The organism is Bifidobacterium choloepi, assembly GCF_010667615.1.
Lineage (GTDB): Bacteria > Actinomycetota > Actinomycetes > Actinomycetales > Bifidobacteriaceae > Bifidobacterium > Bifidobacterium choloepi.
The window spans coordinates 804,750-859,638 of record NZ_VYSG01000001.1 but is presented as its reverse complement, the minus strand read 5'-3'; the positions used below and the strand labels follow the sequence as shown (position 1 = coordinate 859,638).

At 66.3% G+C, this 54,889-nt stretch carries 41 protein-coding genes, 4 tRNA genes and 2 pseudogenes (1 of these 47 running past the window's edge); 42 read left to right on the top strand and 5 right to left on the bottom strand.

Annotated elements, in window-relative coordinates:
• Positions 1–169: 169 nt before the first annotated feature.
• From F6S87_RS03555 to F6S87_RS03545, 3 genes are all read left to right on the top strand, one after another.
• Positions 170–1,033 carry an aldo/keto reductase gene (locus F6S87_RS03555; protein WP_163227242.1) on the top strand — a complete coding sequence of 288 codons (864 nt, stop codon included), beginning with the start codon at positions 170–172 and terminating at the stop codon, positions 1,031–1,033.
• A gap of 453 nt (positions 1,034–1,486) precedes the next feature.
• Positions 1,487–2,611, top strand: coding sequence for a polyphenol oxidase family protein (locus F6S87_RS03550; RefSeq protein ID WP_331270761.1), 1,125 nt, complete (start codon positions 1,487–1,489; stop codon positions 2,609–2,611).
• 19 nt (positions 2,612–2,630) lie between these two features.
• A complete protein-coding gene (locus F6S87_RS03545; RefSeq protein ID WP_163227240.1) occupies positions 2,631–3,479 on the top strand; it encodes an IspD/TarI family cytidylyltransferase in 849 nt (282 codons plus the stop codon).
• 70 nt (positions 3,480–3,549) lie between these two features.
• Here the strand turns inward: F6S87_RS03545 and F6S87_RS03540 are convergent, their stop codons facing one another.
• Positions 3,550–4,230 carry a pyroglutamyl-peptidase I gene (locus tag F6S87_RS03540; RefSeq protein ID WP_163227239.1) on the bottom strand — a complete coding sequence of 227 codons (681 nt, stop codon included), beginning with the start codon at positions 4,228–4,230 and terminating at the stop codon, positions 3,550–3,552.
• A gap of 301 nt (positions 4,231–4,531) precedes the next feature.
• On the opposite strand from F6S87_RS03540, the gene F6S87_RS03535 reads away from it, so the two are divergent.
• From F6S87_RS03535 to F6S87_RS03510, 6 genes are all read left to right on the top strand, one after another.
• The gene (locus tag F6S87_RS03535; RefSeq protein WP_163227238.1) at positions 4,532–6,424 is read left to right on the top strand and encodes a DivIVA domain-containing protein; all 1,893 of its coding nucleotides are present in this window, start codon (positions 4,532–4,534) and stop codon (positions 6,422–6,424) included.
• A gap of 186 nt (positions 6,425–6,610) precedes the next feature.
• A complete protein-coding gene (locus tag F6S87_RS03530) occupies positions 6,611–7,957 on the top strand; it encodes a C1 family peptidase (RefSeq protein WP_163227237.1) in 1,347 nt (448 codons plus the stop codon).
• 169 nt (positions 7,958–8,126) lie between these two features.
• Positions 8,127–9,254, top strand: coding sequence for a 3-deoxy-7-phosphoheptulonate synthase (locus F6S87_RS03525; RefSeq protein ID WP_163227236.1), 1,128 nt, complete (start codon positions 8,127–8,129; stop codon positions 9,252–9,254).
• A 223-nt stretch (positions 9,255–9,477) separates the two neighbouring features.
• Entirely contained in the window at positions 9,478–10,710 is a 1,233-nt protein-coding gene (locus tag F6S87_RS03520; protein WP_163227235.1) for a 3-deoxy-7-phosphoheptulonate synthase, read from the top strand.
• A gap of 135 nt (positions 10,711–10,845) precedes the next feature.
• Entirely contained in the window at positions 10,846–11,544 is a 699-nt protein-coding gene (mtnN, locus tag F6S87_RS03515; protein WP_163227234.1) for a 5'-methylthioadenosine/S-adenosylhomocysteine nucleosidase, read from the top strand.
• 7 nt (positions 11,545–11,551) lie between these two features.
• On the top strand, positions 11,552–12,775 hold the full coding sequence (locus tag F6S87_RS03510; RefSeq protein WP_163227233.1) for a sensor histidine kinase: 1,224 nt from the start codon (positions 11,552–11,554) through the stop codon (positions 12,773–12,775).
• Between the two features lie 23 nt (positions 12,776–12,798).
• Here F6S87_RS03510 and F6S87_RS03505 read toward each other — a convergent pair whose 3' ends face one another.
• Positions 12,799–13,530, bottom strand: coding sequence for a response regulator transcription factor (locus F6S87_RS03505; protein WP_163227232.1), 732 nt, complete (start codon positions 13,528–13,530; stop codon positions 12,799–12,801).
• A gap of 308 nt (positions 13,531–13,838) precedes the next feature.
• On the opposite strand from F6S87_RS03505, the gene pstS reads away from it, so the two are divergent.
• The 5 genes from pstS to F6S87_RS03480 all read left to right on the top strand — a co-directional run bounded on the left by pstS (position 13,839) and on the right by F6S87_RS03480 (position 19,994).
• Positions 13,839–14,948, top strand: coding sequence for a phosphate ABC transporter substrate-binding protein PstS (gene pstS / locus F6S87_RS03500; protein WP_163227231.1), 1,110 nt, complete (start codon positions 13,839–13,841; stop codon positions 14,946–14,948).
• Between the two features lie 172 nt (positions 14,949–15,120).
• On the top strand, positions 15,121–16,056 hold the full coding sequence (gene pstC / locus F6S87_RS03495) for a phosphate ABC transporter permease subunit PstC (protein WP_163227568.1): 936 nt from the start codon (positions 15,121–15,123) through the stop codon (positions 16,054–16,056).
• Between the two features lie 40 nt (positions 16,057–16,096).
• On the top strand, positions 16,097–17,113 hold the full coding sequence (gene pstA / locus F6S87_RS03490; RefSeq protein WP_163227230.1) for a phosphate ABC transporter permease PstA: 1,017 nt from the start codon (positions 16,097–16,099) through the stop codon (positions 17,111–17,113).
• 192 nt (positions 17,114–17,305) lie between these two features.
• Positions 17,306–18,085 (top strand): phosphate ABC transporter ATP-binding protein PstB, encoded by a 780-nt coding sequence (pstB, locus tag F6S87_RS03485; protein ID WP_163227229.1) that lies wholly within the window; start codon positions 17,306–17,308, stop codon positions 18,083–18,085.
• 520 nt (positions 18,086–18,605) lie between these two features.
• Positions 18,606–19,994, top strand: a complete 1,389-nt coding sequence (locus F6S87_RS03480; protein ID WP_163227228.1) for an NCS2 family permease — start codon at positions 18,606–18,608, stop codon at positions 19,992–19,994.
• Positions 19,995–20,485: 491 nt separating this feature from the next.
• Here the strand turns inward: F6S87_RS03480 and F6S87_RS03475 are convergent, their stop codons facing one another.
• Positions 20,486–21,589 (bottom strand): hypothetical protein, encoded by a 1,104-nt coding sequence (locus tag F6S87_RS03475; RefSeq protein ID WP_163227227.1) that lies wholly within the window; start codon positions 21,587–21,589, stop codon positions 20,486–20,488.
• Between the two features lie 752 nt (positions 21,590–22,341).
• Here F6S87_RS03475 and F6S87_RS03470 point away from each other — a divergent pair.
• From F6S87_RS03470 to dapC, 19 genes and pseudogenes are all read left to right on the top strand, one after another.
• Positions 22,342–23,301 carry a metal ABC transporter solute-binding protein, Zn/Mn family gene (locus F6S87_RS03470; RefSeq protein WP_163227226.1) on the top strand — a complete coding sequence of 320 codons (960 nt, stop codon included), beginning with the start codon at positions 22,342–22,344 and terminating at the stop codon, positions 23,299–23,301.
• 367 nt (positions 23,302–23,668) lie between these two features.
• The gene (rplJ, locus tag F6S87_RS03465; RefSeq protein ID WP_163227225.1) at positions 23,669–24,190 is read left to right on the top strand and encodes a 50S ribosomal protein L10; all 522 of its coding nucleotides are present in this window, start codon (positions 23,669–23,671) and stop codon (positions 24,188–24,190) included.
• A gap of 123 nt (positions 24,191–24,313) precedes the next feature.
• Positions 24,314–24,694 (top strand): 50S ribosomal protein L7/L12, encoded by a 381-nt coding sequence (rplL, locus tag F6S87_RS03460; protein ID WP_163227224.1) that lies wholly within the window; start codon positions 24,314–24,316, stop codon positions 24,692–24,694.
• A 321-nt stretch (positions 24,695–25,015) separates the two neighbouring features.
• Positions 25,016–26,509 carry a variant leucine-rich repeat-containing protein gene (locus F6S87_RS03455; protein ID WP_196779075.1) on the top strand — a complete coding sequence of 498 codons (1,494 nt, stop codon included), beginning with the start codon at positions 25,016–25,018 and terminating at the stop codon, positions 26,507–26,509.
• A 107-nt stretch (positions 26,510–26,616) separates the two neighbouring features.
• Entirely contained in the window at positions 26,617–30,285 is a 3,669-nt protein-coding gene (locus F6S87_RS03450) for a helicase (protein ID WP_163227567.1), read from the top strand.
• Complete coding sequence (locus tag F6S87_RS03445; protein WP_163227222.1) at positions 30,282–30,491, top strand: hypothetical protein; 210 nt, start codon at positions 30,282–30,284, stop codon at positions 30,489–30,491. Before F6S87_RS03450 ends, F6S87_RS03445 begins: the two co-directional genes overlap by 4 nt.
• A 54-nt stretch (positions 30,492–30,545) precedes the next feature.
• On the top strand, positions 30,546–30,743 hold the full coding sequence (locus F6S87_RS03440; protein WP_163227221.1) for an FmdB family zinc ribbon protein: 198 nt from the start codon (positions 30,546–30,548) through the stop codon (positions 30,741–30,743).
• 307 nt (positions 30,744–31,050) lie between these two features.
• A complete protein-coding gene (locus F6S87_RS03435) occupies positions 31,051–31,812 on the top strand; it encodes an SAF domain-containing protein (protein ID WP_163227220.1) in 762 nt (253 codons plus the stop codon).
• Positions 31,809–32,468: pseudogene (locus F6S87_RS03430) on the top strand (GNAT family N-acetyltransferase); the annotation flags it as partial. The gene F6S87_RS03435 and the pseudogene F6S87_RS03430, both read left to right, overlap by 4 nt.
• 351 nt (positions 32,469–32,819) lie before the next feature.
• On the top strand, positions 32,820–34,247 hold the full coding sequence (locus tag F6S87_RS03425) for a DUF2339 domain-containing protein (protein ID WP_163227218.1): 1,428 nt from the start codon (positions 32,820–32,822) through the stop codon (positions 34,245–34,247).
• A gap of 200 nt (positions 34,248–34,447) precedes the next feature.
• Positions 34,448–34,741, top strand: a complete 294-nt coding sequence (gene groES / locus F6S87_RS03420) for a co-chaperone GroES (protein ID WP_163227217.1) — start codon at positions 34,448–34,450, stop codon at positions 34,739–34,741.
• A gap of 256 nt (positions 34,742–34,997) precedes the next feature.
• Positions 34,998–35,079 (top strand) — tRNA-Tyr (locus F6S87_RS03415).
• A 1-nt stretch (position 35,080) separates the two neighbouring features.
• Positions 35,081–35,152, top strand: a tRNA-Thr gene (locus tag F6S87_RS03410).
• A gap of 4 nt (positions 35,153–35,156) precedes the next feature.
• Positions 35,157–35,230, top strand: a tRNA-Met gene (locus F6S87_RS03405).
• A 55-nt stretch (positions 35,231–35,285) separates the two neighbouring features.
• Positions 35,286–35,456, top strand: a complete 171-nt coding sequence (gene rpmG / locus F6S87_RS03400) for a 50S ribosomal protein L33 (protein WP_163227216.1) — start codon at positions 35,286–35,288, stop codon at positions 35,454–35,456.
• Positions 35,457–35,611: 155 nt separating this feature from the next.
• Positions 35,612–36,856: an FAD-binding protein gene (locus tag F6S87_RS03395; protein ID WP_163227566.1), complete on the top strand. Its 1,245-nt coding sequence runs from the start codon at positions 35,612–35,614 to the stop codon at positions 36,854–36,856.
• Positions 36,857–37,289: 433 nt separating this feature from the next.
• Complete coding sequence (locus F6S87_RS03390) at positions 37,290–38,975, top strand: amino acid permease (RefSeq protein WP_163227215.1); 1,686 nt, start codon at positions 37,290–37,292, stop codon at positions 38,973–38,975.
• Between the two features lie 161 nt (positions 38,976–39,136).
• Positions 39,137–39,460 carry a ferredoxin gene (gene fdxA, locus F6S87_RS03385; protein ID WP_163227214.1) on the top strand — a complete coding sequence of 108 codons (324 nt, stop codon included), beginning with the start codon at positions 39,137–39,139 and terminating at the stop codon, positions 39,458–39,460.
• Between the two features lie 49 nt (positions 39,461–39,509).
• Positions 39,510–40,691 (top strand): succinyldiaminopimelate transaminase, encoded by a 1,182-nt coding sequence (dapC, locus tag F6S87_RS03380; protein WP_163227213.1) that lies wholly within the window; start codon positions 39,510–39,512, stop codon positions 40,689–40,691.
• A 15-nt stretch (positions 40,692–40,706) separates the two neighbouring features.
• Here dapC and dinB read toward each other — a convergent pair whose 3' ends face one another.
• Positions 40,707–42,083 (bottom strand): DNA polymerase IV, encoded by a 1,377-nt coding sequence (gene dinB, locus F6S87_RS03375; protein ID WP_163227212.1) that lies wholly within the window; start codon positions 42,081–42,083, stop codon positions 40,707–40,709.
• Positions 42,084–42,369: 286 nt separating this feature from the next.
• On the opposite strand from dinB, the gene F6S87_RS03370 reads away from it, so the two are divergent.
• The 8 genes and pseudogenes from F6S87_RS03370 to glgX all read left to right on the top strand — a co-directional run.
• Positions 42,370–42,459 (top strand) — tRNA-Ser (locus tag F6S87_RS03370).
• Positions 42,460–42,843: 384 nt separating this feature from the next.
• Positions 42,844–43,848 (top strand): D-2-hydroxyacid dehydrogenase family protein, encoded by a 1,005-nt coding sequence (locus tag F6S87_RS03365; RefSeq protein WP_163227211.1) that lies wholly within the window; start codon positions 42,844–42,846, stop codon positions 43,846–43,848.
• A gap of 175 nt (positions 43,849–44,023) precedes the next feature.
• Entirely contained in the window at positions 44,024–44,665 is a 642-nt protein-coding gene (locus F6S87_RS03360) for an IMPACT family protein (RefSeq protein WP_163227210.1), read from the top strand.
• Between the two features lie 378 nt (positions 44,666–45,043).
• A complete protein-coding gene (locus F6S87_RS03355) occupies positions 45,044–45,730 on the top strand; it encodes an AbrB family transcriptional regulator (RefSeq protein ID WP_163227565.1) in 687 nt (228 codons plus the stop codon).
• Positions 45,731–45,915: 185 nt separating this feature from the next.
• Positions 45,916–48,087 carry a 4-alpha-glucanotransferase gene (gene malQ / locus F6S87_RS03350; protein ID WP_163227209.1) on the top strand — a complete coding sequence of 724 codons (2,172 nt, stop codon included), beginning with the start codon at positions 45,916–45,918 and terminating at the stop codon, positions 48,085–48,087.
• Positions 48,088–48,491: 404 nt separating this feature from the next.
• On the top strand, positions 48,492–48,944 hold the full coding sequence (gene rplM / locus F6S87_RS03345) for a 50S ribosomal protein L13 (protein WP_163227208.1): 453 nt from the start codon (positions 48,492–48,494) through the stop codon (positions 48,942–48,944).
• Positions 48,945–48,967: 23 nt separating this feature from the next.
• Positions 48,968–49,453: a 30S ribosomal protein S9 gene (gene rpsI / locus F6S87_RS03340; RefSeq protein ID WP_163227207.1), complete on the top strand. Its 486-nt coding sequence runs from the start codon at positions 48,968–48,970 to the stop codon at positions 49,451–49,453.
• Between the two features lie 286 nt (positions 49,454–49,739).
• Positions 49,740–51,962 (top strand): annotated as a pseudogene (glgX, locus tag F6S87_RS03335) (glycogen debranching protein GlgX); the annotation flags it as partial.
• 145 nt (positions 51,963–52,107) lie between these two features.
• On the opposite strand, the gene F6S87_RS03330 reads toward glgX, so the two are convergent.
• Positions 52,108–53,268, bottom strand: coding sequence for an ROK family transcriptional regulator (locus F6S87_RS03330; RefSeq protein WP_163227205.1), 1,161 nt, complete (start codon positions 53,266–53,268; stop codon positions 52,108–52,110).
• A gap of 436 nt (positions 53,269–53,704) precedes the next feature.
• Between F6S87_RS03330 and adhE the strand changes: the two genes are divergently transcribed.
• A protein-coding gene (gene adhE / locus F6S87_RS03325; protein WP_163227204.1) for a bifunctional acetaldehyde-CoA/alcohol dehydrogenase crosses the window boundary here: on the top strand, positions 53,705–54,889 show its start. 1,584 nt of this gene lie beyond the right edge of the window; only the first 1,185 of its 2,769 coding nucleotides appear in the window; the start codon lies at positions 53,705–53,707; its stop codon lies beyond the right edge, outside the window.

Here is a 54,889-nt window from a genome sequence, read left to right as displayed (position 1 = left end):
CGCCCTCTCGCGTCCTCCCCCCGCACACCTCTCCCCTCCCCCCCCCCCCCCCCGGCGGGGGGCCCCCCCCCCCCCCCCGCGCCCCCCCCCCCGCCCCCCCCCCCCCGCCCCCCCCCACACCGGGAAGACTAGGATGGGAAGCATCGTACACAATGCAAGGAGAACGCACATGGTACTGCACAGGACGATGGGTCCCTATGACACGACGGCAATCGGGCTGGGGGAGATGCCGCTGACGATCGAGAACAACCTCGGCCACGCGAAGGGCATCGAGACGATTCACGCGGCGCTGGACGCCGGCTGCCGGCAGATCGACACGGCGTGGGCCTACTACTGCAGCGGCGGCGAGGAGCAGACCGGCGAGAAGCTCGTGCGCGAGGCGCTCGCCAGCTGGAAGGGCCCGAAGGACGAGGTGCTCGTCGCGACGAAGGTTGGCCACTTCCGCAACTTCACCGACGGCAAGCCGACGTGGGACGTCGACGGCAGCCCCGAGAACCTGATCAAGCGCGCCAAGCAGAGCGCCTACGAGCTCGGTGTCGACGCGATCGACCTGCTCTACTTCCACCGTCCCGACCCGAAGATCCCGTACGGCGACTCGATCGAGGCCCTGAAGCAGCTCGTCGACGAGGGCGTCGCGAAGGAAGCCGGCGTCTCGAACGCGTCGGTCGAGCAGATCGACATCGCCCGCGAAATCCTCGGCGACTCGCTGATCGCCGTGCAGAACCAGTATTCGCCGATCTACCGCGAGACGCAGGACACGCTCGACCACTGCGCGCTCGTCGGCCTGAGCTTCGTGTGCTGGAGCCCGCTGGGCGGTTTCAGGAAGCCGAAGGACGAATCGAAGTTCGACCCGTTCCGCGAGGTCGCGGCGGCCCATGGCGTCAGCTACCAGCAGGTCGTGCTCGCCTGGGAGCTCGCCAAGGGCGACCACGTCTTCGTCATCCCGGGCGCCCACCGTCCGGAAACGATCCTCGACTCCCTGAAGGCCGGCGACCTCGAGCTCACGCCGGAGGAGCTCGCCAAGCTCGGCTGACCTGATCCCGGCCCCCGCTTGCGGGGGTCATTTTTTACTCGCTGGGCGCTTTGGCGGATGAATCGTGGCCGGTCACGGTAGGCTGGCAGTATGACTGAACACAACAGCGACGGCGGCGACGCCGACGACATCGAGGCGTTCGAGGCGCAGGAAGCAATCGAGGAAGCCGAGCAGATCGTCGACCGCGAAGCCGCGAAGGACAACAAGGAAGAGGCCGAGGAAGCCGCCGAACTGAGCCGCGCGCTCGGCGAGGCCATCAACGAGGCCATCGCGAAGGCGAAGGAAAGCCACGCCGCCGGCAAGGGGAAGGAAGCCGGCGACGATTCGCGCGATTCGTCCGCGGCCCCGGACGCGTCGTCGGACACGACGACGCTGCCCGACGGCACGAGCATCCAGATCACGTCGGTGTCCGACGCCGCGGCCGCGAAGAACGCCGACGGCACCGAGACCGGCATCATCGACGACACCAAGATCGCGCCGGTCGACGAGCACGGCAACCCGATCCCGGTGACGATCCCGATCGCGCTCGCGCCGGGCATCTCCGTCGTCTACACCACCCGTCTCGGCGGCGTCTCGACCGGCGACTACGGCAACTTCAATCTCGGTGGCAAGGGCGGCGACGATCCGGACGCCATCCGCCGCAACCGCGAGGCGCTCGCCAACGAGATCGGCGCGAAACTGTCGCTGATCTGCCAGGTGCATTCCGGCGAGGCCGTCGACGTCGACGACGTGTTCACCGAGAACAGGGCGTTCGGCTTCGACGCCTCCGGCACCGTCGCCCGTCCCGACCGGCCGGTCGTGCCGCCGCTGCCGGAAGTCCCGACCGTCTCGACGCCGGTCGGCGAGCTGCCGGCCGACGAGGTCACTCCGGGCGACAACCCCGGCATTCCGGTCGACGACGGCACCGTCTCGACGACCGTCGACGACGTCGAGGACGTGGCCGGCGACGACGTCCAGATCATCGAGGGCGACGCGCAGGTCACCACGCGATCCGGCATCGCGCTCGGCATGTTCGCCGCCGACTGCCTGCCCGTGCTGCTCGCCGACCCGGAGGCCGGCGTCATCGGCGCCGCGCATTGCGGCCGCCTCGGCCTGCAGAAGGGCGTCATCCGCGCCGCCGTCGCGATGATGATCGAGAAGGGCGCCAGGCCGGAGCGCATCGTCGCGACGCTCGGCCCCGCGATCTGCGGCGACTGCTACGAAGTCGGCCAGGACATCGCCGACGCGTTCGACCAGCAGTTCGACGGCACCTACACGCTGACGCGCTTCGGCGGCGCCGGCATCGACATCAACCGCGCCGCGATCGAGGAACTCGCCGCCGCCGGCATCACGGCCGACCGGATCGTCAGCTCGCAGCCGCGCGTGCTCGCCGCCACGCAGTACCTCGCACAGGATCCGGAGCTGCAGCAGCTGTGCAAGGACGACAACGAGGGCGACCCGGCACTCGACGAGCGCCTCGCCAACATCCGCCACAGCATGTGCACGCTCGAGAATCCGCTGTGGTTCTCGCACCGCCGCGCCCAGCTCGCCCACAAGGCCCACGAAGGCCGCATGCTCGCGCTCATCGTCAAGCAGTAAGAAGGAGACCAAGAGACTCATGACTACGCAACAGCAGGTGCCGGTCATCGCCGTCGTGCTGGCGGCCGGCAGCGGCCTGAGGTTCGACCCCGACCATCCCAAGCAACTCGTGCGGCTCGACGACCTGCCGATCGTCGGCTGGAGCATCAAGGCGTTCGAGGACAACCCGCACGTCACCGACATCGTCGTCGTCGTCAACACGACGGTCCGCCAGGAAATCGAGGAGCTGATCGACGATCGCGGCTTCGACAAGGTCAAGCTCGTCGTCGAGGGCGGCGCCGAGCGCACCGACAGCACCGAGGCGGCGCTGTCGGCGCTCGCCGACGCCGGCGTGCCGGCCGACGCGAAGATCCTCATCCACGATTCGGTCCGTCCGTTCGTCACCCAGCAGATGATCGACGGCTGCATAGGCACGCTCGACGAATTCACGGCGGCGACCGTCGCCTGCGAATCGACCGACACGATCCTGATGTCCGAGGACCTCGGCGACCGCCGCGTCGTGCGCGAGGTACCGGACCGCAGCCACTGCTTCCGCGTGCAGACGCCGCAGGCGTTCCGCTTCGCGACAATCCGCAAGGCCTACGATCTCGCCGCGAACGACGACCTGTTCCGGCCCACGGACGATTCGCGCGTCGTCGTCGAATACCTGCCCGACCAGCCGGTCGCCATCGTCGCCGGCTCGCCGACGAACATGAAGGTCACGACGAAGGACGACTTGCCGTTCGCCCGCCTGACCGCCGCCAACATCAAGGCCCGTCGGGAAGCCACCGCGGCCGCGGCCGCCGGCCAGCTCGACGACGACGCCGCCAAGGCCGCCGCCCGCGAGAAGGTCCGCGCCCTCTTCGGCCACGCCTTCGGCGCGAAGTAACCGCGGAAATCTGTCCGCAAGACAAGAAAAACCCGGGCTTTCAGGCCCGGGTTTCTGCGTCATGCCGAGATCACGGCAGCAGCGACGGCGACTTCACGGCGCCGAGGAAGTAGCGGGCCGACTGGCGGACGACGTCGCGGGCGGCCGTGACCTGCTGGTCGAGCGGCAGGCCGTGCTGCGGGTGCGGCTGCTCGTTGACAAGCGGCAGGTTGACGAAGCCGGCGAGCGCCTTGTCCTGCCGGCTTGCCCAGTTCTCGAGGTGATAGAACAGCGCGTTGCACACGTACGTGCCGGCGTCCGAACTCAGCGTCGCCGGAATGTTGTCGCGCGCGAACGCCTGCAGGATCGCGCGCAGCGGCAGGCCGGTCCAGTAGGCGGCCGGCCCGGACTCGTCGATCGGGCCGCGCTCGGGAATGACGTTGTCGGCGTCGGGCTTCTCGGCGTCCTTGAGGTTCTCGGCGCACCGCTCGAGCAGGATGCCGCGCGCCGCCCGCTTGAGGCCGGTCGCGATGACGATGTCGGGATGCTCGCGCTCGAGGACTGCCTCGAGCTGCGGCCACGCGCTGCCGAAGCTGACCGGCAGGATGACCGACCGGATCGTCACGTCGACATCGTGCAGCGGATCGTCGTAGTCGTCGGGATTGCCGGCGACGCCCTGCGCCGCGAGCGTCCGCGGCACGATCAGCGACGGATTGACTTCCACGCCGTCGTACGGGTCGAACCCGGACATGACCACCGTCAGCTTCGTCATCGTCGCTCCTTTGTCGGAAGAATCGTTCGATATTGATCGATTCTTCCATCGTAGCCGCGTGCCGAACCTGTTCGCCGGCAGAGTCCGGCCGATTGTCCGGCAACTGCCGGCCCACTCTGTCGACGAAACAACCCTCGACAACCCGCGTGACGACGGTATTGTGGTGTCAAGGACTCGCAGGTCCCGCCGACGGACGGCCGCCAACACTCGGGCGGTGTCCAGCGTTCTGGCAGTTGGTGGCAATATAGTGCTCAGCAGTTGCGACAGGTTGGCGCAGACGTGTAACGAAAGGATTGTGACGATGGTGGATCGTTTTCCGGTGGTGTTGAGGGGATATGACAAGGACAGGGTCGACGAGGCGCTGACGGCGGCGCAGTCGACGATCGACCGCCTGCGCGAGCAGGTCAAGCAGTCGGACGACACGATTCTCCAGCTCCAGGCGCAGGTCCAGGAGGAGAAGAACAGCAAGGCGAACCAGGGCAACACGTTCGCGTCGCTCGGCGCCAACGCCCAGCAGATGCTGGCGTCGGCCGAGCAGACGAGCACCGAGCTGCTCGAGCGCGCGAAGAAGGACGCCTCCAGCACGCGCAAGGAAGCCGCGTCGCAGGCCCAGACGCTGATCAACAACGCCAAGCTGGACGCGCAGCACCTCGTCGGCGACGCCACGCAGAAGGCCGAGACGCTCGTCTCGAACGCGCAGGCCGAGGCCGACACGATCGTCAAGGGCGCCGAGGAAGACGCCTCCCAGCTGCGCAACCAGACGGCGAAGATGGTCGCCGAACAGCGCCAGTCGCTCGATCTCGAGCTGACGAACACCCGCGAGGAGCACGACAAGCGCCTCGCCTCCGAACGCAGCCAGCAGGAACGCGAGCTCGCCGAACAGCAGGCCGAGGCCGCCGCGACGATCGCCGAGCAGCGCAAGAGCGCCAACGAGGAAATGGCGCGCCTCAAGTCCGAGACGAACGACCAGATCGAGGCGGCGCTCGCCGACGCGAACAAGAAGCTCGCCGACGTGCGCGAACAGGTCTCGAAGATGATGACGGAGGCGCAGCGCAAGGCCGGCGAGATCACCGACGCCGCGAAGGCGCACGCCCAGGAGATCACCGACAACGCCGAGGTCGACCGCACGCGCACGATGAGCCAGGTCAAGGCCGAGGTCGAGCAGATCCGCACCGACATCGCCGCCCAGCAGGACGAGGCCACGCAGAAGGTCTCCGAGCTGCTCGCCAGCCTCGAGGAGAGCCGCAAGGCCGCCAAGGAGGAGTCCGACCAGCTGCTCGCCGACGCCAAGCGCGTGCGCGAGGACGCCGACGAATATTCGGCGACGAAGCGTTCGGACGCCGACGCGCAGGCCGCCGACATCCTCAACCGCGCCGAGGAGGAAGCCTCGCAGCAGATCGACGAGCGTCGCAAGGCCGCGCAGGCCGAGCTGTCGAGCCTGCAGACGCGCATCTCGGACCTGCAGGCCCGCGAGGCGTCGATCACGCAGCGCGTCTCCGAGCTGCGCACGATGTTCTCGAGCGCGTTCGCCGGCTTCGGCTTCGGCATCGACGACAACAACGCGGGCGCCGCGTCCGGCGCCGCCGTCCCGACGATGCCGCCGGCCCCGTCGGTGTCGTCGAGCTCGAACCCGCTCGACTCGCTGCCGGTCGTCAACGCGGTCGCCGCCCCGGAACCCGACGAGACCGACGTCGAGGACGACGACGCCGACATGCCGATGTCGTTCCAGCCGTCGTCGGTCGCCGCGCAGCGCGACGTGCTGATCGAGGAAGGCTCGGCCGCCGGCGTCGAGACGGCTTCGTACGAGGCCTCGGAAGGCGAGTCGGCCACCGAGCTCGGCGAGGACAACTCGGGCGCCGTCGTTGAGGACACGTTCGCGGCCGAGGCGTCGGACGATTCGTCCGACTCGTCCGCGTCCGGCGATGCCGACGAACCCGACTTCGACGGCGACGAGCACCTGCAGTACGCCAGGACCGAGGCGATCGACCTGTCCGCGATGGGCGACGGCTACACGGCCGAGTCCGTCACCGAGACCGCGTCCGGCTCCGCCGATGCCGGCGACGCCGCCAACGAGGATTCGTCCGACGACACCGGCGACGTCGACGTCGTCGAGGCCTCCGAAACCGTCGAAACCGTCGAGACCGACGACTCCGGCGACGACAGCGAAACCACCGTCATGCGTCCGATCGAGTAGGTCTCGCCCGAGACAAGGCACGAGGAAAGGGCTCCCTGCGGGGAGCCCTTTCCTGTCGGATGGCACGAACCCGGGCCTGTAGCCCGGGTTCGTGCCATCGGGAGCGGAAAGGAGAGGTAGCGCCGCGGTATTACACTGGCGGATGAATCGTTTTACTTACCAATTCTTCACATGAAAGGCGAGGGGATGACGGAACTCAAGCCGCTGGACGCGGCAAAGCTCGACGAACTGACGGCCGATTTCGATGGCAACGTGGCGAACACGATGGCGATGAACGCCGTCACTGTCGCCGGCATCAACAAGGTCGCCCGCAACTACGACCGCGCGCGGCTGCTGCAGCGCCGCTTCTCGACGACCGTCGACAACGGCGAGGTGACCCACCAGGACCACTCCGGCCGCTGCTGGCTGTTCAGCTCGCTCAACGTCGCGCGATTCGTCGCGAAGAAGAACATGAACTTGAAGGAGTTCGAGTTCTCGCAGAACTACGCGATGTACTACGACAAGCTCGAGCGCGTCAACTATTTCCTGCAGGACATGGCGGCGCTCGTGCGCGCCGGCGAGCCGGTCGACGGCCGCCTGTTCCAGCACATGCTCGCCGACGTCATGGGCGACGGCGGCCAGTGGACGATGGCGCTCAACGTCTACAAGAAGTACGGCGCCGTGCCGAAGGACCTGTACCCGGAGACCGAGTCGAGCAAGAACACCGGCGAGATGAACACGCAGCTGCGCCACATGCTGCACACCGCCGTCGCGCACATGGAAGCCGCCGCCACGGACGACGCCGCGATCGACGACATCATCGCGAAGGCGACGGCCGCCGGCCACCGCATCCTGACGATCCACCTCGGCGAGCCGCCGAAGTCGTTCGACTGGGAGTGGACCGACAAGGACGGCGAGTTCCACCGCGACGGCGAGATCACGCCGGTCGAGTTCTGGAAGAAGTACGTCGGCTCCGCCGATCTCGAAAGCTACGTCTGCCTCGTCGACGACCCGCGCGCCGAGCACGCCAAGGGCCGGAAGATCGGCATCGAGCACCTCGGCAACGTCGTCGGCGGCGACGCGACCGAATACCTCAACGTGCCGGTGCAGTTCATGAAGGACTGCGTGCGCACGATTCTCACCGAACAGGGCATCCCGGTCTGGTTCGGCGCCGACTGCCACCCGATGATGGACCGCGAGCTCGGCGAATGGGCGACCGACCTGTTCGAGTACGGCAAGGTCTACGGCTACGACTTCGACATGGACAAGGAACAGCGCGTGCGCTACGGCGACTCGGCGATGAACCACGCGATGGCGTTCGTCGGCGTCGACGTCGCCGACGACGGCACGACGACCCGCCGCTGGCGCGTCGAGAATTCGTGGGGCTCGAAGATCGCCGACCACGGCTACTTCACGATGGGCGACGACTGGTTCAGCGAATACGTCTACGAAGTCGCCGTCCCGAAGGCGCTGCTGCCGGACGAGTACCTCAAGGCGCTTGACGAGCCGGCCACGATGCTCCCCGCCTGGGACCCGATGGGCGCCCTCGCCTGAGTCCGTACAGCCGATGCCCAGTGGAGGGCCCCGCCCTCCACTGGGCATCATGCGTTCGGCTGCGCCGCGGGAATGGGACGCCGCCGGCTTATTGGTCGGGAACTCGCCTATAGTATGAACGACCTATAGTATGAGAGGTCCGTCAACAATCGACTGGTGAGGTGAGACAATGAGCGCTCTTCGTGGGCCGGACAGTTCGCAGGATTCCCGTTTGCTGGATTCGCGCGCCGTCTTTCCGGAGACGGTCGACGTCAACATCCGCCAGCTGGACCCGATCCCGGCGCCCCGCTATTTCCTCAGGGAACTGCCGCTGACGGACGAATCGTGCGACCTCGTCATGACGAGCCGGCAGGAGATTCGCGACATCCTGCACGGTCGCGACGATCGGCTGCTCGCCATCGTCGGCCCCTGCAGCATTCACGATCCGCGCGCCGCGCACGAGTACGCGGAGAAACTCGCCGCGCTCGCCGGCGAGCTGCGCGACGACCTGCTGGTCGTCATGCGCGTCTATTTCGAGAAGCCCAGGACGACGATCGGCTGGAAGGGCCTGATCAACGACCCCGACCTCGACGGTCGCTTCGACATCCGCAAGGGCATGTGGCTCGCGCGCAAGGTGCTCACCGACGTGCTGGCGCTCGGACTGCCGACGGCGACCGAATGGCTCGACCCGATCACGCCGCAGTACCTGTGCGACCTCGTGAGCTGGGGCGCGATCGGCGCCCGCAACACCGAAAGCCAGGTGCACCGCGAGCTCGCCAGCGGCATGTCGATGCCGATCGGCTTCAAGAACGCCACCGACGGCTCCGTCAAGCCGGCCGCCGACTCCTGCTACGCCGCCGCGTTCGAGCACCATTTCCTGTCGATCAACCTCGACGGCCACGTCATCTCCGCCGAGACGAAGGGCAATCCCGACTGCCACCTCGTGCTGCGCGGATCGGCGACCGGACCGAACTACGACGCCGCATCCGTCACGGCGGCGCTCGCCGAACTCAGGGCGTCCAAGGCCGGCGGCGCAAACAACATCGGCCTGGTCATCGACGCCGCCCACGGCAACTGCGGCAAGGACGAGGTCGTCGAGGCGTCCGTCGTCGAGGACATCGCCGCGAGGATTGCCGCGGGGGAGCGGGGCATCCTCGGCATCATGATGGAAAGCTTCCTCAAGGGCGGCCACCAGAAGCCCGCCCCGCTCGACCAGCTCGTCTACGGCCAGTCCGTCACCGACGCCTGCGTGCCGTGGGACCGCACCGAGGAAGTCCTGCGCGACCTCGCCGCCGCCGTCCGCACGCGCCGCGGCTGAATCCGGGGACTCCCACCGGCTCGGCTTCGCCTCGCCGACTCCCTCTTCAGAGGGAGTCGCTGAGCGGCGTAGCCGCGAAGCGGTGGGAGTCGGCGAGGCGAAGCCGAGCCGCCCGGACCACGCCGTACCCGGTGAGCATTCCGTCTGGGTACCGGCACGGCTGCGGTAGAATCGTCACCACTATTCATACTTTTTCTCGACGGAAGCGGAAACGGAGCGGACGATGGACGGCAAGTCATTCGGCGACGACCTTGGACGGCTGATCGACGGCGGGCGGCCGAACACCTATTCGGAGGAGTCGCTGCGGGACATCCACCGGCAGATCGCCGGCGGCGAGAACCCGCTCGAGAAGCCGGAAACGCTGCGGTGGGAGGACCAGGTCGGCATCAGCAGGATCGTCAACCGCCGCGTCCTCGAGCTCGACCCGCTGCCGACGCCGGCCGCCGTGCTCGCCGAGCTGCCGCTGTCGCCGGCGGCACAGGACATCGTCGCCTACTCGCGCGACGAAGTCCGCGCCTGCCTCTACGAACAGGACGACCGGCTGCTCGTCATCGTCGGGCCATGCTCCGTGCACGATCCGCGCGCCGCGCTCGACTACGCGCGCCGGCTCGCAGCCCTCCGCGACGAACTCGAGGGCGAACTGCTCATCGTCATGCGCGTCTACTTCGAGAAGCCGAGGACGACGGTCGGCTGGAAGGGCCTGATCAACGATCCCGACATCGACGGCTCCCACAACATGCAGAAGGGACTGCTGCTGGCCCGCAAGACGCTGCTCGGCGTGCTCGACGCCGGCGTGGCCGCCGCCACCGAGTTCCTCGAGCCGACGAGCCCGCAGTACATTGCCGACGCGATCAGCTGGGGCGCGATCGGCGCCCGCAACACCGAAAGCCAGGTGCACCGGCAGCTGGCGAGCGGCCTGTCGATGCCGATCGGCTTCAAGAACGCGACCGACGGCTCCGTCAAGGCCGCTGTCAACGGCTGCTTCGCGAGCGCGCAACAGCACACGTTCTTCGGCATCGATCACATGGGCCGCGCCTGCGCCGTCGAGACGCTCGGCAACCCCGACTGCCACGTCGTGCTGCGCGGCTCGATCCACGGCCCGAACTACGACCGCCAGTCCGTCGAGGACGCGATGGCGATGATCCGCGACGAAATGCCGGCCGACACGGCCGCCGCCCACGGCCTCGTCGTCGACTGCTCGCACGGCAACTCCGGCAAGGACGAGCGGCAGCAGGCACGCGTCGTCGAGAACATCGCCGCCCGCATCGCCGCCGGCGAACGCGGCATCTCCGGCATCATGATGGAAAGCTTCCTCGAGGGCGGCAACCAGCCCGCCGCCCCGCTGCCGCAGCTCGTCTACGGCAAGTCGATCACCGACAAGTGCATCAGCTGGCCCGAAACCGCCCGCCTGCTGCGCCTTCTCGCCGACAGCGTGAAGGCCCGCCGCTGGGCGTAGTTTCCCCGTCCCTGCCGTCACGGCCGTCACGAACCCGGGCCCGAAGCGCGGGGTTGCGACGGCAGGAGAAACCGGTTGCCTGCGGAGTAGGATTGGGCGGAAGAATCGTCCAGGAATTCGGCAGAAGGAGCCAGCATGACGTTCAAGACCGTGGCCATCATTTCCGCACTCGACGAGGAGGCGGCGCACATCGCCGACTCGCTCGACGACGTGACCGCTGTCGACGGCGCGAGCCTCAACGTGCTCAGGGGCACCGTCAAGGCCCACTCCGGCCGCACCGTCGACGTCGCCGTGACGGTCGGCGGCATGGGTCTCGTCAACGCCGCCGCGACGACGCAGTACCTGATCGACCTCGTCCACCCCGACGCCGTCATCTTCAGCGGCATCGCCGGCAGCCTCAACCCCGAGCTGCACATCAACGACATCGTCCTCGGCGGCACGCTGCGCTACCTCGACACCGACATGCGGCTCGTCGGCCAGTGGAAGCCCGGCACCGAGGAATTCCACTCCGACCCGGCGCTGATCGAGATGGCCGAGGACGCGATGGACGAGATGGGCATCAAGCACATCGTCGGCACGATCGCGTCCGGCAACTACTTCGTCGACGGCGAGGAGAAGGTCGCCGAGGTCATCAACACCACGCACGCCGACGCCGTCGAGATGGAGGGCGCCGCCGTCGTCCACGTCGCCGCCCGCAACGACGTGCCGGCCCTCGTCATCCGCGCGATGAGCGACAACGCCGACACCGACTACGAGGAATTCAAGGACTTCGACGTCTCCGAATACGCCGACACCGCCGCCAGGCTCGCCGTCAACATTCTCGAGCGGATGTGACGGTCCGTTGTTCTTCTCCCGCTCCCGCCGCCGTCAGCCGACCGCCGACCGCGGCGCCGTCGCCTCCGTCTTCGGCGACGTGTCGCCGCGCCGGCAGGGCGCGCTGACGGACAGCCTCGTCTCGATGCTGCCGGTCGCGCTCGTCGTCGTCGGCGCCGACGGCACCGTCGTCTCGGCGGACCGCCGCGCCGTCGGGTTCGGCGTCGCCGAGCCGGCCGGCGACCCGTCGCTGCCGCGGCCGCGCCTGCTCGACGCCGAATTGCGCGACCTGCTCGCGCTCGTGCGCGCCGACGGCCAGCGCCGCGAGCGCGACGTCGAGCTGCCGGACGGCCGCCTGCTGCACGCGACGGTCGGCCAGCTCGAACCGGGGGAGGGCTCCGGATCGTCGCCGCTGTTCGCCATCCTGCTCGACGACGTCACCGGACGGCGGCTTGCCGACCGTCGCCAGCGCGAATTCGTCACGAACGTCAGTCACGAACTCAAGACGCCGACCGGCGCGATCTCGCTGCTCGCCGAGACGATCGTCGACGCGACCGGCGGCTCCGGCGCTCCGGACATGACGGACGGCACCGAAACCGCCGACGGAAACATCGACATCGGCGCCGTCAGGTATTTCGCCGGCAGGATCCTCGCCGAGTCGCGCCGGCTCGCCGACATCGTCGGCAGCCTGATCGAGCTCGGCCACGCGAACGCCGCCGCCAACGGCACGGTGGCCGGCCGGGCGCCCGAGCCGGTCGACGTCGTCGCCGCCGCCGACGAGGCGATCGGCGCGACGGCCGCCGCCGCGCAGGCGAAGGACATCGCCGTCACGCTGTTCGCCGACGGCCATCCGACGGCGCTCGCCGATCCGGCCGCCGTCGCGGTCGTCCTGAAAAACCTCGTCGAGAACGCCATCCGCTACTCGCCGCCCGGCTCCCCGGTCCGCGTCGCGCTCTCGACGGAAAGCGACGGCGGGAACGATTCGCGCGGCCGCGTCGTCATCCGCGTCATCGACGAGGGCATCGGCATCTCGCCGGCCGACCGGCAGCACATCTTCGAACGATTCTTCCGCGCCGACCGCTCCCGCGCCCGCGACGGCGCGGATGCCGCAGGCAGCGCCGGCATGACCGGCGGCTCCGGCCTCGGCCTCGCGATCGTCAAGCGCTACGTCGAGCACAACCACGGCACGATCAAGGTCTGGAGCCGCGAACATCACGGCAGCACCTTCACCGTCACCTTCCCGGCCGCATAGGTTTTCCGGATGTTACAAAAGAGTCACCCGAGCTTGTAGCCGAGCCCGCGCACCGTCGTCAGGAGCTTCGGGTTCTTCGGATCGTCCTCGATCTTCGCGCGGATGCGCTTGACGTGGACGTCGAGCGTCTTCGTGTCGCCGACGTAGTCGGCGCCCCAGACGTGGTCGATGAGCTGCTGGCGGGTCATCACGCGGCCCCTGTTGCGCAGCAGGTATTCGAGCACCTCGAATTCCTTGAGCGGGAAGAAGACCTCCTCGCCGCCGACCCGCACCTGGTGCGCGTCGACATCCATCTCGACCGGTCCGCAGGCCAGCGGCAGGTTGCCGTTCGCCGCCGATCGCCCGGTTGCGCCGGCCTCCATGCCGCCTGCCGTCCTGGCATCCTCGATCTCGTTGACCCGCCGGCGCAGCACGGCGCGGATCCTCGCGTTGAGCTCGTGGAACGAGTACGGCTTGGCGACGTAGTCGTCAGCGCCGGTCTCGAGACCGACGACGGTGTCGATCTCGGCCGACTTCGCCGTCACCATGATGATCGGCACGCGGCTCTGCTCGCGGATGCGCCGCGTCAGCTCGATCCCGTCGATGCCCGGCATCATCCGGTCGAGCAGCACGAGGTCCACACCGCCGGCCAGGAACTTCTCCCAGCCCTCCTCGCCGCTCGCCGCCGAGCTGACGTCGTACCCCTCGCGCGCCAGCTGGTACGCCAGCGGCACCCGGTACGACTCCTCGTCCTCGACAATCAGGATTCTCGTCATCAGCTGCCTTCCGTCGTCGGTTCCGTCGCCAATATTGTACGGTTCTTCCGATCGTGGCTGTTCGCGACGATGTCACGACCCGGGCTTGCGGCTCCGGCTTGCGATACAGGGGGAAAGAAGAGGGGCCGGAGCAATCGGCGGACCGGAGAACCACGGGCGAATCGTTCACCATTCTTCCCCAGCTCGGGAACTGTTCACCGACAGTTCACTTTAACCCTCCATGAAACGGGAAGAAATCCTCTAGGCTGGAAGTTGTCAAGGGACAGGGAACCCCAAGGTTCCCCGAAGAACAGAGGTTCGAATACACCATGAACAAGCATGTCATCGTCCGGACGGCCGCCGCGGCCAGCGCCATCGCGCTGCTGACTTCCCTCGCCGCCTGCGGCGACAACATTCCGGCCGGCACCGCCGCCACGGCCAACGCCGACGGCCTGTCCGGCAACTTCGCCGGCGCCGGCGCCTCGAGCCAGCAGAGCGCCACCGAAGCGTGGATCGCCGGCTTCACCGCCTCGAACACGAAGGCCAAGATCTCCTACAATCCGTCCGGCTCCGGCGCCGGCGTCACGACGTTCCTGACCGGCGCGACCGCCTGGGCCGCCTCCGACAAGGCCCTGAGCGACAGCGAAGTGGAGCAGTCGAAGGACGTGTGCGCCTCCGGCACCGCGTTCGACGTGCCGGTCTACATCGCGCCGATCGCCGTCGTCTTCAACCTGAACGGCGTGTCCGACGCCGGCAAGCATGTCAACATGGACGCCGCGACGATCGCGAAGATCTTCGACGGCAAGATCACCAAGTGGAACGATCCTTCCATCCAGGAGCAGAACCCCGACATCACGCTGCCGGACACGGCGATCACCGTCGTCCACCGCTCCGACAAGTCCGGCACCACGCAGAACTTCGTCGAATATCTCAAGGCCGCCGCCCCCGACGACTGGACCTACGACCTGTCCGAGAACTGGCCGAACGAAGTCGGCCAGGGCGCCAAGGGCACGTCCGGCGTCATCTCGACGATCTCGCAGGCCGACGGCACGATCGGCTACGCCGACTTCTCGCAGGTCGGCGAGCTCGGCACCGTCAGCGTCAAGGTCGGCGACGAGTACGTCGACATCTCCACGCAGGCCGCCTCGAACGCCATCGCCGACTCGACGATCGACGAGAACGTCACCGGCGACAACCGCGTCGTCGTCGACGTCAACCACACGACGACGGCCGACAACGCCTACCCGATCGTCATGGTCTCCTACGACATCGTCTGCCCGGTCTACCAGGACAGCGCCACCACCGAGTTCGCCAGGGACTGGCTCACCTACGTCGTCTCGACGGCCGGCCAGTCGGTCGCGTCCTCCGCCACCGGCTCCGCGCCGCTGCCGAACAACATCGTCGACAGGATCAACGAGTCGATCGCCGCGATGGGCTGACGGCACGGCGGCCGGGCGCCCGCTGGGGCGGGCGACCGGCCGCCGCGGACCGTCCCCGGTACACCCAAGCTTCACCATCCGCCGGCCGCCAACGGCAGCCGGCCTCCACACACGCAAAGGAGAGTCTGTGAGTACGACATCCACGGGTCCGTCCACGGGTCCGACATCGACGCTGACGAAACCGGTGAGCGGCAAGCAGGTCGACAAGGTCTTCCGCGCGATCGCCTACGCCTGCGGCATCCTCATCCTCGTCGTCCTCGGCGCCGTCGCGCTGTTCCTGCTGTTCAGGGCATGGCCGCTGATCGGCGGCGACCAGTCGGCCGTCAGCGAGACGATCTCGAGCTTCACCGGCGGCAAGGCGACGAACTTCTGGGCCTACGTCGGCCCGCTGCTGTTCGGCACCGTCCTCGTCGCGGCGCTCGCGCTCGCGATCGCGTTCTTCGTCGCGATCGGCATCGCGCTGTTCATTTCGCACTACGCGCCGAAGAAGCTCGCCGCCGCGCTGAGCTACGTCGTCGACCTGCTCGCCGCCATCCCGTCGGTCATCTACGGCCTGTGGGGCGGCCTCGTGCTCGTGCCGGCGATCTACCCGTTCTGGAACTGGGTGGCGACGTACCTCGGCTGGATCCCGATCTTCGCCGGCCCGGCCGCCAACCCGTCGCGCACCGTCGCGACCGTCGCCGTTGTCCTGGCGATCATGATCCTGCCGATCATCACGTCGATCACCCGCGACATCTTCCTCCAGACGCCGCGCCTGCAGGAAGAGGCCGCGCTCGCGCTCGGCGCGACGAAGTGGGAGATGGTCAAGCTCGCCGTGCTCCCGTTCGGCAAGTCGGGCGTCATCTCCGCCTCGATGCTCGGCCTTGGCCGCGCGCTCGGCGAGACGATGGCCGTCCTGATGATCCTGTCGCCGGGCCTCAAGTACTCGTTCCGCCTGCTGCAGGCCTCGCAGGACCAGACGATCGCGGCGAACATCGCCGCGCAGTATCCGGAAGCGAACGAACTCGGCGTCTCGGTGCTCATCGGCACCGGCCTGGTGCTGTTCGTCATCACGTTCCTCGTGAACTTCCTCGCCAGGAAGATCACCGAGAAGAAGGCGGTGAAGTGACATGGCAGGACATGGCACGATTCCCGCGAAGGAAGGCAGCATGACTCATCCGACCAGCCACGATTCGTCCGGTTCGGCCCCCGCCTCGCTGATGGCCGACGCGCCGGTCATCGACTTCGACAAGTTCAAGCCGACCCGCTCGCATCTCGCGGCCCGCCAGCGCAAGGACACATTCATGCGCTGGCTGATCCTGCTGGCGTTCGTCGTCGCCTGCATCCCGCTGATCTCGCTGCTGTGGACGACGATCGTCAACGGCGTCAGGCGCCTGAACTGGGACTTCCTGAGCCACAACATGACGTACGTCGTCGGCGGCGAAGCCACCGGCACCGGCGGCTACGGCGGCATCCTGCACGCGATCATCGGCACGCTCGAGATCACGCTCGGCTCGATGGTCATCTCGATCCCGGTCGGCATCATGTGCTCGGTCTACCTGGTCGAATACGCGAACCGCTCGCGGCTGTCGCGCACGGTGCGCCTGCTCGTCGACGTCATGAGCGGCATCCCGTCGATCGTCGCCGGCCTCTTCGCGTTCTCGATGTTCTCGATCCTCGTCGGCCCCGGCACGATCAACGGCTTCGAGGGCTCGGTCGCGTTGTCGCTGCTGATGATCCCGACCGTCGTCAAGACGACCGAGGAAATGCTCAAGATCGTCCCGAACGACCTGCGCGAGGCCTCGTATGCACTGGGCGTCACGAAGCAGCGCACGATCTCGAAGATCGTGCTGCGCACGGCACTGCCGGGCATCGTCTCCGGCGCCATCCTCGCCATCGCGCGAGTCATCGGCGAGACCGCGCCGCTGCTGATGACGGCCGGCTACATCGTCTCGACGAACATGAACCTGTTCTCCGGCGAGATGACGACGCTGCCGGTCTACGTCTACCAGGAGTACTCGAAGCTGCGCGCCAACTGCCCGGCCGACGCCTCCGCCTCCTGCGTGACGACGATCCCGATGGAACGCGCCTGGGCCGCCGCCCTCGTCCTGATCCTGATCGTCCTGATCCTCAACCTGATCGGCCGCATCGTCGCCCGCATCTTCGCCGTGAAGACGGAGCGGTGACTCCCTCTCAAGAGGGAATGAAAGCGGAGCACATCTCCAGACCCCCTCTTCAGAGGGGGTCGCCGAGAGCGAAGCTCGAGGCGGGGGGAGTCCTGCGGCGAAGCCGCCGGCACCAGCCCAAACCCGGGTCCGGAATAACGCGGACAGAATCGTTCTTAACAAAGCAAACAAGACAGACCAAAAGGAACCACAATGGGACAGCGGATTGATGTCAACAATCTGAACATTTACTACGGCTCGTTCCTCGCCGTCGAGGATGTCAACATCAACATCGACGCGAACAAGGTGACGGCGTTCATCGGACCGTCCGGCTGCGGCAAGTCGACGGTGCTGCGCACGCTCGACCGCATGCACGAGATCGTGCCCGGCGCCCACTGCACCGGCGAGGTCCTGCTCGAGGGCGTCAACCTCTACGCGCCGGACGTCGACCCGGTCGCCGTGCGCCGCGATGTCGGCATGGTCTTCCAGCGCCCGAACCCGTTCCCGACGATGTCGATCCGCGAGAACGTCCTCGCCGGCGTGCGCCTGAACAACAAGAAGATCTCGAAGTCCGACGCCGACGACCTCGTCGAATGGGCGCTGCGCGGCGCGAACCTCTGGAACGAGGTCAAGGACCGCCTCGACAACCCCGGCGTCGGCCTGTCCGGCGGCCAGCAGCAGCGCCTGTGCATCGCGCGCGCCGTCGCCGTGCATCCGTCGGTGCTGCTGATGGACGAGCCGTGCTCCGCCCTCGACCCGATCTCCACGCTGGCCGTCGAGGACCTCATCAACGAGCTCAAGAAGGACTACACGATCGTCATCGTGACGCACAACATGCAGCAGGCCGCCCGCATCGCCGACTACACGGCCTTCTTCAACCTCAAGGCCGTCGGCCAGCCCGGTCACCTCGAGTACTTCGCCGACACGACGACGATGTTCAACAACCCGCAGAACGAGGAAGCCGAACGCTACGTCTCCGGCCGCTTCGGCTGATCGGCACCCCGCACGGCGTCCCCGCTGCTTGCGGGGACCGTGATCACATCCCCGCACGGCGGCCCCGCTTCACGCGGCGCCGCCGTGCGCTGTTTTACGATCTCGTTTTCCCCATACCCCCTACCGCTCTCGGACATGTCCAGTCGGACGAGACCATTTCGTGATATTTCGGAAAAATTCGCACATGGTTCCGGCGTATTCGCTAAACCGTTTTCGCATCAGCAGCCCCAATGGTCGGGGAGAGGCAGTGTCGGAAGAATCGTTCAAAAATCAACGTTTTGCAGACTGGCCGATGTTTTTGTTCGTAACAAAAACTCTGCTATATTCGGGAACCTCGCCGCCCGCCGAACCGTCTTCCATTTCGATCCATTGCGAACACGGTCGGTCAGACGACCTTCCGTCCCGGGAACACGATGCCGGCAGATTCGCTCCGCCCCCGTTCCTTCCCGACGCTCCGGAACCGGCAACGCGGCTGGCGAGGGCAACCCAAGAGATCGAGAAATAGGAAAACGAGTTTCCAATGGAGAAATTTTTCCATCTGAAAGAAAACGGGACGACTGTTTCCACCGAAGTCATGGCCGGCCTGACCACGTTCTTCGCGATGTCCTACATCATCATCATCAACCCGCAGATCCTCACGCAGACCGGCATGCCGTGGGGCGGCGTGTTCCTGGCGACGATCATCGCGTCGATCATCGGCACGCTGGTCATGGGCCTGTTCGCGAACGTGCCGTACGCGCTCGCGCCGGGCATGGGCCTCAACGCGTTCTTCACCTACACCGTCTGCTTCGGCCTCGGCTTCAGCTGGCAGGAAGCGCTCGCGATGGTGTTCCTGTGCGGCCTGATCAACATCCTGATCACCGTCACCAAGGTCCGCAAGATGATCATCAAGGCCATCCCGGAGCCGCTGCAGCACGCGATCGGCGGCGGCATCGGCCTGTTCGTCGCCTATGTCGGCTTCCTCAACGTCGACTTCATCAAGTTCACGACGAGTTCGGACGCGGCGAACGGCGACACCGTCGGCGCCACGCCGGGCCTGGCCACGCTGAACTCGCCGACGCTGTGGCTGTTCCTGATCTGCCTGCTGCTCACGATCATCTTCACCGTCTGCAAGGTCAAGGGCGGCATGCTGCTCGCCATCGTCATCTCCGCCGTCATCGGCATCCCGATGGGCCTGACGAACATGGGCGACTCGGTCTCGTTCGGCGAGATGTTCTCGCAGCTGCCGACGACGTTCGGCGCGCTGTTCTCCGGCGAGGGCTTCGCCTCGCTGTTCTCCGACCCCGGCCGCATTCCGCTCGTCCTCGTCACGATCTTCGCGTTCTCGATGTCGGACACCTTCGACACGCTGGGCACGTTCATCGGTACCGGCCGCCGCACCGGCATCTTCTCGAAGCAGGACGAGGAGTCGATGGAGAACGGTTCCGGCTTCTCCTCCAAGATGGACAAGGCGCTGTTCGCCGACTCGATCGCCACGTCGATCGGTTCGATCTTCGGCACCTCGAACACGACCACGTACGTCGAGTCCTCCGCCGGCATTGGCGCGGGCGGCCGCACCGGCCTGACCTCCGTCGTCGTCGCCGTCTGCTTCGCGATCTCGGCGTTCTTCGCCCCGGTCATCTCCGCCATCCCGTCGGCCGCGACCGCCGGCGTCCTCGTCGTCGTCGGCTGCATGATGGCCGGCTCGCTCAAGGACGTGCGCTGGGACGACATTTCCGAGGCGATCCCGGCGTTCTTCGCCGCCGTCTTCATGGCGTTCGCCTACTCGATCTCGTACGGCATCGCCGGCGGCTTCATCACCTACTGCATCGTCATGACCTGCAAGAAGAAGGCCAAGGAGGTCCACCCGATCATCTGGATCGTCGCCGCCCTCTTCGTCCTCGACTTCATCTGCATGGCCATCCTGTAGTTTTCCGCAGCCGGCCTCCGGCCAGCTGGACCTCCGTTCACGGTGGGCCTCTTCCCTCGGGAGAGGCCCACCGTGCGTGCGTGGGTCCTGCTGTTCCTCCTGTTTTGTTTATTACGATTCATCCGTCGTGTATTTTGGAAGGCCCCATTGGGCACCTTCCGTATCCCCCCGGCCGCAGCGACAGGAGAGGCATGGCGCCTTCCGTAATGCGCGGATCGACTCCTGTTTGCGTGTATTTCGGAAGGACTGAGTTGGGTCCCTTCCGTTTTGTGCGGGAGTGCCTCTGCTTGCGCATATTTTGGAAGGACTGGGCTGGGTCCCTTCCGTTTTGTGCGGGAGTGCCTCTGCTTGCGCATATTTTGGAAGGACTTGACTGGATTCCTTCGGAAATACGCGGGATAGGCCTTGTTTGCGCGTATTTCGGAAGGACTGGGCTGCATTCCTTTCAAAACGCACGCGCTTTCTGCTGGCCATACTGTGAGCCTAGGCGGTTACGCATTATCTGCATGGAGCTCGAACGTGTTGTCGAGAAAGCCTCCGTAGGGCTGCGTGTTGCGGGGCACGCCAAGCCGCTGCAGCTTGTTGACCAGCCGTATCGGCTGTACAAGATCGGCATAGAACACACGCGCCACGTCCCGCACGCCCCATTCCCGTAATTTGATCTCGCGGTCGGCCTGCCTGTGACCGATTGTCCGCGCATTCTGTCCGTTCGTCATGGAGGGGTCGGAGTATTTTGCCGAGCCGTCATACTCGGCGACGAGAATAACGCCGCCAGGCAGGTGCCATGAGAAATCGGTATAGTATTGCGGACGATCCGCAGACGGGAACGGTTCCTGCAACCACGGTACCGGAAACCCCTCGCCCAGCAAGATGCCGCGCATCAGTGATTCTCCCCCGTTGGCCGCCGCGGCGTTTGCATAGGTCAGTAGCCGTTCCACGCGGACTGTGGCGCCCCGGACGTGCCTGGCGTATTCGTGGATAGCGCCGGGGTCGATCATGCCCCGTCTGGCTGCGCTGTCGAAAGCCGCGAGTGCGCGCGGGAAGTCAAGTAGCATGGCAATGTCGGTCAGCGTTCGTGCCGGCGATGTCACCGGTATGCCGCTGTTGCGCAGGCGGACCACGTCGGGCAGCTGGCCGGCGCCGTCGGGAAATGAACGACGCGGCAGCCGGTTGATCTGCATGTCGACGATGCCGTTCCATCGTTCGAGCGGTCCCGGCCTCATCTTGTCCAATGCCTCGCGTTGATGGACGGGATGGTTGGAGTCGGCATGGCCGCATATCACGTAGATGCCGTGTTCGTGAGCGGAATAGTTCAGCTCGAGTCCCATCAGGACAGCGGCTGTTGGGCCTGCGAAGATATACTGGCCTCCGGAACGAGCGTGGAGTGCCCTCGCCGCATGAAGAACCTGATCGTGGGCGGACATTGCTTCCCATTCCGTTCGTATCATGAACAGGCCCGGCAGTGGACGGCCGAGTTCGCCGCTTTTGATTCGACGGTATGCCGCCGCCTGCGTCTTGCGGTCAGTGGCGAAGGCGCATCGCTGCTCGGCGCGCGCGATCGCGAGGGCCATGTCGACATTGGAGTTGTTTCGCATGCCGACCACGCTATGGGGCCCTCGCTTGTCTGGCAAAGATATGCGGCTGCTGTGCACGAATCGGCATGTTTCCACATTCGTTGAGGGCTGTTCACGATTCGTCCTCCGGCGTCAGGCGCGTCTTCCGCAAGCCCCGTCCGGATTCCGTGTGGGCTAGGGGAGCAGGCCCGCGTCGTTCTCGGCATTCACAAGGGCCCAAAGGCCCATCCGGATTTTGTCCGGATTTTGTGTGGAGCGGGGTCCTGCTTGCGCATGTTTTGGAAGGTCTGGAATGGAGGGCTTCCGAATTATGCGCAACTGCCTTTGTTTATGTGCATTTTGGAAGGTTTGGGGCTGAGGCCTTCCGAAATACGCGAGGTCGGCATTGTTTGCGTATGTTTTGGAAGGTCTGTAGCGGGAACCTTCCAAATTAGACAGAACGACACTTATTAACGTGTGTTTTGGAAGGTCTTGACTGGAATCCTTCCGAAATGCGTGCTGACAGTAGTGGGCGATGTGCGTAATGATCCGCGGCCTGCACGCCGACGGAGGAATCGTTACCGTTTCTGCGCACGGAGATGGAAAAACATGCTTATAATGAGAATCGTTCTCAATAAGGAACGTGAACCCGCGCCCCGAACCTGGACGGCAGTGGACGCCGCGACTCGGCGGAACCCGCCGTGACAGTAGGCAGGCAGCCGGCAGGCAGAAGCCAGGCCGCGGGCAAGCAGCAGACAAGCAGGCAAGTAGAAAAGAAGAGAAGAGACACGCCCATGAAGAACCTGTTCCGCACGCTGGCCGCCGGAGTGGCGGCCGTGGCGCTCGCCGTCGGCGCGGCGGCCTGCTCGGGATCGAGCAGCTCCTCCGGCAGCGACAATTCGACCGACAGCAGCTCCGTCATCGCCGTCGTCGCCTCCACCAACGTCTGGGGAAGCCTGGCCGAGGAGCTCGGCGGCAAGTACGTCGACGTCTCGACGATCCTGAACAACACGGGCGTCGACGCCCACGAGTACGAACCGACAACGAACGACATCGCGAAGATCGAGCATGCGCAGGTCGTCATCGTCAACGGCGCCGGCTACGACGACTGGGCCGTCAAGGCCGCCGAGTCGGGCAGCGCGACCGTCATCAACGCCGCCGACGAGGGTGGCAAGTCGACCGGCGACAATCCGCACGTCTGGTTCTCGTCGGCCGTGCGCAACGCGACGGCGAAGGCGATCACCGCCGCGTACGAAAAGCTGCTGCCGGCGGACAAGGATTACTTCGAGAAGCTGTACACCGAGTGGACCGCCAAGGAAGAGGACCTCGAGAACGAGATCGCCGAGGTCAGGAAGGACGATCCGAACCTCTCCTACGCCGCCATCGAGTCGGTCGGTGGCTATCTCGCCGAGGAGCTCGGCCTGAGCGACGTCACGCCGTCGGGCTACAAGCAGGCCGCCGCCAACGAGAGCGAGCCGAGCGCCAGCGACCTCGACAGCTTCGAGAAGCTGCTCAAGGCCGGCGACACGAACATGCTCATCATGAACTCGCAGGAGCCGTCGACGACGTCGGACACGCTCGTCGCGGCCGCCGACTCCGGCAACATTCCGGTCGTCGACCTCACCGAGAACATGCCGAGCGACTACAAGTCGCTGACCGACTGGATTTCCGCGATCGTCAAGGAAGTCAAGCAGGCGCTCGAGCAGGGCACGTCGGCCACCGCTTCCTCCTCGGCTTCCAGCAGCTCGAAATAATATATAGGGAACGATTCGCGCGGCCGTGCGCCGGCCGTCCGGTGTATCCGGCACGATTCCCGCGTGCGGGCCACGCCCCCGCGACACGCCGCCAAACCGGCCAATCCGCCGGCCTGGCGGCGTGTTGTCCGCGCGGACCGCTAGATTGAACATTCGTAAACCACAGACCGTTGGTTGGGGCCGCAAGGCTCCCGAAGCTTGGTTCGCCAGGCCAGCGCAGGTTGAGAAGACAAGACTTTCGTCCGGATTCGTCCGGGTCAATCGAAAGCAGTGTGTGCTCTGCCTGCGGCAGGGCTTTTTTGTTGCCGCGAGAGCGGCGCATGGCGCGCGGAACTTCAAGTCAACGGCCGACTTAGGAAGGAACGCCATGAAGAGGCCCGAAAAGGAAGCGGTGGTCGCCGAGCTTACGGAAGATTTCCGTAACGCCGACGCGATTTACCTGACCGAGTACCGCGGGCTTACCGTTCCGCAGATCTCCGATCTGCGCGAAAAGCTAGGCCGCGATACTTCCTACACTGTGGCGAAGAACACGCTCTTCCGCATTGCGGCGAAGGAAGCGGGCATCGAGGGTCTCGACGAGGCTCTCAAGGGTCCGTCCGCCGTCGTCTTCGTGCACGGCGACTACATCGAAGCCGCCAAGGTCCTGCGTGATTTTGCCAAGACGAACAAGGCTCTCATCGTCAAGGGTGCGTTTGCGGACGGCACCGTGTACGACGAAGAGGGCGCCAAGCAGCTGGCGGAACTCAAGTCCCGTCCGGAACTGCTTGCCGAGATGGCCGGTGCGCTCAAGGGCACCATGTCCAAGGCCGCTCGCCTGTTCAACGCCCTGCCGACCAAGTTTGTTCGCACGGTCGACGCCCTTCGCGAGAAGCAGGAAAAGGCTGCCTGAGTGCTCAATGGTGGCCTGAACTGGTCGCCTGAAGCATTCAATTCGAACAACCCAAGTTAGATTTTGGTAGAGTCGCACGCAATCCAGCAACGAAGACTCCGCCAGGAATGAAAGGAAGCCGTAATGGCTAAGTACACCAACGAAGAGCTCCTCGAAGCTTTCGGTGAAATGACCCTCGTCGAGCTGTCCGAGTTCGTCAAGCTCTTCGAAGAGAAGTTCGACGTCGAGGCCTCCGCTCCGGTCGCCGTCGCCGCTGTTGCCGGTGGCGCTGCCGCTCCGGCCGAGGAAGAGAAGGACGAGTTCGACGTCATCCTCTCCGCCGTTGGCGACAAGAAGATCCAGGTCATCAAGGCCGTGCGCGCCATCACCTCCCTCGGCCTGGCCGAGGCCAAGGCCCTCGTGGACGGCGCTCCGAAGCCGGTTCTCGAGCACGCCAAGAAGGAAGACGCCGAGAAGGCCAAGGCTCAGCTCGAAGAGGCTGGCGCCACCGTCGAGCTCAAGTGATGTCCCGCGGCTCGTCCGGGCCGCATGACGTGACTTGATTTCGGACGATTCGTCCGGGCAAGACATCCGAAATCCCCGCTGCGCTCCGCGCGTGCGGGGATTTCGCATTTTCGTTTCGAAAATCCGTTGCCGGTGCCCCTCGGCGGGATGGTAGCGTAGAATATTCGGAATGAGACCGGTTCGGCGCCGCCGTGCGCCGCCGCCGGCAAGCGAACGGCCGCCCGCCAGTCGGCGCGGCCATGAAGACGTGCCGAAGATGTATCGGCGGCGAGGACCGCCGAGGGGAGGAAGGCCGGCGTGAGCGGTGACCAGCGAACGACGATGAGATGGGTTATTCGTGTGGACGGCTCCGACGTGGCCAGCGTGGACGCCGGCCAGACGATCGAGATCGGCCGCAAGCCGATCCGCCCGTTGCCGGCGGGTCGCTATCCGCGCGTCGAGATCCTCGACGACACGCGCTCGATGTCGAAGCGCCACGCCGAGTTCTCGGTCAAGTCGGACGGCACGGCATTCCTGCGCGACCTCAACTCGACGAACGGATCGTACCTCGTGCGCACCGGCAGCGAACTGCGCCGGCTGCCCGTCGGCTCCGACTTCGCGCTGCGAAGCGACAGCGTGCGCATCCAGTTCGGCGACGTGCCGGTCGACTTCGTGCGCGTCGCCGTCCCGCAGTCGGACAGCGCCGTCTCCAACCTCTTCGACTACGCCACCGGCAATGCCGCCGGCAACGATTCGCCCGACATGTCGGTGGACACGATTCTCAACCTGCGCGCCGGCGAGCCGACCGACATCTTCGACGCCGGGTCCGTGCGCACCAGGGCCGCGCAGTTGCGCGCCGCCGAGCAGGAATCGTTCGCTCCGCTCGAGCTGCCGATCAATCCTCCGGCGCTCGTCGAGGACCAGCCGGACGCCAACCCCGAGGAGCATCCGCGCGACCTGTTCGCCGACGCCCACGACATCGCCGCCGGCAAGATGGAGGAGCCTGCGCCGCGCGAGGAGCCGTTCAAGCCCGAATACCACGACGGTCCGCGCCACAAGAGCCCGGACAGCGACGCGAACAGCCGCGAGCGCCTCGTCAGCATCCAGGAGATCGCGTCCGGCCGCCTGCATTCGGCGTCGCCGGACTACAGCGCCGTGAAGCCGGTCACCGGAACCCAGCAGCCCGTTGCCGCCGCCGGCCAGCCCGCGACGACCCCGGAGGAGACCGTCGCCGCCACGCCGGCGGAGCAGGCCGAACCGGCCGCGCAGGACAGCCAGCCGCTCGAGTCGACGCAGTCGTTCAACCCGCTGACCGACTTCAGCTGGCTCGTCGAGGAGCGCGAGACCGGGGCCGTGGACGGGGCATCGCCGGACGAATCGTTCCAGCGCAGCGCGGCCGAGGGAATGGCCGCTGCCGAGACGGCCGGCGAGAACGCCGCCGAGGACTACTCGCGCTTCCAGCGGCCGGCCACCGACGAGACCACCAACGAAACGGCGCCCGCCGCGGAAACCGCCGCCGAACCCGGCGAGGCCGGCTACATGCCGGCGTTCGAGGCCGGATCGGTCTTCGAGCGCATCACGGCCAGCGAGGCGGAACTCAACCGCGAGGTCGTCGAGGCCGGCGGCTTCACGTCCGACCAGGCGCGCCGCACCGACGACTACACCGAGCAATTCGAAATGGCGCGGCATCCCGAGCTGCTGCCGTTCCTGGCGATGAACCCGTCGCTGTACGAGGACCTCTACGCGTGGCTGGCGGCGCAGGGCAACGCCGACGTCGACGAAGCGCTCGGCCGCAACGCCGGCTACGCCGAATACCTGAAGAAATCTGGAAAGTGAGTGCGATGACTGAGCAGCCCAACGAGCCGGACTCCACCGGAACCGAGACGCCGGACGACGTCGAGGCGGCGCAGACCGTGGCCATGGAAGCCGACGACATCGAGAACATGGCGGGCGGCGGCAAGCGGACCGCCAACGTCGACGACACGAACGGCACGAACGAGTCGCTCGAGCGCCTGCGGTCCTGGAGGACCGATTTCAAGGCGAACCTGGCGCCGTCGCCGCTCGAGGACGTCACGCAGCTCAGCGCCAAGCTCGAGCTGACCGACGCCTTCGTCTCCGGCATCCCCGAACTGTTCATCAAGGGCAGCGCGCCGCTGCACAAGCTGTTCGACGACCGCAACAAGCTGAAGTCGGCGTCGCGGCGCATCGAGCGCGTGCTCGAGGACCAGGGCGCGAAGAAGCGCATTTCCGGCGTCGCCGAGCTGTCGCTCGTCGTCGGCGTGGCCATCTGGAAGGACTACCAGATGCCGGTGCTCGTCTACCCGGTGGAAGTGCGGCGCGACGGCAAGCCGGTCGAGCAGCACACGACGATCAAGTTCACCGGCCGCGGCCGCCTCAACGCGAGCTTCCTGGCCGCCATGCGCGAGAACGGCGTCATCCTCGACGAACGCGCGCTGTTCGACGGCTCCAACTACGCGTCCGGCACGCTCGAGAAGACGGCGCTGTTTGCGGCGATCACGAACGCCGTGCGCACCGTCCACCCCGACTTCACGATCGACAGCCAGCGGATGATCCTCGGCTGCTTCATGGACCCCTCGTCGCAGATCCTCGTGGAAAGCCAGCTCGTCATCGAGGAACTCGCCAAGGGACCGACCGGCAACCGCCTGCTTGACGCGCTGGCCGGCGACCGCGAATCGATCTACCGCCTGTCGCACGAGCAGCTGCCCGAATACAGCCCGTTCGACGGCGATCCGCACGCCGAATACGAGATCGGCGACGTCGACAACACCGTCCGCTACGCCGCGAACGCCGTCGCCGCCGGCTACTCGCTGTTCGTCGACAACGCGACGGCCGGCGACACGGCCGAGGAAGCCGCCGCGATCGCCTCGCGCGCGATCATGGCCGGCAAGTCGGTACTGTACGTGCCGTGCGTGGCGGAACAGAAGCGACGATTCTTCCGCGCCATGCGCGCCAACGAGCTCGAAGGCCAGGTCCTCGACGTCGCCGATCCGAACACGAACGCGGCGATCGACCACCAGCTCATCGCCGCCGTCGGCTTCCAGCAGGGCGTCGCCTCGGCCCGCTTCGACCAGCTCGCCGACGAACTCGTCGGCGTGCGCGCCCGCCTGACCCGCTACCTCGGCGATCTGCACGGCATCAACTCCACGTGGGGCGTCTCCGCCTACCAGACGATCCAGAACCTCGCCCGCATCGCCGAGCTGCCGAGCCATCCGGCCACGCACGTGAGGTTGTCAAAGGCCGTCGCGCAGGCGCTCAACCACACCGACCGCTCGATGGACGAGTGGGCCCGCAAGCTGCGGCGCGCCGGCGACCTCGGCGAGTTCACGCTCGAGCCGAAGGACACGGCGTGGTATCACGCGTCGATCTACACCGAGGACGAGGCGATCACCGCCTACCAGCGCGTCGTCGACCTACTGCAGCAGCTGCTGCCGGCGACGAGCGAGCAGGTCGCGACGACCGTCAAGACCTGCGGCTTCCCGGTGCCGACGACGGCCAGCGAATGGGCGCGCCAGGTCACCGTGCTGAAGAACCTGAGGCGCGTGCTCGACGTGTTCCAGCCCGAGGTCTTCGAGCGCGACATCGACTCGATGATCGAGGCGACGAAGCCGAAGCAGAACCGCAAGGCCGACGGCTCGTCGATGGGCTACTGGGAACGCCGCCGCCACGTCAAGGAAGCGAAGAGCATGCTGCGCGTCGGCGCGCAGGTCGAGAACCTGCACGACGCGCTGCTCGTCGTCAAGCGCCAGGCCGAGCAGTGGCGCATGTTCGTGCCGCACGGCGGCTGGCCGGTGCTGCCGCCGAAGCTCGACGAGATCATCGACACGCAGGAGGAGCTCGCCGCGAACATGACGGCGCTCGACGTCGTCCTCGCGACCACGCCGGACGGCGCCGACCTCGAGACGACCGACTTCAACGCCGTCGAGGCGCGCCTGCGCACGCTCTACGACGACAAGATCGCGCTCGACACGCTGCCGGAACGCTCGGTACTCGAGAAGGAATTCAACGAGGCCGGCCTCGGCGAGTTCGTCGCCGACCTGCGCGCCCGCCACGTCGCGACCGACGCCGTCACCGACGAGCTGCGGCTCGCCTGGTGGACGACGGTCTTCGACGACATCGTCCACAGCTCGCCGATCATCTCGAACCAGGACGGCTCCGTGCTGCAGACGGCCGCAGACCGGTTCATCCAGGTCGATACCGAGCACGTGCGCTCCGTCGGCCCGATGATCATGCAGGAATCGATGAAGCACCTGTGCGACCTGCTGTTCGCGAGGACGCAGGAAGCGAACATGCTGCACACCGCGCTGGCCGGCGAGACGAACGTCGCGCTGAGCCGCGTGCAGCACGACCATCCGGAGATCCTCGCCGCCGCCAAGCCGGTCATCATGGCCACGCCGGCGACGCTCGCCTCCGTCACGAACCCGGTGCCGATCGCCGACGTCGTCATCGTCGACGCGGCCGCCCACCTGCCGTCGATCCTGCTGCTGTCGGTGCTGTGCCGCGCCCGGCAGGCCGTCGTGCTCGGCCACCGCGAGACGATCACGTCGGAGTCGGTCAACACGCTCATCGACATGCTGCCGTCGATCGAGGTCGAGCCGCCGGCCACGCGCCGCGACCCGCGCGTCGACGAGTTCCTCACCGAACAGGGCTACGGCCCGATTCCGCACGCCGTCATGCAGCCGCGCGTCCAGGGCCACGTCGTCTTCCATCCGATCGACGCGAAGGCCGTGCCGCAGATGGGCAGCTCCGGCCTCGTCGAGTCCAGCCAGCAGGAAATCGACGCGATCGTCGACCTCATCCGCGAGCGCGCGAACTCGTTCACGATCGTGCCGGCCAGCTACATCCTCACCGTCGTCACGATGACGACGTCGTTCAGGATCCGCCTCGGCGCCGAGCTCAAGTCGCTCGCCTCGAAGAACGAGTTCCTGGGACGATTCCTCCGCCATGTGCGCATCGTCGACATCACCGATGTCGCCGGCGCCCATTCGTCCGACGTCATCATCTCGATGAGCTACGCGAAGACGACGCACGGCCGCCTGATGCAGCAGTTCGGCGTGCTCGACTCGGTCGCCGGCCGCGGCATGCTGCTCGACGCGCTGGCGCTGGCCGACCGCAACATCGACATCGTCTCGGCGTTCGGCCCGGCCGACCTCGACGATGCGCGCCTGCACCAGCCCGGCTCGAAGATGATCAAGACGATGCTGACGTGGGCCGAGGGCATCGCGTCCGCCGACCAGCTCGAGCCGGACGGCCGCGAGACGTCCGAGAACGTGCTGTTCAACGATCTCGCCTCGCGCATCCGCGCCCGCGGGCTCGACGTCGAGGTCGACTACGGCTTCGACAACGGCACGCGCATCCCGATGGTCGTCGGCGTCAAGGGCAAGCCGTTCGCGCTGGCGCTGTTCACCGACGACGCCCAGTTCATGGGCCTGCCGTCCACGCGCGAGCGTCACCGCCTGCTGATGCAGCGCATGGAGAGCCTGGGCTGGTCCGTCATGACGGTCTGGTCCGTCGCCGCCTTCGTCAACCCGGAAAAGGAAGTCGACCGCATTGTCGCCCGCCTGGGCGAGATCTACCAGGGGGTCCACCAGTGAGCGGCGAGCACGAATATTCGGCGACGCGCCGCACGAAGCGCGTCCACAGGCGAGTCGTGCTCAAGGGCACCGAGAATTTCGACGCCGACGGCGTCAAGCTCGAGCCGTCCGACAAGCAGACCGCCTCGCAGCGCTCCGACGACGACGACCGCCGCATCCTCGGCGAGCTTCCTCCGCATTGGGCCGTCTTCAGCGAGAAGGACTGAAGAACTGTCAGGGCGCCCGCTAGGATGTTGCTAGCGACAAACCGGGAGGAACTAGTGCCTAACTATCATTACCGTTGCAAGGCGTGCGGCTACGATTTCACCGAACACCAGGACTTCAACGACGCGCCGATCACCAAGTGCCCCGTCTGCGGCAAGGAGCAGGTGCACAAGGTCTACTCGTCGGTCCCGATCTCCTTCAAGGGCAGCGGCTTCTACCGCACCGACAGCGGCTCGTCGAGCTCGTCGAAGTAATCGCGGTCCCGCAGTTTTTAGCAGTTCCGCAGTTTTTAGCAGTTCCGCAGTCCTTTATTTGATGTCATGAACCCGAGCCGGTGGCTCGGGTTCATGACATCTCGCTGTTTTAGCCCTCTGGAGGGGGGGGCTGCCGAGCGTGGCGAGGCTGGGGGTCGACGCGAATGCGCGGCATTCGCCGGCGTCCGAGCGGAGGCCATGGGCCTCCGCGAGAGCGCCGAATACTCCCGGCGGTGGAAACGCACCCATTCGTCCACGGCCCCTTGAAAATTTGCGACGATTCCCGCGAGGGTTCCAGACTGGATGCATGGACAGGATTGGCAGTCTCAGGGACCGGCTCGGCGGCGCGGGCATGCGTGCCGGCGGGGCCGGGCATGGCGTGGCGGCGTGGCCGCGCCGGCATGTGCCGCGGCTCGGACGGCGGGCGAGGACGATGCTCATCGCGTTGTGCGCGGCGATCGCCGTCTTCGCCGCGATGACCGTCGTCACCGACGCGATCGGCGACGCGACGGCGACCGTCCCCGTCGTCGTGACGACGCGCCCGGTCTCCCGCGGCGAGTCGGTCGTCCCGCAGGCCCTGACCATCGCCGACGTCCCGTCGCATGCGGCCCTCGACGACGCGGTCGGCTCGCTCGAGGACGCCGTCGGCTCCGTCGCGAGAATCGACCTGCCCTCCGGCGGCATCGTCACCGCCGCGATGCTCGCCGACTCGCCTGCCGTGCCCGACGGCTACGCCGAGGTCGCCGTGACGCTGGCCAGCTCGACGGCCAGCCTCGACGTCGGTGGCACCGTCGCCGTCTCCGGCTTCTGCTCGGCGATCGCCGCGCTGCGCTCGTCGGCCGCCGATTCGTCCGACTCCGACGGCACCGGCGTCTGCACGATCGCCGCCGACGCCGTCGTCATCGCCCTCGGCGACATGACGGGGGAGGACGAATCGTCCGGCACGATCCGGCTCGCCATGCCGCCGTCCGACGCCCTCGCCGTCCTTGCCGCAGCCGACGCCACGCCGCTCGTCGCGATTGTTCCCTCGGAGCAAGAAACCGAACAGGATGGCACAATGGAACCGTGACTATTTTCCGTACGCTGTTCGGGGCCGGACACCGCCTGTCGCACCCGGCCATCGCCGTGCCGTCGTCGATCGATGCCCCGGCCGGCGCGCCGGCCATCCGCCTGCGTCCGCTCGTCGAGGCCGACGCCGACGAGTGGAGCGACGTGCGGCGCCGCAACGACGCGTGGCTGTCGCCGTGGGAATCGTCCGATCCCCAGCACGGCGCGCTGCTCTCGTTCAACGAATGGATCGGCCGCCAGCGCGAGGACGAGCGGATCGGCACGTCGGTCGTCTTCGCCATCGAGTTCGCCGGCCGCATCGTCGGCCAGATTTCGCTTGGAGCGATCAGCTACGGCAGCATGCGCACCGGCATCGTCGGCTACTGGATCGACCGCGAGTTCGCCGGCCGCGGCTTCACGCCGCTGGCCGTCGCGATGCTGTGCGACTGGGCGATGTTCATGCCCGGCGGTCCCGGACTGCACCGGATAGAAATCGACATCGTGCCGACGAACGACCGCTCGCGCCGCGTCGTCGAGAAGGTCGGCGCCGTCTACGAGGGCATCCGCCGCCGCTACATGTACATCAACGGCGAATGGAAGGACCACGAATCGTACAGCCTGCTCGCCGAGGACGCCGGCGCCGACGGCTTCGTCGGCCGCTACCTGCGCAACGCCGCGAACGATTCCGCCACCATGGACATTTCCGGCGTCCGGACCGGTACCGCCAGGGCCGCCAATGGCGTCATTGCCGAGCAAACCGACCGCGACACGCCCAACGTGACATTACCCACATTGGCGTGATTTCTTTTATTCTTGTGGACTATGGGTTACGAATCACTGAGCGCAATCACGGTATTGGCGGTGTTCGTCATCCTGTTGGCCGTCTGGCTTCCGCGCCGGACAGAGAAGGGCATGAAGCAGGTGACGAGGCATCGGGAGGACCGCTATTCGACCTCGCTGCACCTTGTGGACGCCCACAGTGGTACTTGTTTTTCAGATATCGTGACACCGAAGGCGAAGGGGGCCATCATGCCGGCAAATGACACGCATTCGGAGAAGAACCGCGCCTACGTCGAAGGGGTGCGTTCGCTCCGGCGCGCGGCCATCCGCCGTCGCCAGACGCTGGCGGCCGTGCTGGCGCTCGCCACCGTCATCGTCGCCGTGCTCGCGGTACTGCTCGATTTCTCGCTCTGGTATGCGCTGATTCCGCTCGCGCTGCTCGTCGTTGTGCTCGCGTTCGGCGTGCGCGCCGTCCGCCAGGCCCGCGAGTGGGAGCGCAAGGTCGCGCTCAGGCAGCAGCGTGCCGCCGAGCAGCGCAAGAAGGACCTCGCCGCCCGCGCCCGCTCGGTCGCCATGCAGCGTGCGCAGCGCGAGGCCGCCCGACAGGCCGCCGCGATGGCGGCCGGCCAGCCGCCGGTCGACGGCGGGGAAGCTTCCGGAATCCGGAACGATTCGTCCGGGAACCTCACCGCTTCCGAGGCCGCCCGCAACGAGGCGAGCACGGCCGTCATGGAGCAGCGCGAGATCCGCCGCGTCATCCGCGACGCGCAGCTCGCCAAGGCGCGCCAGATCGCCGAGCACCAGGCGCGGCTCGGCGCCGCCGAGGCCGCGGCCCAGCCGGTCGTCCAGAACACGCTCGTCGAGCACGTCACGGCGAAGAAGCCGAACGATCACGCCCAGCTCATCGTCCGCGAGGAAGAGAAGGTCGACGTCGACGGCGTCTCCTCGCCATCGTCGGACGTCATGCAGGCGGTCGACGGCCCGTCGACCGGCGAATCGAACGCCGTCGACCTCATCTCGTTCTCGCTCGGCGAGCCGCGCAACGGCGTCCAGGTCAAGACCGAGACCCCGCAATCGCTCGAGATCAAGTCCACGCGCCAGGTCGCCAAGGCCGTTCCGGTCAAGCCGTCGCTCGACCCGGTCGACGCCGACGGGCATTCCGCCGTCCATACCGTCGAGGACCCGGTTGCCGCGCAGGACACGGCGTCCGAACCGGACGAATCGTCCACGAGGTCCGAAACGGTCGAGGCCGAGCCGGTGGCAACCGGAACCGGCGACGGCCAGTCCGGTCGCGCGTCCGATGCCGACGACCGTTCCCGTGACGATGCCGCCGCACGGACGGACGGCGAGATGACCGACGAGACGGCCGAGGCGGCCGCCGAAGCCGCCGCCGTCGTCGACTCCGCCGAGGACCTCACCGACGAGCTCGCCGCCGTCAAGCCGCGCCGTACCGCCGCGGAAGCCGGCGATCGCCGTCCGGCTCGCCGCGGCGCCCAGCCGAACCGCCTGCAGCGCGAGCGCACGGCGCAGCGCCAGTCCAAGCCGCTGCGCGATGCCTCCTCCAGCGGCTCGGCGTTCCACGAGAGCGAGAGCTCCAGCGACGTCGACGCTCCGGACGCCTCGTCCGACTCCCTCGGCGTCAGCCTGGACAACATCCTCGCCCGCCGCGGCAACTGAGCGGCGCTGGCCGCCAGACGGCGTTCGCGGACAGCGACACGATTTTTAGCACTCGAGTTGGCGGAGTGCTAATTTTCGGGCTAGGATACGAAACTAGCGTGACCGGGATGGCGCGGCGAAGTGAATCGTCAGCCTCTTCCAAGCGGCAGCCCCCGCGCGGACTATGTACCAGAAGTCTCTTTCGAAAGAGGAGGTCCACAGTGTCGATTGCACTCACACCGCTGGAAGACAAGCTCATCATCAAGGTCTCGGAGCCGGAGACGCAGACCGCGTCCGGCCTGTACATTCCGGACAACGCCAAGGAGAAGCCGCAGCAGGGCGAAGTCCTGGCCGTCGGCCCGGGCCGTCGCGACGACAAGGGCGAGCGCATCCCGGTCGATGTCGAGGTTGGCCAGCACGTCCTGTTCAGCAAGTATGGCGGCACCGAGGTCAACTACAAGGGCGAGGACTACCTGATCGTCGCCGCCCGCGACATCCTCGCCATCCTGAACTGATATCGACCGATGGCGCCCGATGGCGCGATTGTCCGGAAAGCTCCCTCCGCGAGGGAGCTTTCCTCGTTTTCGACACGCCGAAACGGGGCTTTTTGCGGCCGGCGACGACGGCATCGGCACGATTCCCGCCGTCGTCACGAACGCCAGAATCGTTGGAAAATTAGGGCAACACGCCGAGACTTGCCAAAGTCCGGGAGCGCGTGGCATACTAGCCAAGTTGCCGGTTGAGGGGTCAGCCCCTCGGCAGGAAACAGTTGGCGGATTTCCCAAGCGGTCAAAGGGAACTGACTGTAAATCAGTCGCTTCGTGCTTCAGTGGTTCGAATCCACTATCCGCCACGCCTCGATAGCTCAGTGGTAGAGCACTTCCTTGGTAAGGAAGAGGTCGTGAGTCCGATTCTCACTCGAGGCTCTCTGGCGGGATAGCTCAGCTGGCTAGAGCGTACGACTCATAATCGTAAGGTCAAGAGTTCGAGTCTCTTTCTCGCTACAAAGGTCGGGGACCATCCCCGACGACCAGTCGATAACCACAAGAGGTGAATGAGATGGCAAGCAAGAGCGCCGACATCCGTCCGGGCATCACGCTCGCATGCACCGAGTGCAAGGAGCGCAACTACATCACGACGAAGAACCGTCGCAACACCCCGGACCGTCTCGAGCTGAAGAAGTTCTGCGCCCGCTGCGGCAAGCAGACCGTCCATCGCGAGACCCGCTGAGTGAGACTTCGACGAAAGCCCCGGCCAACCGGCCGGGGCTTTTGCGTATCCGGCGCAGGGAGCGAAGCCGCCCGCGAAGTTCCCCGCGACGTGCTAGAGATGAACGTATGACTATGACATCTGGAGATCTCACGACGTTCGCCGACATCACGACGATGGGTGTCGGCGGCGCCATCCGCACATTCGTCGAGCCGATGAGCCGCGTGGCCGTCATCGAGGCCGTCGAGGACGCCGATTCGAGGGGACTGCCGCTGTGCGTCGTCGGCGGCGGCTCGAACATCCTCGCGTCGAGCGACGCTTTCGATGGCGTCGTCGTGCGCGACGCCCGCCGTAACATCACGGTGCCGGACGAGGCCGCGCCGGTCGAGGGCGGCGACCGCACCGTCCACGTCAGTGCCGAGGCCGGCGCGAACTGGGACGACTTCGTCGCGTTCACCGTCGGCATCGGACTGGCCGGTGTCGAGGGGCTGTCCGGCATCCCCGGCACCGTCGGCGCGTCGGTCGTCCAGAATATCGGCGCGTACGGCCAGGAAGTCGCCAGCGCCGTCGAGTCGGTCGAGGTCTGGGACCGCGAGGCGAAGAAGACGATGGAACTGGCCGCCGCCGACCTGAAGTTCGGCTACCGTTCCAGCCTGCTCAAGTCGACGATGTACTCGGCGCCTGGCGTTCCGGCGGACAGGTTCTTCCCGACGCCGCGCTACGTCGTGCTGTCGGTCACGTTCGCGCTGCAGCATGCCGTCACCGGCACCGTCGGCTACGCCCAGCTCGCGAAGGCGCTCGGCGTCGAGCTCGGCGCCGCGATGCCGATCGCCCGCATCCGCTCGGCCGTCCTCAAGGTGCGCGCCGCCAAGGGCATGCTCGAGGACGCCACGCGCTATCTCAATCCGGCCATGCAGTCGACGAAGCGGCAGGCCAACATCGACGAGGCCATCCGCGAGCAGGAAGCCCACCGGCTCGAGGACGACGGACGGCAGGCTTCGGACGATCCGTCCGCCGCGCGCATCGCCGACGGCATCGCGCTCGGCGAGGGCTATGTGACCGACTGGAACCGCCACAGCTGCGGCAGCTTCTTCATGAACCCGATCCTGTCCGCCGGCGACGCGGCCAGGCTTCCGGACGACGCCCCGCGCTTCGACGCGACGCTGCCCGACGGCACCGCCGGCGTCAAGACGTCGGCCGCCTGGCTCATCGACCACGCCGGCTTCCACAAGGGCTACAAGGTCGCTCCGGACGCCCGCGCCTCGCTGTCGACGCTGCACACGCTCGCCCTGACAAACCGCGGCGGCGCCACGAGTGCCGACCTGCTCGCCCTCGCCCGCGCCGTCCGCGACGGCGTGAGGGCCAAGTTCGGCGTCACGCTCGTTCCCGAACCCGTCTTCGTCGGCCTCTCTCTCGACTGACGCCTGCTATTTCATGCCGCCCTTTCCTCCATGTCGCGAGCCCGGGCCGGAAGCCCGGGCTCGCGACATGCGGGAAAGGGCGGTTCGCTCACGACGAACATTCCGCGCCTGTCCAAATTCTCGCGGCGAGTCCGTGGCGGGCGAATCGTCCACAATATGAAGCCCCCTACGGCCGCAACCGATGACGCTTCCGGCCGTCTTGCATGCACTTTTCCGCCGTTTTTGCAAAAAACATGTCCACTATGTAAAAAGGCACTGCCGGTTCCAAGCAAACTGGACCATAGTGAATATTTTGTAAAATATAACTTTGCTCGCGACATGCCAGTTATCCGTGCCCAAAAGGCCTCCCGCTGACCCATCGGTGTGCTCCTGACGAAGTGAACCGAAGAGAACATCCTTCCTGCCAACACAGGGATCTAGAGAGAGGATCACCGTGCAGATTTTCCGTACCAAGTCGGTGGAGCAGACGCTCGCCGCCACCGAGGAGGAAGGCCACAAGCTGGTCCGCACCCTCGGCTGGTGGGACCTCGCCGTCATGGGCGTGGCCGTCGCCGTCGGCGCCGGCATTTTCTCGGTCGGCGCGCAGGCCGCGGCATTCCACGCCGGCCCCGCCGTCATCATCAGCTTCATCATCGCCGGCGTGGTCTGCGGCGCCGCCGTCATGTGCTATGCCGAATTCGCGACGCTGATGCCCGTCGCCGGCTCCGCCTACACGTTCACCTACGCCACGCTCGGCGAGATCATGGCCTGGATCATCGGCTGGGACCTCATCCTCGAAATGCTGATGGCCAGCTCCGTCATCTCGAAATACTGGGGCGTCTACCTCGACGACTTCATGCGCCTGATGGGCCTCAACTTCAGCACGACGCTGCAATTCGGCTCGTTCACGTTCGACGTCGCGCCGGTCGTCATCGTCGCGTTCTTCACGGCGCTGCTCGTCGTCGGCACGAAGATCGGCGCCCGCGTCGACGGCGCGATGACGGTGCTCAAGATCGGCATCGTCCTGTTCGTCGTCGTCGTCGGCTTCTTCTACGTCAAGTCGAGCAACTTCACGCCGTTCATCCCGCCGTCCGAGGCGGCCAGCGACTCGACGAGCTCGATCATGAGCCAGCCGCTGTGGCAGTGGGCGACGGGCCTCGAGCCGTCCGTCTACGGCATCTCCGGCATCCTGTCCGGCGCCGCGCTCGTGTTCTTCGCGTTCATCGGCTTCGACGTCGTCGCCACGGCATCGGAGGAGACGAAGAACCCGAAGAAGAACGTGCCGCTCGGCATCGGCGTCGGCATGGTGCTCATCATCCTGCTGTACGTACTCGTCGCCATCGTCACGACCGGCATGGTGTCGTACAAGCAGCTCGCCGCCGTCGGCTCGCCGTCGCTCGCGACCGCGTTCGAGCTCGTCGGCGCCGACTGGGCCGCCAAGATCATCTCGTTCGGCATCGTCGTCGGCCTGGCGACCGTCGTCATGGTGCTGCTGCTCGGCCTGACCCGCGTCGTCTTCGCGATGAGCCGTGACGGCCTGCTGCCGCGCGGCATCTCGAAGACCGGCAAGCACGGCACGCCGGCGAGGCTGCAGATCGGCATCGGCGTCGTCGTCGCGCTGATCGCGGCCTGCTTCGACATCGACGTGCTGTCCGACATGGTCAACATCGGCACGCTGTCGGCGTTCACGCTGGTCGCCGTCGCCGTCCCGATCATGCGCAAGAAGCGCCCGGACCTGCCGCGCACGTTCAAGATGCCCGGCAATCCGTGGCTCCCGATCCTCATCGCGCTGGCCAACCTGTGGCTCATGCTCAACCTGTCGGTGCTCACGTGGATCCGCTTCGTCGTCTGGCTCGTCGTCGGCATCGTCTTCTACTTCGCGTACGGCTACCAGCACTCGAGGCTCGGCACCGGCGAGCTCGACAGGGAACTGGCACGATTCAACCGCGAACACGGCGTGACTTCGACCCGCAGGAAAGCCGTCCCGGCCGTGGCCGGCGCTTCCGCCGGTGGCGGCACGGCCTCTGCGGCCGCCGAAGGCGCGGCCCTCGCCGCCGATCCGGCCTTCGACATCGCCAGCGAACTGACAGGCCAGCCCGCCGCCAACTTCGCTCCCGACGCCCCGACCGAAGACAAGTGATTCTTCCCCTTTCCCGGGATTCCTGAAATGTCGCAAACCCGGGCTGCCAGCCCGGGTTCGTGACATTCTCGTGTTTTGCCAGCTCGGGGCGGGGGAGTAGGCTGGAGAGTAACTGTTTTCAGGGGATATCCATTTTCATTGGACGCACAAGGAGGGAACCGATGGCCTACGTGATTGCCGAGCCATGCGTGGATGTCAAGGACAAGGCCTGCGTGGACGAATGCCCGGTGGACTGCATTTACGAGGGCGTCCGCTCGCTGTACATCAATCCGAACGAATGCGTCGACTGCGGCGCCTGCGAGCCGGTCTGCCCGACCGAGGCCATCTTCTACGAGGACGACCTGCCCGAGGAGTGGGCCTGGTACAAGGACGCGGCCGTGAACTTCTTCGCCGAAGTCGGCGACCTCGGCGGCGCCTCCGCCGCCGGCCCGATCGGCAAGGACCCCGAGCGCGTCGCCGCGCTGCCGCCGATGAACCAGAACTGAACCGACCCGATCCCCGCTCCCGCGGGGATCTTCCGTATAAGGAGACTTCATGGGATTCCAGCCGTTTTCCACGCCGTATGACTGGAGTCGCGTGGCGCATTACAAGCGTGTCGCGCGCAATTCGCAGGGCGGACTGATCGACCTGTCGGTCGGCTCGCCGGTCGATCCGGTGCCGGACAGTGTCCGCAAGGCCCTCGCCGTCGCGTCAGACGACGCCAACGCGAACGGCTATCCGGCGACGGTCGGCACCGACGACCTGCAGCTCGCCCTGCACGACTGGTTCCGCGACGTGCGCGGCGCCGACCTGGACGCCATCGGCGCGTCGGTCGTGCCGACGGTTGGCTCGAAGGAGGCCGTCGCGCTGATGGCGAGCCTGCTGGGCCTCGGCGACGGCGACGTCGTCGTCCAGCCGCGCGTATCGTACCCGACCTACGAAATCGGCACGCAGCTGGCCGGCGCCACCGTGCTCAAGGTCGACGACGTCGCCGACGTCGCGTCGTGGAAGGACGTGCCCGGCGTCAGGGCAATCTGGGTGAACTCGCCGAACAACCCGACCGGCGACGTCTATTCGGCCGCCCGGCTCAAGGCCATCGTCGACGCGGCCCGCGCGATCGACGCCGTCGTGCTGTCCGACGAATGCTACGCGATGATGACGTGGACGAAGGCCAACCGCGACGCCGTCGCGCGGGCCGCCGTCGACGGCGGGGAAGGCCGCGCCATCCGGCCGTCGGCCTGCGCGCTGCAGCCGGACGCCTGCTCCGGCTCCGCCGACCACGTCCTCGTGCTGTATTCGCTGAGCAAGCAGTCGAACATGGCCGGCTACCGCACCGCCTGCATCGCCGGCGACAAGGCGATCATCGGCCCGATGACGGCCGTGCGCAAGCAGATCGGCGAGATCGTCCCCGGCCCTGTCCAGGCGGCGATGGCCGCCGGCCTGCGCGACGGCGTCGCCGTCGAGACGCAGTTCGCCCGCTACTCGGCGCGCCTGCTCGAGCTCGTCGGCGCGCTGCGCGCCCACGGCTACGCCGTCGACATGCCGCAGGGCGCGCTGTATGTCTGGGTCAAGGCGAAGAGCGGCGACTGCTGGACCGACATGGAGGCCCTCGCGCAGCTCGGCATCGTCCCGAGCCCCGGCGAGTTCTATGGCGCCCCGGACTACCTGCGCTTCTCCGTCACCGCCACCGACGACGCCATCGGCCAGGCCGCCTTGCGCCTGTCGACCTGGGAGTGACATCCGGCGGGGCTTTCATACGCCCAATTGCGCGCTGCCGTTGCCGAATTTCCTGCGGATGGTGTCGAGCGCGGCCTCGGCGTCGCGCAGGCGGTCGGTCTTCGATTCGGCGTGATGGAGAGTGCGATGGGCGCCATGCGTCGCCTCCGAAGCTCCCGGTGCGCCGGGCAGCTTCGCCGTGCCGGCATTGCCGGATGAATCGTCCGGCATCATGTCGTCGAACGACAGCTGGACCGCCGTCGTCGCCGCGTCCGACAGGCCGGAGACGGAGACGCCGGCGAGCCGTACGGCGCGGCGCAGGCGACTCGACGACGTCGCCTCGCCGGCGCCGCTTTCGGCGGACGGATCGTCCATCATCCCCGTCATCGCCCCGAACAGCTCGACGGCGGCCGGGAAGATGGCGGCGGCCGAGTCGACCGGCGCCGCCAGCGTGTGCGAGCGCGTCCGGTAGCTCAGGTCGGCGAACCGCAGCTTGACGGTGACGGTGCGGCCGACGAGCCCGCGGCGTCGCAGCGACGACGCGACCCGCGACGCGCACCAGCGCAGCAGCGACGTGACGGTCGCCGCGTCGCGCGTGTCCTCGTCGAACGTGCGCTCGGCGCCGATCGACTTTTCCGGCGTGAACGGCACGACCGGCCGGCTGTCCTGGCCGCGCGCCGCGAGAAACAGCCCGTGCGCCGACGAAGCCGATCCGGTGATCTGCCCGATCTGCTCCTCGGTGAGCTTCGCGAGGTCGGCGACCGACATGACACCCCAGCCGTTCAGCCGCTTCTCGAGCGCCGGCCCGATGCCGGGAATGCCGCGCAACGGCATCATCTGCACGAACTCGGCGTGCCGGTCGAGCGGGATGAGCAGCATGCCGTCCGGCTTCGCGTTCGTCGACGCCATCTTCGCGACAAGCTTGTTGCCGGCGATGCCGACCGAACAGGTGATGTTGAATCGCCGGGCGACCTCGGCGCGCACCCACCGCGCGATCGCCGTCGGCCGCTCCCACTGCCGCAGCGCGCCGGCGACATCCATGTAGCATTCGTCGACCGACACCTGCTCGATCCGGTCGGTCACCTGGCCGAGGATGCCGTGGAAGATTTCGCGGGACACCTGCCGGTAGTAGGCGCCGTCGACCGGCAGGAACACGCCGTCGGGGCACAGCCGGTGCGCCGTCGCCGCCGCCATCGCCGAGTTGACGCCGTAGCGGCGCGCCTCGTAGCTCGCCGCCGACACGACGGCGCGGTTGCCGGTGCCGATGATGACCGGCCGCCCCCTGAGCTCCGGATGCCGTGCGATCTCGAGCGACGCGTAGAACGCGTCCATGTCGATATGCAGCACCGTGCAGCCACGCTCGTCGTGGCCCCAGTCGCGTTTCGCCGCCGCGTTCCTCGGTGCCGTACTCATGCTCTTCAGTATAGAAGAAACCGCCCGGAAAGTGAACAAATGTTCGAATGATTCGCACATCATGTCCGCCTGCACAGTGCGGCCTATCCTTTCTCCCATGTTGCAATCCCGTGATCCGGTCACGGGATTGCGCTGGGCGGGGAGATTCCCGTGCCCGGGAAGGAAGATGGCGGCCGGAGAGGAAATTCACCGGATTTTCGTGAATGGGGTGTTTCGCGGGCAAAAGCATGGTATGCTCTAACACTGTTGCGCTGTGTGACGCACGCGCGACGACAATCCAGGACTTGGAGTCATGCCTGAGTGGCCGATAGGGGCACCCTGCTAAGGTGTTAGTCGTGTAAACGGCTCGAGGGTTCGAATCCCTCTGACTCCGCCATTTGCGAAACGGCTTGCCGGAATCGGCAAGCCGTTTTTCGTTGTTCTGCCCGATATTCAAGAGGCGGAATCGGGGGATTCGGCCGCTCGGGTCGAAATGGTTGGAAAGAAAAATATGGGAAAGTAGTGGAAGCGGAGGTACGCCATTGTCCGCCGCCTCTGGTCAGAGAATTTACTCTCATTGCCAAAAAATCACAACCAGCCACACAAAACCTGTACATCCGGTGAACAATCGTCGAATTGGTGGGGTTGACTGTTGGCTGAACATTGGCTGAAAACGGCGGAATCGTGCCGGTTTTTTCCGTCGAAACAATTCCGGAACGTTGAAATGGTCGACGTTCTGCGTTTCTCCGTCAGCGAACGAAAACGGGGCTACAGTGAGGCCATGACTGTTATCTACGAAACGCAACAGGACCGCACGGATCTCCCGCTGGTGGTGATGCCATGCGTGATGAAGGGCATGATCGAGCCGTTCAAGCAGTGGTTCGGCATGCTGGACGGCGTCGCCCGGCTGAAGATGTACGAGGACTTCACGTACGACGAGGACGAATTCGTCAAGCGGTGCGCCGGTGCCGAGGCCGTCATTGTCATCGGATTCCACATCAGCGACAACGTGCTCAGGCAGCTGTCCGGCCACGTCAAGTGCTTCGCGTTCGGCGGCACCGGCGTCGCGAGCTTCATCGACCTCGACGAGGCGAAGCGGCTCGGCATCCGCATCTGCAACGTCGTCCACTATGGCGACCACGCCGTCGCCGAGTTCGCCGTCGCGCTGATGTTCGAGCTCGCCCGGCATGTCGGCGAGCTCAACCGCGAGACGCACGAAGGCGTCTGGGACACGCAGACGCATGCCGGCATGGAACTGTGCGGCAAGACGCTCGGCATCGTCGGTCTTGGCGGCATCGGCCAGACCGTCGCGAGGATTGCGCAGGGGATCGGCATGAAGGTGACGGCCTGGAAGTCGCCGACGTCGAAGAAGGATTACGCCGCGCTTGGCGTCACGCCGATCGAGGACCTGTCGCGACTCATGGCAACCGCCGACGTCGTCTCGATCAACCTGCCGCTGCTGCCGGGCACGAAGGGCATCGTCAAGAAGGAGCACATCGACGCGATGCGCCCCGGCACGATGTTCATCAACACGGCCCGCGCCGAACTCGTCGAGCCGGGCGCGCTGCTCGACCGGCTGGAAAAGGGCGACATCGTCGCCGGCCTCGACGTCTACTACCAGGAGCCGCTGCCCGCCGACAGTCCGCTGCTCAAGCTTGGGAACGTCGTGCTGACGCCACACGTCGCCTGGCGCTCCGACGGCGCCTACACGAGCCTGACCAAGCAGGTCATCGAATCGATCGCCGCCTACTTCAAGGGCGACCGCTTCAACGTCGTCGTCGGCTGAGTCGTCCGGCATGATTGTCGCGGTCCGGTCTGGTCTGCCACGCCACCGGTGACAGCGCCCGTGCGGCGATGCCAGCCCTGCCGTTCCACGAAGGAGAACTGGGGAGGCGGAACCGGATCGGGTAACCGGCCCGTGAACCGCGCCGCTATTCCCCATGCCCGCTAGTGTTGACGGCATGAGGACAGTGACGAACACGGCGGACGAGCCGGCGCATGACGGCTTTGTCGAGAAGAAATCGGAGTTCATCGGCGATGCGGCCCATGTGGGCGACATGGACGAGGCGCTGCTGTTCGTCGAGTCGGTGCGCGAGCGGCATCCGAAGTCGAGGCATGTCGCGTTCGCCGCGCTCGTCACGGACGCCGACGGGCGCGTCATCGAGCGCATGAGCGACGACGGCGAGCCGTCTGGCACGGCCGGCAAGCCGATCCTCGACGTCCTGCGCGCCAACGACCTGACGGACACCGTCGTCACCGTCACGCGGTACTTCGGCGGCATCCTGCTGGGGTCGGGCGGCCTGATCCGCGCCTACTCGACGGGCGCGTCGCTCGCCGTCAAGGCGGCCGACGTCGTCGACATCGTGCCGTGCCGGCGGTTTTCGGTCACGCTGCAGTACCCGCAGCTCGGCAGTTTCCAGAATCTGCTCGCCACGCTCGGCGGTCGGCAGGACTCTGCCGACTTCACCGATGTCGTGATGTTCCACGGGCTCGTCCGGGACGAGGATTATGCGACATTGCAAGCCCGGACGACTGATTTATTCAATGGGCAGGTGGCCCTGGAGGCACTGGACTTGGTGAATGAGGGTGTTGGCCGGGAGTGAGGTTCGCACTTTTTGACCGGGCATTTGGAAAGTGCGAAGGCCGGTGGCGCATATATGGAGCCAAGGGACGCGGCAAAGAGACAAAATCCCTGAGATTCCGGGATTTCTATACGGGACAGGATCAGGAGGACTTCGCACTTTTCAAATGCCCTCCCGGGAAGTGCGAAGGCACTAAGATAGACAACCATGACAGACGAACAGAATCAGGTCGAGGCTGCCGGGGAATCCGCGCGTGTCGGGGAAAATGATGGCATGATGGCGGCCAACCAGGCCTTCCGGCTGGCCGACGAGCCGGCACAAGTGGCCAACGAGGCGGCACAGGTGGCCGACGGGGCTGCCCAGGCGACCGAAGACGAGATTGTCGCCGACGACGAGGCGATGATGGAGGCGGCCGACGAGGCCGAAGCCGACGGGGAAGTGGCCGAAGCCGGCGAGCAGGCCGCCAAGGCCGCCGCCGAGGAGGACGTGCCGGAGCAGAAGTTCGAGGCGCTGACGGTGACCTACGAGCGCCTGCGCCATTCGACCGACTCCGGCGAGCTGCACGAGTTCGCGCGGCGCCCGCTGCCGGACCGCGCCGACCAGGCGGCGTTCTCGAGGGCTACGGCACTGCTCGAGGCCGTCGCCGGCAACCTGAACACGCCCGAGGAGGACCGCGTCTTCCTCGGCGAGACGATGCCGTTCCCGAACATCCTCGTCAAGCTCTCCGAAGACCCGTCGGCCGTCGTGCGCAAGGCCGTCGCCGGCAATGTCGACGACAAGAACTGGCTCGTTGGCCGCCTGACGAAGGATCCCGACGCCGACGTGCGCGACACCGCGCTGAAGAATCCGCAGACCAGCTGGAAGATGCGTCTCGAGGGCGCGCAGAATCCCGAGTGCGACGCCGAGACGCTCGACTTCCTCGCGCAGTTCGGCGCCGAGGAGGACTCGAAGGCGCCGAAAGTCCTCGCGACGATGGTGCGCCGCGCTGTCGCGCTCAACCCGAACACGTCGGCCGAAACGCTCGCCCGGCTCGCCAACGACCGCGAGTCCGACGTCTCCAGGGCCGCCGCCTCGCGTATCGGGTAACCGGGGACGCTCCTGGATGTCTCGGATGCCGCAATCCCGGGACCCGATCCCGGTATTGCGGCATCCAGGAGCATCCAGTAAGGAGTGGCCCGGGGAACAATTCTCCCAAAATTTCACTCACAGCGTGTTCTACTGTGTGGTTTCAGTTAGGTTTCCGGCGCCCGAACCGTCTACACTTTTACGGTATGACAACTACTGAGCAAACGGAATCCCCCGAGCGTCTCGCTCGTCCCTTGGTCCGACTGGCCAAGATGCTGGGCGTGGGGACCAGCTACATGGGCATGTCCCATGACTACCACGAAATCGACGATGATGTCCTCGTGGCCATCCTGGCCGCGCTCGGCGTGGACGCCTCCACGCCCGAGGCCATCGAGTCCGCGATCGAATCGATCCTCGCGGAGCAGCGCTCCCACATCGTCGACCCGACCGTCCTGCACGTCGTCGGCGAACCGAGCGAAGTCGAGGTCCGCGCTCCCATCATGGACGTGCCGGTCGCCACGCTGACGCTCGAGAACGGCGCCCCGTACGACGGCGAGCTCAAGATCGTCGCCGATCCGGACGCCAAGGCCCATTCGGTCAACGGCGAGTTCATCGGCACGTCGATGCTCGTGCTGCCCGACGACATCCCGGTCGGCTACCACACGCTGCACGTGACCGCCGGCGACAAGGCCGAGGACGCCACGCTGATCTCGGCGCCGTCGCACATCGACATGATTCCGGAGCTCGAGGACGGCTCCCTGTGGGGCTGGATGGCCCAGGTCTACTCGATCCGCTCCGAGCGCTCGTGGGGCGTCGGCGACTTCGAGGACCTGCGCTACATGCTGACCGAGGCGAAGCGCGACACCGACGCCGACTTCATCCTGATCAACCCGGTCCACGCCGGCGAACCGGTCTCGCCGCTGACCCCGTCGCCGTACCTGCCGGTCTCCCGCCGCTTCGTCAACTTCACCTACATCTCGCCGGAATCGATCCCCGAATACTATTCGCTGTCCGACGAGGCGAAGGCCGAGATCAAGCAGCTGCACGACTCCGTCGAGCCGCTCGACCACGACGCCGAGCTCATCGACCGCGACGCCATGTGGCAGGCCAAGATGCGCGCGCTGTGGATGATCTTCCAGGCCGGCATGCCGGACGACCGCAAGGCCGTCTTCGACCAGTACAAGCTCGACTGCGGCGGCGAACTCGAGGCCTACGCCACCTGGTGCCTGTGCTACGACAAGTGGGGCGCCCCGACGACCGATCCCGACAACTGGGAGAACAAGTACACGAAGGATTCGCCCGAAATCCAGGCCATCCGCGAGCAGTTCCCGGACACGCTTGAGTTCTACCGCTGGCTCGAGTGGATTGCCACCGAGCAGCTCGCCGGCGCGCAGGCCGCGTCGCGCCAGTCCGGCATGAAGATCGGCCTCATCGCCGACATGGCCGTCGGCGTGCACCCGCAGGGCGCCGACGTCTGGTGGTATCCGGAACGATTCGCCAACGGCGCGACCGTCGGCGCCCCGCCGGACATGTTCAACCAGCAGGGCCAGAACTGGAGCCAGCCGCCGCTCAACCCGGTCGAGCTCAAGAAGACCGGCTACAAGGTCTACCGCGACATGGTCCACGGCATGTTCAACACCGCCGGCGCCGTGCGCATCGACCACATCCTCGGCCTGTTCCGCCTGTGGTGGATTCCGGAAGGCAAGACGCCGGTCGACGGCTGCTATGTCTACTACGACCACGACGTCATGCTCGGCATCCTCGCGATCGAGGCGAGCCGCGTCAACGGCGTCGTCGTCGGCGAGGACCTCGGCGTCGTGCCGCCGTACGTCACGAAGGCCCTCGGCGACCGCGGCATCTTCGGCTGCGCCGTCGAGTGGTTCGAGCAGATGGACGGCGTCTTCACGCCGCCGCAACACTGGCGCAAGTACGCGCTCGCGACCGTCGACAACCACGACATGCCGCCGGCCGCCGGCTACCTCGAGTACGAGCACGTCAAGATCCGCGAGCGCCTCGGCCTGCTCGAGGGCGACGGCTCGGCATTCCGCCAGTCCGCCGAGCTCGAGCACCAGGCGATGCTGCAGATGCTGTGCGACGAGGGCTTCCTCGACCCTGCCATGCTCGAGGACGAGGCCGCCAACGAGAACGAGATCGTCGCCGCGCTGCACCGCGCGCTCAAGGCGGCCCCGTCGAAGCTCAAGGCCGTCGCGTTCGTCGATGCCGTCGGCGAGAAGCGCACGCAGAACCAGCCGGGCACGAACAACGAGTACCCGAACTGGCGCATCCCGCTGGCCAACGGCAACGGCGAGCCGGTCATGCTCGAGGAACTCTTCAAGCAGCCCGGCATCAAGGAACTCAGCGCCATCATGAACGCCTGATTTCCGGCGCCTCTCCTTCGGCCCGTTGGATGGCACGATTCATCCCCAAGATGTCACGAACCCGAGCTTCCAGCTCGGGTTCGTGACATTCCGGGAAGGAAGCGGCATCCGTCTTGCCCTGTCTTGCCTTCCCGGGCATTTTCATTGGGTGCGCCGGCGTGTCGGGTCGCTGGAAGGGTTGGGAAAATGTCAAGGGCTGAGTTACACTTGGAGATTGTTGTGTTTCCCTAAAGGGGTCCTTCAAAGCGCTTTCCCACTCGCCAACAGGACTTTCAGGGAGCCCACGGTTAATGAGATTGGGACTAGATCGGACGGATGGATCGTTCGGCCATATCTAACCACTATGGCGACGATTCTCCCCGGGACAGTGACAGTCCGAAACACAATAGATAGAAAAGGTAATAATGAAAACCTTCACACCGAAACCAGCTGACCTGTCTCACGACTGGTACGTCATCGACGCCTCCGACGTCGTCCTTGGCCGCCTTGCCACCCACGCTGCCAACCTGCTGCGCGGCAAGAACAAGCCGACCTTCGCGCCGCACGCCGATTCCGGCAACTACGTCGTCATCATCAACGCCGACAAGATCGCGCTGACCGGCAACAAGATGGGCAAGGAACTGTACAGCCACTCCGGTCGTCCCGGTGGCCTGCGTCGCGACAGCTATCAGCAGCTCATGGCTGCCGGCAAGCCGGAGCGCATCATCATGTCCGCTGTCAAGGGCATGATGCCGAAGAACAAGCTTTCGAAGGTCCAGCTGACTCGTCTGCGCATCGTCTCGGGCGCCGAGCACCCGTACGGTGGCCAGCAGCCGAAGGTCTACGAGATCGAGCAGATCTCCCAGCAGGCCAAGTGAACCGAAGGAGAGATCAAGTAATCATGGCTGAAAACACCAACAACTCCGCGGTTGAGGCTGAAGAGACCGTCGCCTACACTTCCGAGACCAACTCCGGCGCCGGCACCGGCACCTCCACCATCGCTCCCTGCTACGGCACCGGCCGCCGCAAGGAAGCCGTCGCCCGCGTCCGCCTGGTCCCGGGCACCGGCGAGTGGAAGATCAACGGCCGCACGCTGGAAGAGTACTTCCCGTCCAAGCTGCTGCAGCGTGAAGTCAACTCGCCGATCGTGCTCCTCAAGCTCGAGGGCAAGTTCGACGCCATCGTCCTCGTCGACGGCGGCGGCACTACCGGCCAGGCCGGCGCCATCCGTCTCGGCGTGGCTCGCGCCCTGAACGCCGTTGACCGCGAGGCCAACCGTCCGGCCCTGAAGAAGGCCGGCTTCCTGACCCGCGACGCCCGCGTTGTCGAGCGCAAGAAGGCCGGCCTGCACAAGGCCCGCCGCGCTCCGCAGTTCTCGAAGCGTTGATCCCGCCGGTTCCTCACGGAACCGACAGTGGCTATCTGCAAAAAAGTGGCGGTTCGTCCGCCACTTTTTTGCATGTGCCGGCACGATTCCCGCGAAGGAGCCGCGAACCGTACCGACGGCCCAATTACTCGTTACTCGTGACTCGTGACCGGTACCTGTCACGAGTCACTTGTCACCCGGCAGCCGCCATGCAGCCCCGTTCCACCGGGTCCACCAGCCGGGCCGACCCTTCTTGCATGCCGAGTTTTTTCCCGCGCACCGGACGCAGTCCCCTAGAATGGAACGCATGCAGCTGCCACGATTGCATCGGTACGCCACGCGCCCCGGGCTGTATTTCGACGACGAGGGAGGGGCCGACGTCATCGTGCGCTCGGAAACGGCCGAGCAGTTGTGGCTGTGCATTCTCGAGCCGGTCAACGGGCCGTCGGCGTTCTACAACGAGTCCGTCAAGATCATGGATCGCGACTCGCTGACGCAATTCTTCCAGCAGGCCCACCACCACGACATCTATACGCGCGTGGTCGAGCAACTCGGCATGCGCGAGACGCTGATCAAGATGGAGGGGCCGAACTACGGCCTGTGGTACGTCCACCTCAAGAAGGCCTGGGACGGCATGCAGTACGGCTTCCGCGCCGAGGGCGCGTGGGATCCGGCGCACGGCCTGCGGTTCAATCCGAACAAGTTCCTGCTCGACCCGTTCGGCAAGGGCATCGACGGCGAGATGACGCTCGACCCGGCCGCGTTCTCCTACGAATGCCAGCTCGAGGACGGGCGCATCGTCGGCAGCCCGATGGGCGCCATCAGCAAGATCGACTCGCTCGGCTCCGTCCCGGTCTCCGTCGCCGTCGACGACCGCGACAAGGCCAAGCACGCCGGCGATCCGGTCCATCCGCACGTGCCGTGGAGCAAGACCGTCATCTACGAGGTCCACGTCAAGGGCTTCACGGCGAACGCGCCGTGGCTGCCGCCCGAACTGCGCGGCACCTACGCCGGCCTCGGCCATCCGCGCACGCTGTCCTACCTGCAGCGGCTCGGCGTGACCAGCATCGAGCTGCTGCCGATCCAGGCCAAGCAGCCGGAGATGTTCCTGCAGGAGGCCGGCCTGCCGAACTACTGGGGCTATTCGACGCTCAACTTCTTCTCGCCGGAGCCGAGCTACGCCACCGAGGCGGCGCGCCGGGCCGGCGCCACCGCCGTGCGCCAGGAAGTCATCGACATGGTGAAGTCGCTGCACGAGGCCGGCTTCGAGGTGCTGATGGACGTCGTCTACAACCACACGTGCGAGGGCGACAGCCAGGGGCCGACCGTCTGCTGGCGCGGCCTCGACAACCTGACGTTCTACCGCCAGCAGCAGCACAACGTCGGCGAGCTCGAGGACACGACCGGCTGCGGCAACACGATCGACTTCACGAACACGCACAACGTCACGTTCGCGGCCGACAGCCTGCGGTACTGGGCGAAGAGGATCGGCATCGACGGCTTCCGCTTCGACCTTGCCGTCTCGCTGGCGCGCCTCAACGGCCAGTTCACGGCCTACCATCCGTTCCTCTACGCGCTGCGCTCCGACCAGCTGCTCGGCAACATGAAGCTCATCATGGAGCCGTGGGACCTTGGCAGCCAGGGCTGGCGCACCGGCCAGTTCCGCCAGCCGTTCGGCGAATGGAACGACCGCTTCCGCGACTCGGCGCGCACGTTCTGGATTTCCGACGTCGCGCAGCCGTCGACGAATCCGTACGGCAACATCGGCATGCAGGAAATGGCGACGAGGATGTGCGGCTCGGCCGACCTGTTCGCGACCGACCCCGGCCGCGGCGCGACGAGCTCGATCAACTACATTACGTCGCACGACGGCTTCACGCTCGCCGACCTGACGATGTACGTGCACAAGCACAACGAGGCGAACGGCGAGAACAACAACGACGGCGCGAACGTCAACCATTCGGCGAACTTCGGCGTCGAGGGTCCCGTCGACGATCCGGTCGTCAACCGCCGCCGCGAGCGCACGATCCTCAACATGCTCGGCACGCTGCTGCTCTCGCTCGGCACGCCGATGCTCCTCGCCGGCGACGAGTTCGGCAACACGCAGTACGGCAACAACAACGCGTACTGCCAGGACAACGACATCACGTGGCTGGACTGGGACTGGCTCGAGGACGATTCATCGCCGCAGAAGCGCATGATGGAGTCGGTCGCCGAGCTCGTCGCCATCCGCAAGTCGCTCGGCATCTACACGCACGAGGACTTCTTCACGCGCCTGTCGCAGCTTGGCCTGCTCAAGCCGTCGTCGCGCGTGCAGTGGCTGCTGCCGGACGGCACGACGCCGATGGAAAGCGACTGGTTCAACACGGCGCTGCGGTCGTTCACGATGCGCCTGCGCACGTCGGAGGAGACGTCGGTCGCCATCGTCGTCAACGGCTCGCGCGAGTCGCTGGACTTCCACATGCCGCGCGACTGCGAGTGGCAGGTGCTGTGGAGTTCCTGCCAGACGGCCGGCGAGACGCCGGCTCCTTCCGCCGAGCCCGGCGCCCCCGACAACCTCTGGACCTTCCCGCCGGTGACGATCAGCCTGCTGACCGAGGGCGACCTGCTGATGTAATTGTCCCGGATGTCACGGACCCGGGCTGAAAAGCCCGGGTTCGCGACATCCGGAGGCCCTACTGGCAGATCCTGTACGGATGGTCGAGGTATTCGCGCACGAGCACGAGCGCGGCGCCGATGACGTCCTGCTCGTCGATGTTCAGGCTGCGACGCATGCGGAACGCCGGGGGAGCGGACGGATCGTTGTGCTCGATGGCGTTGACGCGCGAGTACAGCGTCGCGATGTCGTCGTCGTCGAGATAGTGCGCGGCCTGGCCGCCGACGATGATGTCCATCGGGATGACCGAGCGCATGTTCGCGATGGCCTGCGCGAGGTTGTCGAACCATTCGTTGAGCCGGTGGCGGTGGTTGACCTCGCCCTGCTCGAGCACCGAGAAGAAGCCCGGCAGGCTCTCGCCCTCCTCGGGCAGCATCGGCAGCGAGCAGTAGGCGTTGACGCAGCCGCGGTTGCCGCAGCTGCACATCAGGCCGTCGCGCACGAGCGTCATGTGGCCGATCGTGCCGGCGTTCGACGGCTGGCGGCGCCGGTGCAGCGTGCCGTCGACGATGACGGCGCTGTTGACGGACGGTCCGACGGAAATGTACGCGGCGTCGTCGATTGTCGGGTCGTGCCAGAGTTCCGCCATCGCCTCGGCCTCGTCGTGGCGGACGAGGATGCAGCGCTGCTGCGTGACCTGCGCGATCGTCGCGAGCGGCAGGTTGCGGTCGGCCCATTCGGCGTCGGACGCCACCGACAGCTCGGGGCCGTTGACGGACACGGTGCCGGAAATCGCGATCGCGACGCCGAGCACGTGGCTGCCCTTCTTCTCGACTTCGGCGGCGAACTCCTCGACGAGCGTGCCGACGCGCCGGTAGTAGGACGCCTCGTTGTGGAACGGGATCTGGCGCCGGCGGCGCATGATCGTGTTGCCGTGCAGGTCGATGGCCTGCACGACGAGCTCGGTCGACCTCATCGCGACGCCGATCGCGAGGAAGTGCTGCGAGTTGAACGTGAACGTCTGCGGCTTGCGGCCGCCGGTCGACTCCTGCAGCTCGGCGCGGATGACGAGCCCCTGCTCCTCGAGCGCGTTGAGGTTCTCGGTGACGGTCGGCAGGCTCAGGTTGATCTGGCGGGCGATGTCCTGCTTCGTGGCGGGGTCGCCGCGGTACAGCATCGTCAGCAGCGCGATGCGGTTGCGCTGCTTGACGGTGGTGCCGGCGTTGTCGTCGGTCTTCATCGTGTTCGTCGTTCCTCCCAAAAATTGAACGATTCTTGCTCTCGAAACTCCTGCCACTACTTATAGCAAAACCCTTCGCAAAAGGTTGCGGAGATTCTGTGCTTTTCGAAAGGGCCTTGATGGAAGTCGGAATATGGTGGACAAAATCGTGTTGTGCGGTACGGCTTAAAACCGAACAAAATGTTTCAAATGGGGCGAATCGTTCGGAAATATTTTCAAAAGAAGAACGGTTGCAAACATGAAACAAACAGAAACTCACAAACCGCCGCGACACGGCCGAGGCTGGAAAAAGTTGGCCCCGGTTCGCTAGATTTGTGAACTAGGTCACCCACGGCGCTGTAGGGTCTCGCGGGTTGACAACCACCAACCGGCCGCTCATGTCAGGCGGCAGACGATTGATGTCCGGCGAGCGTGGCCGGGTTATCGAGGAGGATTAATGGCAGAAGCAAAGAAGGACGAGCGCGTCGAGGAGCAGCAGAAGGCTGCCGAAACCGCCGCCGCCGTCAAGCCGACCGCCGAGGAGAAGCAGGCGGCCGCACAGGCCGAGGTCGACGAGCTCGTCGGCCGTGCCCTCAAGGCGCTCGACGAGTTCGAGAAGCTCGACCAGGAGACCGTCGACCGCATCGTGGCCAAGGCTTCCATCGCCGCCCTGAACAAGCACCTCGTGCTGGCCAAGATGGCCGTCGAGGAAACGGGCCGCGGCCTGGTCGAGGACAAGGCGACGAAGAACATCTTCGCCTGCGAGCATGTCACGAACTACATGGCCGGCAAGAAGACCGTCGGCATCATCAACTCCGACGATGTCCTCGGCATCGACGAAGTCGCCGAGCCGGTCGGCGTCGTCGCCGGCGTGACCCCGGTCACCAACCCGACGTCGACGGCCATCTTCAAGTCGCTGATCGCGCTGAAGACCCGCTGTCCGATCGTCTTCGGCTTCCACCCGGGCGCCCAGAAGTCGTCCGTCGCCGCCGCGCGGATCGTGCGCGACGCCGCGATCGAGGCCGGCGCCCCGGAGAACTGCATCCAGTGGATCGAGCACCCGTCGATCGAGGCGACCGGCGCGCTGATGAAGCACCCCGGCGTCGCGACGATCCTCGCCACCGGCGGCCCGGGCATGGTCTCCGCCGCCTACTCGTCCGGCAAGCCGGCCCTCGGCGTCGGCGCCGGCAACGCCCCGGCCTACATCGACACCAATGTCGATGTCCAGCGCGTGGCCAACGACCTCATCCTGTCGAAGCACTTCGACTACGGCATGATCTGCGCCACCGAGCAGGCCATCATCGCCGACAAGGACATCTACGACCCGCTGGTCAAGGAACTCAAGCGTCGCAAGGCCTACTTCGTCAACCCGGAGGAGAAGGCGCTGCTCGAGCAGTACATGTTCGGCTGCACCGCCTACTCGGGCGAGACGCCGAAGCTCAACTCGGTCGTCCCGGGCAAGTCCCCGCAGTTCATCGCGCACGCCGCCGGCTTCGAAATCCCGGAGGACGCGACCATCCTCGCCGCCGAGTGCGCCGAGGTCGGCGAGATGGAACCGCTGACGATGGAGAAGCTGTCCCCGGTCCAGGCCGTCCTGAAGTTCTCCGACAAGGAGCAGGGCTTCGAGATGTGCGAGGAAATG

Coding starts and splice junctions, on each gene's coding strand:
- F6S87_RS03555 (WP_163227242.1), top strand. CDS start 170: ATGGTACTGCACAGGACGATGGGTCCCTATGACACGACGGCAATCGGG.
- F6S87_RS03545 (WP_163227240.1), top strand. CDS start 2,631: ATGACTACGCAACAGCAGGTGCCGGTCATCGCCGTCGTGCTGGCGGCC.
- F6S87_RS03540 (WP_163227239.1), bottom strand. CDS start 4,230: ATGACGAAGCTGACGGTGGTCATGTCCGGGTTCGACCCGTACGACGGC.
- F6S87_RS03535 (WP_163227238.1), top strand. CDS start 4,532: ATGGTGGATCGTTTTCCGGTGGTGTTGAGGGGATATGACAAGGACAGG.
- F6S87_RS03530 (WP_163227237.1), top strand. CDS start 6,611: ATGACGGAACTCAAGCCGCTGGACGCGGCAAAGCTCGACGAACTGACG.
- F6S87_RS03525 (WP_163227236.1), top strand. CDS start 8,127: ATGAGCGCTCTTCGTGGGCCGGACAGTTCGCAGGATTCCCGTTTGCTG.
- F6S87_RS03520 (WP_163227235.1), top strand. CDS start 9,478: ATGGACGGCAAGTCATTCGGCGACGACCTTGGACGGCTGATCGACGGC.
- mtnN (WP_163227234.1), top strand. CDS start 10,846: ATGACGTTCAAGACCGTGGCCATCATTTCCGCACTCGACGAGGAGGCG.
- F6S87_RS03505 (WP_163227232.1), bottom strand. CDS start 13,530: ATGACGAGAATCCTGATTGTCGAGGACGAGGAGTCGTACCGGGTGCCG.
- pstS (WP_163227231.1), top strand. CDS start 13,839: ATGAACAAGCATGTCATCGTCCGGACGGCCGCCGCGGCCAGCGCCATC.
- pstA (WP_163227230.1), top strand. CDS start 16,097: ATGACTCATCCGACCAGCCACGATTCGTCCGGTTCGGCCCCCGCCTCG.
- pstB (WP_163227229.1), top strand. CDS start 17,306: ATGGGACAGCGGATTGATGTCAACAATCTGAACATTTACTACGGCTCG.
- F6S87_RS03480 (WP_163227228.1), top strand. CDS start 18,606: ATGGAGAAATTTTTCCATCTGAAAGAAAACGGGACGACTGTTTCCACC.
- F6S87_RS03475 (WP_163227227.1), bottom strand. CDS start 21,589: ATGCGAAACAACTCCAATGTCGACATGGCCCTCGCGATCGCGCGCGCC.
- F6S87_RS03470 (WP_163227226.1), top strand. CDS start 22,342: ATGAAGAACCTGTTCCGCACGCTGGCCGCCGGAGTGGCGGCCGTGGCG.
- rplJ (WP_163227225.1), top strand. CDS start 23,669: ATGAAGAGGCCCGAAAAGGAAGCGGTGGTCGCCGAGCTTACGGAAGAT.
- rplL (WP_163227224.1), top strand. CDS start 24,314: ATGGCTAAGTACACCAACGAAGAGCTCCTCGAAGCTTTCGGTGAAATG.
- F6S87_RS03455 (WP_196779075.1), top strand. CDS start 25,016: ATGAGATGGGTTATTCGTGTGGACGGCTCCGACGTGGCCAGCGTGGAC.
- F6S87_RS03450 (WP_163227567.1), top strand. CDS start 26,617: ATGGCGGGCGGCGGCAAGCGGACCGCCAACGTCGACGACACGAACGGC.
- F6S87_RS03435 (WP_163227220.1), top strand. CDS start 31,051: ATGGACAGGATTGGCAGTCTCAGGGACCGGCTCGGCGGCGCGGGCATG.
- F6S87_RS03425 (WP_163227218.1), top strand. CDS start 32,820: ATGCCGGCAAATGACACGCATTCGGAGAAGAACCGCGCCTACGTCGAA.
- rpmG (WP_163227216.1), top strand. CDS start 35,286: ATGGCAAGCAAGAGCGCCGACATCCGTCCGGGCATCACGCTCGCATGC.
- F6S87_RS03395 (WP_163227566.1), top strand. CDS start 35,612: ATGGGTGTCGGCGGCGCCATCCGCACATTCGTCGAGCCGATGAGCCGC.
- fdxA (WP_163227214.1), top strand. CDS start 39,137: ATGGCCTACGTGATTGCCGAGCCATGCGTGGATGTCAAGGACAAGGCC.
- dapC (WP_163227213.1), top strand. CDS start 39,510: ATGGGATTCCAGCCGTTTTCCACGCCGTATGACTGGAGTCGCGTGGCG.
- dinB (WP_163227212.1), bottom strand. CDS start 42,083: ATGAGTACGGCACCGAGGAACGCGGCGGCGAAACGCGACTGGGGCCAC.
- F6S87_RS03365 (WP_163227211.1), top strand. CDS start 42,844: ATGACTGTTATCTACGAAACGCAACAGGACCGCACGGATCTCCCGCTG.
- F6S87_RS03360 (WP_163227210.1), top strand. CDS start 44,024: ATGAGGACAGTGACGAACACGGCGGACGAGCCGGCGCATGACGGCTTT.
- F6S87_RS03355 (WP_163227565.1), top strand. CDS start 45,044: ATGATGGAGGCGGCCGACGAGGCCGAAGCCGACGGGGAAGTGGCCGAA.
- malQ (WP_163227209.1), top strand. CDS start 45,916: ATGACAACTACTGAGCAAACGGAATCCCCCGAGCGTCTCGCTCGTCCC.
- rplM (WP_163227208.1), top strand. CDS start 48,492: ATGAAAACCTTCACACCGAAACCAGCTGACCTGTCTCACGACTGGTAC.
- rpsI (WP_163227207.1), top strand. CDS start 48,968: ATGGCTGAAAACACCAACAACTCCGCGGTTGAGGCTGAAGAGACCGTC.
- F6S87_RS03330 (WP_163227205.1), bottom strand. CDS start 53,268: ATGAAGACCGACGACAACGCCGGCACCACCGTCAAGCAGCGCAACCGC.